This window comes from Blastopirellula marina, assembly GCF_002967765.1.
GTDB classification, from domain to species: Bacteria; Planctomycetota; Planctomycetia; order Pirellulales; family Pirellulaceae; genus Bremerella; species Bremerella marina_A.
The window spans coordinates 1,209,950-1,267,620 of record NZ_PUHY01000012.1; the positions used below are offsets into that span (position 1 = coordinate 1,209,950).

Annotated in this window: 48 protein-coding genes and 1 tRNA gene (2 of these 49 running past the window's edge); 25 read left to right on the top strand and 24 right to left on the bottom strand. The window is 54.4% G+C overall.

Annotated features, from left to right (window positions below):
* From C5Y83_RS21475 to C5Y83_RS21490, 4 genes are all read right to left on the bottom strand, one after another.
* Nucleotides 1–1,727, bottom strand: partial view of a DEAD/DEAH box helicase gene (locus C5Y83_RS21475; RefSeq protein ID WP_105331776.1) — the beginning only. It extends 2,683 nt beyond the left edge of the window; only the first 1,727 of its 4,410 coding nucleotides appear in the window; it begins with the start codon at nt 1,725–1,727; the stop codon falls past the left edge of the window.
* A gap of 56 nt (nt 1,728–1,783) precedes the next feature.
* Complete coding sequence (locus C5Y83_RS21480; RefSeq protein WP_105331777.1) at nt 1,784–2,437, bottom strand: DUF1080 domain-containing protein; 654 nt, start codon at nt 2,435–2,437, stop codon at nt 1,784–1,786.
* A 73-nt stretch (nt 2,438–2,510) separates the two neighbouring features.
* Complete coding sequence (locus C5Y83_RS21485) at nt 2,511–4,484, bottom strand: hybrid sensor histidine kinase/response regulator (protein WP_158262444.1); 1,974 nt, start codon at nt 4,482–4,484, stop codon at nt 2,511–2,513.
* A gap of 236 nt (nt 4,485–4,720) precedes the next feature.
* Nucleotides 4,721–6,640 (bottom strand): chloride channel protein, encoded by a 1,920-nt coding sequence (locus C5Y83_RS21490; RefSeq protein WP_158262445.1) that lies wholly within the window; start codon nt 6,638–6,640, stop codon nt 4,721–4,723.
* 487 nt (nt 6,641–7,127) lie between these two features.
* Here C5Y83_RS21490 and C5Y83_RS21495 point away from each other — a divergent pair, with 487 nt between their 5' ends.
* Nucleotides 7,128–7,952: a c-type cytochrome gene (locus tag C5Y83_RS21495; protein ID WP_105331780.1), complete on the top strand. Its 825-nt coding sequence runs from the start codon at nt 7,128–7,130 to the stop codon at nt 7,950–7,952.
* Between the two features lie 6 nt (nt 7,953–7,958).
* Here C5Y83_RS21495 and ilvA read toward each other — a convergent pair whose 3' ends face one another.
* On the bottom strand, nt 7,959–9,551 hold the full coding sequence (gene ilvA / locus C5Y83_RS21500) for a threonine ammonia-lyase, biosynthetic (RefSeq protein WP_105331781.1): 1,593 nt from the start codon (nt 9,549–9,551) through the stop codon (nt 7,959–7,961).
* A gap of 485 nt (nt 9,552–10,036) precedes the next feature.
* Between ilvA and C5Y83_RS21505 the strand changes: the two genes are divergently transcribed.
* From C5Y83_RS21505 to C5Y83_RS21515, 3 genes are all read left to right on the top strand, one after another.
* Nucleotides 10,037–11,248 (top strand): sensor histidine kinase, encoded by a 1,212-nt coding sequence (locus tag C5Y83_RS21505; protein ID WP_158262446.1) that lies wholly within the window; start codon nt 10,037–10,039, stop codon nt 11,246–11,248.
* A 224-nt stretch (nt 11,249–11,472) separates the two neighbouring features.
* Nucleotides 11,473–12,609, top strand: coding sequence for a response regulator (locus C5Y83_RS21510; protein WP_158262447.1), 1,137 nt, complete (start codon nt 11,473–11,475; stop codon nt 12,607–12,609).
* A gap of 56 nt (nt 12,610–12,665) precedes the next feature.
* Nucleotides 12,666–13,829, top strand: a complete 1,164-nt coding sequence (locus tag C5Y83_RS21515; protein ID WP_105331784.1) for an HD domain-containing phosphohydrolase — start codon at nt 12,666–12,668, stop codon at nt 13,827–13,829.
* An 8-nt stretch (nt 13,830–13,837) separates the two neighbouring features.
* Here the strand turns inward: C5Y83_RS21515 and C5Y83_RS21520 are convergent, their stop codons facing one another.
* Together C5Y83_RS21520 and C5Y83_RS21525 are read right to left on the bottom strand one after the other, a co-directional pair.
* Nucleotides 13,838–14,920 (bottom strand): bifunctional transcriptional activator/DNA repair enzyme AdaA, encoded by a 1,083-nt coding sequence (locus tag C5Y83_RS21520; RefSeq protein ID WP_158262448.1) that lies wholly within the window; start codon nt 14,918–14,920, stop codon nt 13,838–13,840.
* Between the two features lie 82 nt (nt 14,921–15,002).
* Complete coding sequence (locus C5Y83_RS21525; RefSeq protein ID WP_105331786.1) at nt 15,003–15,611, bottom strand: hypothetical protein; 609 nt, start codon at nt 15,609–15,611, stop codon at nt 15,003–15,005.
* A 294-nt stretch (nt 15,612–15,905) separates the two neighbouring features.
* Here C5Y83_RS21525 and C5Y83_RS21530 point away from each other — a divergent pair, with 294 nt between their 5' ends.
* Nucleotides 15,906–16,301: a GlsB/YeaQ/YmgE family stress response membrane protein gene (locus tag C5Y83_RS21530; protein ID WP_105331787.1), complete on the top strand. Its 396-nt coding sequence runs from the start codon at nt 15,906–15,908 to the stop codon at nt 16,299–16,301.
* A gap of 178 nt (nt 16,302–16,479) precedes the next feature.
* Here C5Y83_RS21530 and C5Y83_RS21535 read toward each other — a convergent pair whose 3' ends face one another.
* Nucleotides 16,480–16,818 (bottom strand): P-II family nitrogen regulator, encoded by a 339-nt coding sequence (locus C5Y83_RS21535; RefSeq protein ID WP_105331788.1) that lies wholly within the window; start codon nt 16,816–16,818, stop codon nt 16,480–16,482.
* Between the two features lie 756 nt (nt 16,819–17,574).
* On the bottom strand, nt 17,575–17,742 hold the full coding sequence (locus C5Y83_RS29475) for a hypothetical protein (RefSeq protein ID WP_158262449.1): 168 nt from the start codon (nt 17,740–17,742) through the stop codon (nt 17,575–17,577).
* A 14-nt stretch (nt 17,743–17,756) separates the two neighbouring features.
* Between C5Y83_RS29475 and C5Y83_RS21540 the strand changes: the two genes are divergently transcribed.
* Together C5Y83_RS21540 and C5Y83_RS21545 are read left to right on the top strand one after the other, a co-directional pair.
* A complete protein-coding gene (locus C5Y83_RS21540; protein WP_105331789.1) occupies nt 17,757–18,338 on the top strand; it encodes a thioredoxin family protein in 582 nt (193 codons plus the stop codon).
* Between the two features lie 53 nt (nt 18,339–18,391).
* On the top strand, nt 18,392–18,823 hold the full coding sequence (locus C5Y83_RS21545; RefSeq protein WP_199195090.1) for a SufE family protein: 432 nt from the start codon (nt 18,392–18,394) through the stop codon (nt 18,821–18,823).
* Between the two features lie 2 nt (nt 18,824–18,825).
* Here the strand turns inward: C5Y83_RS21545 and C5Y83_RS21550 are convergent, their stop codons facing one another.
* The gene (locus C5Y83_RS21550; RefSeq protein WP_105331790.1) at nt 18,826–21,279 is read right to left on the bottom strand and encodes a protein kinase domain-containing protein; all 2,454 of its coding nucleotides are present in this window, start codon (nt 21,277–21,279) and stop codon (nt 18,826–18,828) included.
* Between the two features lie 181 nt (nt 21,280–21,460).
* Complete coding sequence (locus C5Y83_RS21555) at nt 21,461–22,504, bottom strand: aldose epimerase family protein (protein ID WP_233207305.1); 1,044 nt, start codon at nt 22,502–22,504, stop codon at nt 21,461–21,463.
* A 408-nt stretch (nt 22,505–22,912) separates the two neighbouring features.
* On the opposite strand from C5Y83_RS21555, the gene C5Y83_RS21560 reads away from it, so the two are divergent.
* From C5Y83_RS21560 to C5Y83_RS21580, 5 genes are all read left to right on the top strand, one after another.
* Nucleotides 22,913–23,437: an RNA polymerase sigma factor gene (locus tag C5Y83_RS21560; protein ID WP_105331791.1), complete on the top strand. Its 525-nt coding sequence runs from the start codon at nt 22,913–22,915 to the stop codon at nt 23,435–23,437.
* 19 nt (nt 23,438–23,456) lie between these two features.
* On the top strand, nt 23,457–24,167 hold the full coding sequence (locus C5Y83_RS21565) for a hypothetical protein (protein ID WP_105331792.1): 711 nt from the start codon (nt 23,457–23,459) through the stop codon (nt 24,165–24,167).
* Between the two features lie 61 nt (nt 24,168–24,228).
* Nucleotides 24,229–25,248 (top strand): PDZ domain-containing protein, encoded by a 1,020-nt coding sequence (locus C5Y83_RS21570; RefSeq protein WP_105331793.1) that lies wholly within the window; start codon nt 24,229–24,231, stop codon nt 25,246–25,248.
* Nucleotides 25,249–25,396: 148 nt separating this feature from the next.
* A complete protein-coding gene (locus C5Y83_RS21575) occupies nt 25,397–27,325 on the top strand; it encodes a sigma-54-dependent Fis family transcriptional regulator (protein ID WP_105331794.1) in 1,929 nt (642 codons plus the stop codon).
* Between the two features lie 202 nt (nt 27,326–27,527).
* Nucleotides 27,528–27,600, top strand: a tRNA-Lys gene (locus tag C5Y83_RS21580).
* Between the two features lie 94 nt (nt 27,601–27,694).
* On the opposite strand, the gene C5Y83_RS21585 is transcribed toward C5Y83_RS21580, so the two are convergent.
* The 6 genes from C5Y83_RS21585 to C5Y83_RS21610 all read right to left on the bottom strand — a co-directional run bounded on the left by C5Y83_RS21585 (nt 27,695) and on the right by C5Y83_RS21610 (nt 36,795).
* Nucleotides 27,695–28,249 (bottom strand): hypothetical protein, encoded by a 555-nt coding sequence (locus tag C5Y83_RS21585; protein WP_146117865.1) that lies wholly within the window; start codon nt 28,247–28,249, stop codon nt 27,695–27,697.
* A gap of 517 nt (nt 28,250–28,766) precedes the next feature.
* Nucleotides 28,767–29,444, bottom strand: coding sequence for a TPM domain-containing protein (locus C5Y83_RS21590; RefSeq protein ID WP_105331796.1), 678 nt, complete (start codon nt 29,442–29,444; stop codon nt 28,767–28,769).
* A 12-nt stretch (nt 29,445–29,456) separates the two neighbouring features.
* Nucleotides 29,457–30,263 carry a TPM domain-containing protein gene (locus C5Y83_RS21595; RefSeq protein ID WP_158262450.1) on the bottom strand — a complete coding sequence of 269 codons (807 nt, stop codon included), beginning with the start codon at nt 30,261–30,263 and terminating at the stop codon, nt 29,457–29,459.
* A 161-nt stretch (nt 30,264–30,424) separates the two neighbouring features.
* A complete protein-coding gene (locus C5Y83_RS21600; protein WP_105331798.1) occupies nt 30,425–33,832 on the bottom strand; it encodes an efflux RND transporter permease subunit in 3,408 nt (1,135 codons plus the stop codon).
* 62 nt (nt 33,833–33,894) lie between these two features.
* Nucleotides 33,895–35,151 (bottom strand): efflux RND transporter periplasmic adaptor subunit, encoded by a 1,257-nt coding sequence (locus C5Y83_RS21605; RefSeq protein ID WP_105331799.1) that lies wholly within the window; start codon nt 35,149–35,151, stop codon nt 33,895–33,897.
* 369 nt (nt 35,152–35,520) lie between these two features.
* A complete protein-coding gene (locus C5Y83_RS21610) occupies nt 35,521–36,795 on the bottom strand; it encodes an SUMF1/EgtB/PvdO family nonheme iron enzyme (RefSeq protein ID WP_105331800.1) in 1,275 nt (424 codons plus the stop codon).
* A 318-nt stretch (nt 36,796–37,113) separates the two neighbouring features.
* Between C5Y83_RS21610 and C5Y83_RS21615 the strand changes: the two genes are divergently transcribed.
* The 7 genes from C5Y83_RS21615 (at nt 37,114) to C5Y83_RS21645 (ending at nt 44,352) form a co-directional block, all read left to right on the top strand.
* The gene (locus tag C5Y83_RS21615) at nt 37,114–38,559 is read left to right on the top strand and encodes a sulfatase (RefSeq protein WP_105331801.1); all 1,446 of its coding nucleotides are present in this window, start codon (nt 37,114–37,116) and stop codon (nt 38,557–38,559) included.
* 66 nt (nt 38,560–38,625) lie between these two features.
* Nucleotides 38,626–39,045, top strand: a complete 420-nt coding sequence (locus C5Y83_RS21620; protein WP_146117866.1) for a hypothetical protein — start codon at nt 38,626–38,628, stop codon at nt 39,043–39,045.
* 128 nt (nt 39,046–39,173) lie between these two features.
* Nucleotides 39,174–40,343, top strand: a complete 1,170-nt coding sequence (locus C5Y83_RS21625; RefSeq protein ID WP_105331803.1) for an ABC transporter permease — start codon at nt 39,174–39,176, stop codon at nt 40,341–40,343.
* A 41-nt stretch (nt 40,344–40,384) separates the two neighbouring features.
* A complete protein-coding gene (locus tag C5Y83_RS21630; protein ID WP_233207306.1) occupies nt 40,385–40,906 on the top strand; it encodes a hypothetical protein in 522 nt (173 codons plus the stop codon).
* Between the two features lie 2 nt (nt 40,907–40,908).
* Nucleotides 40,909–42,489: an HlyD family efflux transporter periplasmic adaptor subunit gene (locus C5Y83_RS21635; protein WP_105331804.1), complete on the top strand. Its 1,581-nt coding sequence runs from the start codon at nt 40,909–40,911 to the stop codon at nt 42,487–42,489.
* Nucleotides 42,489–43,217 carry an ABC transporter ATP-binding protein gene (locus tag C5Y83_RS21640; protein WP_105331805.1) on the top strand — a complete coding sequence of 243 codons (729 nt, stop codon included), beginning with the start codon at nt 42,489–42,491 and terminating at the stop codon, nt 43,215–43,217. Before C5Y83_RS21635 ends, C5Y83_RS21640 begins: the two co-directional genes overlap by 1 nt.
* Complete coding sequence (locus tag C5Y83_RS21645) at nt 43,210–44,352, top strand: ABC transporter permease (protein ID WP_105331806.1); 1,143 nt, start codon at nt 43,210–43,212, stop codon at nt 44,350–44,352. Before C5Y83_RS21640 ends, C5Y83_RS21645 begins: the two co-directional genes overlap by 8 nt.
* 7 nt (nt 44,353–44,359) lie before the next feature.
* Here C5Y83_RS21645 and C5Y83_RS21650 read toward each other — a convergent pair whose 3' ends face one another.
* Nucleotides 44,360–45,202: a sugar phosphate isomerase/epimerase family protein gene (locus C5Y83_RS21650; protein ID WP_105331807.1), complete on the bottom strand. Its 843-nt coding sequence runs from the start codon at nt 45,200–45,202 to the stop codon at nt 44,360–44,362.
* A 722-nt stretch (nt 45,203–45,924) separates the two neighbouring features.
* Nucleotides 45,925–47,217, bottom strand: coding sequence for a hypothetical protein (locus C5Y83_RS21655; protein ID WP_105331808.1), 1,293 nt, complete (start codon nt 47,215–47,217; stop codon nt 45,925–45,927).
* A gap of 176 nt (nt 47,218–47,393) precedes the next feature.
* Between C5Y83_RS21655 and C5Y83_RS21660 the strand changes: the two genes are divergently transcribed.
* From C5Y83_RS21660 to C5Y83_RS21680, 5 genes are all read left to right on the top strand, one after another.
* Nucleotides 47,394–48,029 carry a DUF2500 domain-containing protein gene (locus C5Y83_RS21660; protein WP_105331809.1) on the top strand — a complete coding sequence of 212 codons (636 nt, stop codon included), beginning with the start codon at nt 47,394–47,396 and terminating at the stop codon, nt 48,027–48,029.
* A 145-nt stretch (nt 48,030–48,174) separates the two neighbouring features.
* Nucleotides 48,175–48,819 (top strand): DUF2500 family protein, encoded by a 645-nt coding sequence (locus tag C5Y83_RS29645; RefSeq protein WP_199195091.1) that lies wholly within the window; start codon nt 48,175–48,177, stop codon nt 48,817–48,819.
* A gap of 204 nt (nt 48,820–49,023) precedes the next feature.
* Entirely contained in the window at nt 49,024–49,854 is an 831-nt protein-coding gene (locus C5Y83_RS21670; protein WP_105331810.1) for a purine-nucleoside phosphorylase, read from the top strand.
* Nucleotides 49,855–49,975: 121 nt separating this feature from the next.
* A complete protein-coding gene (locus tag C5Y83_RS21675) occupies nt 49,976–50,821 on the top strand; it encodes a purine-nucleoside phosphorylase (protein WP_105331811.1) in 846 nt (281 codons plus the stop codon).
* 43 nt (nt 50,822–50,864) lie between these two features.
* Entirely contained in the window at nt 50,865–52,412 is a 1,548-nt protein-coding gene (locus C5Y83_RS21680) for a hypothetical protein (RefSeq protein WP_105331812.1), read from the top strand.
* 10 nt (nt 52,413–52,422) lie between these two features.
* On the opposite strand, the gene C5Y83_RS21685 is transcribed toward C5Y83_RS21680, so the two are convergent.
* The 3 genes from C5Y83_RS21685 to C5Y83_RS21695 are packed head-to-tail and all read right to left on the bottom strand — an operon-like array spanning nt 52,423 to nt 54,856.
* Nucleotides 52,423–53,916 carry a hypothetical protein gene (locus C5Y83_RS21685; protein ID WP_105331813.1) on the bottom strand — a complete coding sequence of 498 codons (1,494 nt, stop codon included), beginning with the start codon at nt 53,914–53,916 and terminating at the stop codon, nt 52,423–52,425.
* A 14-nt stretch (nt 53,917–53,930) separates the two neighbouring features.
* Nucleotides 53,931–54,317: a VOC family protein gene (locus tag C5Y83_RS21690; protein WP_105331814.1), complete on the bottom strand. Its 387-nt coding sequence runs from the start codon at nt 54,315–54,317 to the stop codon at nt 53,931–53,933.
* The gene (locus C5Y83_RS21695; RefSeq protein ID WP_105331815.1) at nt 54,314–54,856 is read right to left on the bottom strand and encodes a type 1 glutamine amidotransferase domain-containing protein; all 543 of its coding nucleotides are present in this window, start codon (nt 54,854–54,856) and stop codon (nt 54,314–54,316) included. The genes C5Y83_RS21690 and C5Y83_RS21695 overlap by 4 nt, the downstream gene beginning before the upstream one ends.
* A gap of 235 nt (nt 54,857–55,091) precedes the next feature.
* Between C5Y83_RS21695 and C5Y83_RS21700 the strand changes: the two genes are divergently transcribed.
* A complete protein-coding gene (locus tag C5Y83_RS21700) occupies nt 55,092–56,744 on the top strand; it encodes a vWA domain-containing protein (protein WP_105331816.1) in 1,653 nt (550 codons plus the stop codon).
* Between the two features lie 78 nt (nt 56,745–56,822).
* Here C5Y83_RS21700 and C5Y83_RS21705 read toward each other — a convergent pair whose 3' ends face one another.
* Nucleotides 56,823–57,179 carry a hypothetical protein gene (locus C5Y83_RS21705; RefSeq protein ID WP_105331817.1) on the bottom strand — a complete coding sequence of 119 codons (357 nt, stop codon included), beginning with the start codon at nt 57,177–57,179 and terminating at the stop codon, nt 56,823–56,825.
* Nucleotides 57,180–57,586: 407 nt separating this feature from the next.
* On the bottom strand, nt 57,587–57,671 hold the end of the coding sequence (locus tag C5Y83_RS21710; RefSeq protein WP_105331818.1) for a DUF480 domain-containing protein. Its footprint extends 710 nt past the window's final position; the window shows 85 of its 795 coding nt (coding positions 711–795); its start codon lies off the right edge, out of view; it ends in the stop codon at nt 57,587–57,589.

A 57,671-nucleotide genomic window follows, 5' to 3' on the forward strand; every position in this document is an offset into this window, starting at 1 on the left:
GAAAGTTCAATCGTGCGCCCCGGGGATTCGCCAAACCAGAACGGGACACTGGGTGGTTGCCCTTGGGCATCCTGGACGACGACGTCGCTTCCTCGAATGCCCGCGACACGCCACGAGGTATTACCAAGCAGGAAGACATCGCCTGCTTTGCTATCGACGGCGAAGTGTTCGTCGACCGAGCCGACAACTTGCTTTTCAGGGTCGGTGATTACCCGATAAATGGGCATGTCGGGGATGGCCCCGCCAGAGGTCGTCGCGCTAATGCGAGCCCCTCGACGTGGACGTAACTTACCGTTGATTCGGTCGCGATGAATATGGGCACCCGTTTTGATGGAACGGGTCACTCCTTCGTTGACCATCTCCAGGACATCTTGGTATTTCTGGTAGGAAAGATCGCGGTAGGGCCAGGCTTTCCGAATGCGTTCGAACAGCACTGCTTCGTCTTGTTCCTCAGCGGAGACCTCGGCCACGATTTGCTGTGCCAGGATGTCGAGCGGAGCGACTGGGATTTCAATGCGATCGAGAATGCCTTTCTCAACGCTACGCATCAGCGCCAAGCATTCGATTAGTTCATCCCGAGTGAGTGGGAACAGTCGACCCTTCGGTGTGCCGGTGAGTGAGTGCCCTGATCGGCCAACTCGCTGTAGGAAGTTTGCAATGCTGCGTGCCGAACCGATCTGAACAACCAAATCGATATAGCCAATATCGATCCCCATCTCTAAGGAAGCGGTCGCGACGATGGCCTTCAGCTTACCTTCTTTGAGACGCTGTTCGGCCGAGTGGCGAATTTCTTTCGAGAGGCTACCATGATGGCTGGTGATTACATCTTCACCTAGAACTTCCGTTAAGCGATGGGCAACCCGTTCAGCCATGCGACGGGTGTTCACGAACACGAGCGTGCTGTGATGTGACTGGATCATTTCGACCAGCTGATCGTAGACTTCGCCCCACTGCTCATTAGAGCAAACGGCTTCGAGCGCGGACGGGGGAACAACGACTTCCAGGTCTAACTGGCGGCGGTGACCCCCGTCAACGATCGCACAGTCAGGCACGTTGTTCTCGTCGACTCGCTCGGCGCCAACCAGGAAGCAAGCGATTTCTTCAATCGGCTTCTGTGTGGCCGACAAACCGATCCGCGTTGGAGGTTCGGCGGTGACCGATTCCAAGCGTTCGAGTGTCAGTGTCAGGTGCGAACCTCGTTTATCGCGAGCCAACGCGTGAATTTCGTCGATGATCACCGTGTCGACATTCGTGAGCGTTTTCCGGCTCCGCTCGGCCGTCAGCATCAAATAAAGCGATTCCGGCGTCGTCACCAAGATATGGGGAGGACGGCGCGTCATCGCTTGCCGCTGCGACGAAGGTGTATCTCCAGTCCGGACGGCGGTGCGAATCTGAGGGGGCAGCATTCCCATCGACTCGGCCATCTCGCAGATCTCCATCAGCGGAACATCAAGGTTGCGATGGATATCATTGCTGAGGGCTTTCAGCGGCGAGACGTAAACCACGTACGTCGTGTCATGCAGCTTGCCGGCCAGCCAGCGACGGAAGAGGCGGTCGATACAAACCATGAATGCCGCGAGCGTCTTACCCGATCCGGTCGGGGCGGCAATCAATGTGCATCGCCCCTGGGCAATAGAGGGCCAGCCGGCGTTTTGGGCGTCGGTCGGCTTACCAAACCGCTTTTCAAACCAGGCTTGGACTACGGGATGAAAGAGTTTTAGCGACATCCCGAGAATTATACCGCACTGTACGGATGTGCATAGGGAAAAGCGGTCGCGAGAAGTTACGGAAGCTTCTCAATCTCGATATTTCGCAGGGCGGCCCCCGTATACCAGGTACCAATGCCTAGGGGCTTCGAGGTGTCTTGTTCGATCCAGATATCGAGCCGGCGACCTTCCGGGTTCAAGTGAATGATCTTCTCGTCATCAACCCAGACACGAATCGCCTTCGGTTCGACACGCACGCGGATCTTGTACCACTTGTTATTCTCGAATTCTGTATAGCCCGTGGTATCGTTTTCGACCGCAGCCATGCCGTCGACATTCGACAAACCGGTTACGCCGCCTCCCCAGCCACCGACGATCAAGGTCTGATGCGTGTCCCCCACGGGAAAGGTGAGGCCACAGAAGAAGTCCGAGCCTTCAACTCGTTTCGCTTCGACGCGGACTTCGTAATTCATTTTGGGAGGCTGGCTGGCCAGGACGATCCCTGTGGCGGGGTCTCCTTTGGCTAGGAGAATTTCGCCTTCCTTAACGGACACTTCGCCGTGGTCCTCGTAGTAACCCTTTTCATTGATCTTCCAGCCTTTAAGCGTCTTGCCATCGAACAGCTTGGTAATCTTCCCTTCCGCCTTGGTGGCTTCCGGTTTTTCCTCAGCATGAAGCAGGGAGACTGGAAGTAAGAACAGGCAAGTCAGGAAGAGGGCGGGACGAAGCATGGGAAGACCTCGGGAGTAAAAGGTTAGATACCCTCCGATTCTCGCATGCGAGGCAAGCAATGGCAACGGTTGTCTAAGCCTGGGCTGCGGTTAGCTGAGGCGCTTCTTCGGTGTATTTGTGTACCATTTCGAGCAGTGTCTGTCGCGAGATCGGTTTGGTGTAATAGTCATCGCAACCCACATCCAAACAGCGTTGGCGATCACCGGTCAGTGCGTGCGCGGTTACCGCGATAATCGGCTTGTGAAAACGCCGGGCACGCAGCGTACTTGTCGCTTCGTAACCGTCCATGACCGGCATATGCATGTCCATGAGAATGACATCGACGTTTGGGTCGCGATCCTCTTGTGACTCGTGATCTTCTGGGCGGTTGGCGTCGATCCAGTCGACCGCGATCTTACCGTTTTCTGCCACAACCACTGTGGCGCCTGCTTTCTGCAAAAATGCTTTCATCAACCGCTGATTATCGACACCATCTTCCACGAGTAGAACACGTCGCCCGTCCAAGCAGGGAAACTCCGATTTCTTATCGATCTTGCACGAGTTGGGCTCGCTAACCGGCGGAGATGTTGGGATTTGAACCGGGACACGCAGTGTGAAACGCGAGCCGATCTCAACTTCACTTTCGACGGAGAGGCTGCCACCTAGAATCTCGGCGTTTCGCTTGCAAATGGACAATCCTAGTCCACTTCCCGCATGGCTACGTGAGGTCGAGTTGTCTCCCTGCGAGAACGGCGCGAAGATCAATTCGTGTCGATCAGCCGGGATCCCAATGCCGGTGTCGACCACGAGAAACTCAAGCGTTGGCGTAGGCTGAGCATCGTAGTGGACTCCAATACTGACCTCGCCTTGGTGGGTGAACTTGATTGCATTCTCGATCAGTCGAGACAAGATCTGCCGAATTCGCGTTGCGTCGGCCAAGAGCACCGGCGGGATCTCCGGTTCGACTTCAATGCCGAATTCCAGTCCCTCAGTCATGGCCTTGATGTGATAGACTTCGACGGCACTGCGCAGCAACTCGTCGATGGATGTCCTGGTGAGATTCGGTTCAGGCGTTGTCGATTCAATACACGAAAGCTCAAGAATGTCTTCCAGCAATCGCATCAATTGCGAGCTGTTTTCCTGAATCGATTGAATTGCATCGCAGGCGGCTTGATTGGGCGTGAAATCATTGAGCATCTCGGCGAACCCCATCACGGCCGTCAGGGGAGTTCGCAGGTTGTGGCTCATGTTGGTTAGGAATTCGTTCTTGGCTCGGTTGGCCGCTTGAGCCCGCTGATTGGCTTGGGCGAGTTGCAGTTCTGCTTCTTTCTTTTCCGTAATGTCAACGGCCGCGCCCAAGATTCGCGGACGGTTGAGTTCTTCACGACCGAGCTGTCCACTCAGCGCGTACCATCGATATTGGTCTCCCTGATGGCGAATACGGCATTCGTATCGGAAGTGTCCGGTGCTGTTCTCGAACTGATTCTGTACTGCTGCGATCAAGCCTGGACGATCGCTGGGATGGATCATCTCCAGCCACTGCTCGGCATTGGCTGGAAGTTCCGCCAACGTGAGCTTGAGCATCTGTTGGAAGTGGCGCGACAGATAAACGAAGTTAAGGACCTTGTCCCACCACCAAAGGCCAACGTTCCCCTCGACGACCGCCATGCGATACCAATGCTCGCGAACGCGATAGTTACGGCAGGTATGTGCCTGTTCGATTAGCGTACGGAGTTTTTCTTCAATTTCGGGCGTATCAAACTCTTTCCACTCTAAGACGTAACGCGAATGCTCGCCTTCCGATTGACTTCCCACATGAATATTGAGGCAGTCTTCAAACACCGCTGGCACGATTTCATTTTGAGCGGCGATGCGATCTGCCATCTCGCGTTCTTCTAGTCCCCAAATGCAGAGGGCAGGGCGTACTTTCGCTGCCTCGGCGCATTCATCAGGTCCGACGACCAGGATATTCTCACGATCTATGCCACAAGCGATAAGCCGAGATACGATACGCTGCGACGCTGCGATACTGGTAATGATCGCAACGCTGAAGTTCTCAAGTTCCATTATCGATTTGCCCCCGCGGCCAACGAAAGGTCGCGAATCAATATGCTTGTTTTTAGATGGCATATAGAGGGGTTAACGATCCCCCTCTTAGCGATCTTGCCGAATCCTAGTTCAGGATCGGCGCGCGAGCGTTAGTTCCATACCTGCGAGGGGATTCTCTGAGGTTATCCGCAGGGAAAAGCTAGGTGGGAAATCGCGATATTGCCGGTTCTTCGGGCGAATCGGTCACACCAGCGTTATGCGCGAAGCAGTTCTTCGCGGTACCGCGCCATAACGTCAGCCCGCACCAGCAGGCCGATCAGCACACGCTTGCCACCTGTGGCGATCTCGACGGGAAGGGTGTCGACGTCGCGAGAACCAAAGTCGCGCAGCGCTTCCAAGAGGTTTTCGTCTGGCGAGACCGCGATGGGGGACACCATAGCGATATCGTGGGCGTTCACCAGATAGGGCGAGATATCCGTGTCGAGAACGCGGTGTAAGTCTTCCGGGCGAATGATCCCGTGTAGACTGCCATCTTCGTTCATGACTGGCAGGCTTTCGATGTGCGGATTCTCGCGCGCGATCTTGATGATCTGCATCAAGTTGTCGGTGTACTTCACCGTGGGGAACTTGCGAATCATCACCTCACGAACGGCTACGTTCTCGATGTGATGCAGATCGTGGCTTCGCGCGATCGATTCGCCTCGGCGGGAAAGCTTCTTCTCATAGATGCTTTCGGGATCGACCCAACGGGCGACCAGTCCAGCGATACCGGCGGCGGCCATGATGGGCAGAATAATGCGGTAATCATCGGTCAGTTCGTATACCACTACGATGGCACTGAGCGTCCCGTGCGTGGTTCCGGCGACCACGGCGCCCATACCAACAAGCGCGTACGCGCCAGGGTGATCGCACCACTCTGGAACGATCAAGTTCAGCACGAGCCCAATGACTGCGCCGGTGGTTGCTCCGATAAATAAGCTAGGCGCAAAGATACCACCCGAGCCGCCACCAGCCAGACAGGCACTCGTCAGAAATGGCTTCACGATTACCAGGGGCAACAACCAGATCAGGTGCTTCCACATGCCATCGCGAGTCAGGCGAATGTTCTCGTCACGCGTGTCTTGCTCCCCTTCGGCTGTGTCGGTCAGCTTCTGGGCGTTCTCTAGATGCAGGGTATGGCTGATTGCGGCGTAACCCGTTCCATACAACACCGGAATTGGATGGCTACGTTCGACATCTTGTTGGGCCGCCGCTGATTGCTCGGGGGCCTGGGGATACATGACGTAATAGCCGGTGCCGATTAACCCAAGTAGCAAGCCGCACGCGATCGAACGAACCCAATGCTTGGGGATGTAGTATTCCGATTGATCTTCAAACCAATACAGCAGCTTGGTAAAGCCAACCGCCATCAAGCCGCAGATAAGCCCCAGGACGATGTACGAGGGAAGCTCGTGGTAAGCACCGTCGAAGTTGTGTTCGATATGCGGAAATTCTGGAGCGAAACCATGGTCGCCCTGGTTCTGCTGAACGACGTTAGCCAGCACGGCGGCGATCACGATCGCCGAAAGGCTTTCCACTGCGAAATTACCGAGAATAATTTCGCTCGCGAAAATCACCCCGGCGATGGGGGCATGGAAAGTGGCCGAGATCCCCGCCGCGGCACCGGCGGCTGCCAGCACTTTCATGTTTCGGGCCGAGAGCTGGAAGATCTGTCCCGCTGAGCTACCGAACGCTGCTCCGATTTGAACAACGGGTCCTTCGCGACCGATTGAACTACCCGTTCCGATACAAAGACCGCTGGCGAGTAGCTTTACGATTGCCACCGGCGGACGGATCACGCCGTCTTTACGAGCAATCGCTTTCACCACTTCCGGCACACCGTGTCCTACCGCTTCTGGGTAGTAGGTGCGGGTATACCACGAGACGATCATCAGTCCCACAACCGGAACGACAATTAAGCCAACAAGCCCCAGAATGCCCCAAGAGTTGTGACGGGCAAATTCCATGCAGGGCCGCAGCGTCCAATTCTCGATCGTATGAATCATGATCGAGAGAAATATCGAGCTGTAGCCAGCCAGTACTCCGACCAGTCCGGCAAGAAAGATGGTTAGTGGCTGCGCAGGGATGGTCCCCCGCTTTAAATTCAGGGCCAGCCAGTCTTGAACTGGCGACATCCACCCACGAACCCGTGACCAACCCATAACACCCGGTCGGGAAAAGCTCCGGTCTGGTGCCCGGAGAACAATCTAATTGGCAATGAAAGCGATTTAGAGTATCAGGGATTCGGACTGGGTTAAAGGGTGGACAGTTCGTTGAGGGTCGTTTGACAAGTGTCGTTGTGCGATTTTGAGGCAGTCAGCGTAGATGTTAGCCGAAATCGTAAACCGTTTTAGAATTTCGATTTGCCATAAATATTGACTTAAGCAGAGGTTCAGTCTCTTCCCGCGTTCCGTTAATCAATCTGCAGTCGACGCGAGGCGAACGTACCGTGGCTAGGTGCTCCGAAGCGACTGCGGCTTGCCATTTCGATTTTGCTCATTGTTAGTCATCGGGCTATGCAAGATTTCTATGTCCGTATGTAAACCATTTCACCGAATCAGATGGCAAAACTCGGAATGATTCACCGCACCACGTGTGAACTTTTTGATCTAGAGAAACGGAATGATTGGCAAAGTGACGACGACCATCCATCTGGCAGCGGTTTTGAGTTTGGGAATTATCGGGATGGCCAGCCAAGTATCGGCACAAGAAACACCCGGTGCTCCCGATGGTTACCCGCCAGGTCCGCTGGGTGAAGTGGTCCGTTTAGGAGAAGCGATCGTTTACGACACCAGCGAGCACCCTCTCTCGAAAGCGTATGTCGGAAATAAGCTGAACTGTACTTCGTGTCACTTAGAGGGAGGGACTGATCCTCAGGCAGGTTCCTTCCTGGGAACTGCTTCTGCCTATCCCGCCTGGTCGCCACGCGAGAAGCGGGCGATCACGCTAGAGGATCGTGTCTTGAATTGTTTCATGCGCAGCCAGAACGGAACACGTCCGCCCGTTGGAAGTGAAGTATCGGTCGCCATCACCACTTATATCACTTGGCTGTCCTCCGGTAGCAAGATCCAAATGAATCATGAGAAGTCACTCGGTCCCCGTCACATTCGCGAGTTGAAAGTCGATTGGAAACAGGCGAGTGCAGAACGAGGCAAGTTGCTCTATAAAACGCATTGCCTGGACTGCCATGGTCAGGATGGCGAAGGTACCGCTGATGGTCCACCCGTGTGGGGCAATGATTCTTATAACGACGGAGCAGGCCTGAGCCGCGTCGATAAGTTAGGTTCCTGGCTGAAGGTGGCCATGCCGCTTGGCGATCCGATTTTGACCGATCAAGAGTCGGCCGATATCGCCGCCTATGTGAACAGCCACGAGCGCCCCCATTTCAAGCTGGAAGAGCACTTACCCAAGCCGGAACGCTTGGGCGAATACAATGGCCAGCGTTAGACCCGTTTAGCTGAGAAACAATTTGTAAACCGGATTGTCGGTTTCTTCGACAAATGGATAGTCAATGCTCTCGCTGAAATCTTGCAAAGCAGTCGTGGCATCGCTGGGGATCTGCAGGCCTATCAAAATCCGTCCGTAGTCCGATCCTTGGCTTCGATAATGGAACAGACTGATATTCCAATCCGTTGGCATCGCGGAAAGGAAACGCATCAATGCGCCGGGGCGTTCAGGGAATACGAATCGGTAGAGACGCTCGCCGGCAGCCAGCTTGCTATGTCCTCCCACCAAGTGCCTCACATGCAACTTGGAGAGCTCGTCATCGGTTAAGTTGATCGTGTCGAATCCTTGCAAGCGAAGTTCGTCTGCGATTTTGTTCGCTTCTTCCCGATTGCTGACTGCCAAGCCAACGAAGACGTGGGCCTTCGCGGAATCGGAGATACGATAGTTGAATTCTGTAACCGCTCGCGCTCCGATAAGCTCGCACAAGCGTTTAAAGCTGCCTCGCTGCTCAGGAATAGTCACGGCGAAGAGCGCTTCCCGATCTTCACCTACCTCGGCCCGCTCGGCCACGAAACGCAAGCGATCGAAATTCATGTTCGCTCCGCAGGTAATTGCGACGAGCGTTTCCTCTTCCAGCTTATGCTTGGCGGCATATTGTTTGAGGCCTGCCACGCTGAGGGCACCGGCCGGTTCCAGGATGCTACGCGTGTCTTCAAACACGTCTTTGATTGCCGCACAAACAGCATCGGTATCGACGACGACAAAGTCATCGACCAAAGCTTTCGTGATGCGGAACGTCTCTTCGCCTACTTGTTTCACCGCGGTACCATCGGAGAATAGTCCCACGTCTCGCAGTTGGACACGCTCCCCTTGCTTAACACTTTGGACCATCGCGTCCGAGTCGGTGGTTTGTACACCGATTACTTTGATCTTCGGACGTACCGCTTTGATATAAGCAGCAACTCCGGAGATCATGCCCCCCCCGCCGATCGCCACGAAGATCGCATGAATTGGCTTTTGATGTTGCCGTAAAATCTCCATGGCAATCGTCCCTTGCCCCGCGATCACGTCGGGATCATCAAAGGGGTGGACGAAGGTCAGCTCGTTCGCGGTGCTCAGCTGAACCGCATGCTGGTAGGCATCGGTGTAGCTTTCGCCATGCAGGACGACCGTACCACCGAACGATCTTACTGCGTCGATTTTCAGCTTTGGTGTCGTCTTCGGCATGACGATCGTGGCCTGACAACCGAGGTAGCTGGCCGCCAGTGCGACGCCTTGGGCGTGGTTGCCGGCTGAGGCACAAATGACACCCCGCTCAAGCTGCTCTGGCATGAGCTGGGCCATCTTGTTGTAGGCACCACGTAGCTTGAAGCTGAAGACCTTCTGGCTATCCTCGCGTTTCAGCCAGACGTCATTCTTCAAGCGAGCCGAAAGCTTCTCGGCTCGTTCTAGTGCCGATTCGTGAGCGACTTCGTAGACCTGGGCATTGAGGATCTTTTGCAGATAGTCGAACAGGCCCAAGTGAGTGCCATCGCCGACAAGGCCTCGGATCGAAGGGGAGTTAAGACGCGGGTTGGGTTTGGGTGCTTCGTTCATCATTCCATTGGAAGCGAAGAGGGCCCGATGGTCCAGTCGTCACAATCGTTACTTTGCTTGCAGCGAGATCGTAATCGATGTGGTTTCCTGCAAGCGATATCGTTTTAGCCCTCGTCACAAGACCTGTTATTTGATTGTGTCACAGAATTGCTCTTAGAGATGGGGCTAGTGGAGCCTTTTCGGCTAATGGCGGACGCAAGTCATTACAACAATGCTTAACAAGATTTTTCATACACCTGAACTGCGAAAGCAAGTCGCGAACTTGACGACCTGTTGGTGCATGGGCGTGATGAAAAGTCCTTTGGCATGCTCTCTCAATCCAACTCGTGCTCTGGGCGAGTTTGCTCGCGGACCAAAGGTAGTAGGGTACGTACGAAACGTACTTAGCTGATTCGGTCGCTCGTCGTTTGGCGACGCCGTTATGGTTTGATTCTTTCGCGTGCTCAAACTCCGAAGCCCCCATTCGTGTTGGATAGATGACGGCTCCTATGCAAATCCTGATTGCCGATGATAGCGCCTTGGTGCGCGCAATGCTGAAGGACACGCTTGAAGAAGCGGGGTACGACGTGATTGCCTGCGAAGATGGCATCCAGGCTTGGGAAGCGATCACACGCGGTGAGTCACGCCTGGCGGTGCTGGATTGGATGATGCCTGGCTTAAGTGGCATCGATATCTGTCGTCGGATGCGAGAGGAACGCGTGGCAAACTGGGTGTACGCGATCTTGCTGACCTCAAAGGATAAGCCCGACGACATTCTGCATGCGTTTCAGGCAGGAGCAAGCGATCATGTTTGCAAACCGTTTCGCGAAGCCGAATTACTCGCCCGAATCAAAGTTGGCGAGAAGATGATCAACCTGCAAATGGAGCTCACTCAATCGCAGAAACTTGAATCGGTCGGACAACTCGCAGCCGGAATTGCGCACGAAATCAATACACCAACGCAGTATGTCAGCGACAACACTCGCTTCCTGAAGGATGCCTTTCAAGACATCAAATGCGTCCTGCAAAAGTTCAACACATTGTTGGATGCCGCGCGGAAAGGACCGGTCGACGAGAAGATCATCGCAGGCCTGGAAGAGGCGATTCAGCAAGCGGATATTGATTACCTGTGCGAAGAGATTCCACTTGCGATCGATCAGTCGTTGAGCGGGGTGGAGCAAGTTGCCAAGATCGTCCGCGCGATGAAAGAGTTCTCGCATCCTGGGGTTTCGACCAAGTCGCGGATCAATCTCAAGGATGCGGTGGAAACGACGATATCTGTGGCCCGCAACGAGTGGAAATACGTCGCCCATATGGTGACCGAATTTGATGAAACACTGGAAGAAGTCTCCTGCTTGCCAGGCGAGTTGAACCAAGTCCTGTTGAACTTGATCGTGAACGCCTCGCACGCGATAGAAGACACGCTCGACAAAGAATCGGGCGAACGTGGAACGATTACGATCGGAACAAGACGAAACGGACGCCATGCTGAGATCTTTGTGAAGGATACTGGAACGGGTATTCCCGAATCGGCACGTCGACGGATTTTCGACCCCTTCTTCACGACCAAATCAGTCGGGAGAGGAACCGGCCAAGGGCTGGCGATCTCTTACGCAGTTGTCGTGGAGAAGCATGGAGGCGAGATCGACTTCGTCACGGAGGAAGGAAAGGGGACTACCTTTTTTATTCGCCTACCTCTAGCGTGCGAGGTGGCCGCGTGATGTCCGCTATGAAAATCAAGCCACGGTTCGGCTATCGCACTGCCTCCATACCGGTAGTAAGTTTCGTAGATGCCGCTTAGTCGGTAGTTGCGATCGGTATGTTTTCGCGCTTTGCCTTAGCGCGACTCGTTCATGTCTTCTTTCGGTTTTCAAGATTCATTCTTTTCAATACTTATCGTCGTCGTTCGTGCTCTTCTACACGGGCGGCGGAGGTTGAGGATCACATGACCAAGATATTATTTGTTGATGATCAGGATAATGTGTTATCAGCGCTGCGTAGAATGCTGCATGGACGGCGCGACCGATGGGATATGGATTTTGCCAGCGGTGGAGAGGAAGCAATTCAGAAGCTTGAGCAAAAGCCATTTGATGTGGTTGTGACCGACATGCGAATGCCAGGGATCGATGGCGCGGAGCTTCTCAGTCGCGCTCGCGACCGGTGGCCTTCGATCGTGCGCATTGTTCTCTCGGGGCAGTCCGAACCAGATCGTATTTTGCGTTCGATGGCGACCACACACATTTACCTTACCAAGCCATGTGATGCGTTGCGTCTGACAACGGTTGTCTCGCAATCAAGCGTGTTGAGGAATCGGCTGCCCGATGCAGGCATCAAACGGATTGTCTCGCAGATGGGAGCCGCTCCCTGCCAGGCTCCGGTCTACGAACAACTGTTGCATGAACTTTCGGATCCTTATCCTAGCATTGAACGTTTAGGCAGTCTGATCGCCAGCGATATTGGAATGACTGCGAAGATACTCCAGTTGGTGAGCTCATCATTCTTCGGTCAGCCTCAGCGTGTGAGTACGCCAGAACAGGCAGCTTCTTTATTAGGCGTGAACCTGTTGCGTGAGCTTGTCTTATCCGCAGGTATTTTTCAGCCAGTTGATTTTGCCGATATCGAGGGATTCTCCCTGGAGGAACTCAATCGTCATAGTCGCGAAGTTGCCGAGTGCGCGCGAATGATCGCCGAACTCGAAACCTCCGATCAACGAACAATCGATGATGCTTGGCTGGCCGGAATGCTGCACGATATCGGCAAGATCGTGCTCGCGAGTTCCATGCCCGGTTCCTACCAGGAAGCAGTCCGGCTTGCGCAGTTGGAAGGCAAAAGCTTGTGGGCAGCCGAGCGAGAAGTGTTTGGGACCAGTCACGCGGAGGTTGGCAGTTATCTCTTGAGTTTGTGGGGATTGCCTTCTCCGATTTGTGAGGCAGTCGGTTCTTTCCGATCACATCGGACTTACGAATCGGATGGGAACTTCATGCCGGTGACTGCCGTGCATGTTGCTAACGTGCTGCGCCGTAAAAATGTGCTCCCGAAGTGCATCACCAATCCGATCTCGCCTCCTCATTTTGATGGTTAGAGTGGGCAGCGTTCGTTCGTATATGTCTTTCTCGAACAGCCTCGAAGGACCCAACGATGATTAAACGTGTTCTCCTCGTCGATGACGAACCTAACATCTTGAACGGTTACAAGCGGCACCTGCGAAAACAGTTTGATGTGGAAGTTGCCGACGGAGGAGCACAGGCGATCAAACGTCTGGAAAATGACGAAGCTTACGCTGTGGTGGTTTCCGATATGCAGATGCCGGATGTGAGCGGAGTTCAAGTGTTGGCGCACGCCGCGAAAGTCCATCCTGATACGGTTCGTGTGATGCTGACTGGCAATGCCGATCAAAACACGGCAATTGTCGCGGTGAATGAGGGGCGAATCTTTCACTTTCTCAATAAGCCTTGCCAGCCAGAGCAGCTTGCTAAGACACTCGATGCTGGCTTACGACAATATCAACTGCTTCGGGCTGAACACAATCTACTTTCCAAAACCTTGGGCGGCAGCGTGAGCTTGATGACAGAAGTCTTGTCGTTGGTTAATCCAACGGCATTCGGCAGCTCGTCTCGTATTCGTCATTTGACACGCCAGATATGCTCGCGACTCTCGATCGCCAACGCTTGGGAAGTGGAAGTCGCCGCAATGCTATCGAAGATTGGCTGCGTTTCGGTTCCTCAAGAGACACTCGAGAAATGGTACGGTGCGAAGCCGCTAACGGCAGAAGAGCAGAAAATGGTCGATACGCACCCGCTTGTTGGGGCGAACTTGGTTCGAAAGATTCCACGTCTCAAGGGAGTGGCTCGAATCATTGAACTGCAGAATTGTCGTATGGATAAACCCGTTCCAAAAGGGGACGGCCCTGCCGAGGAGATCCCACTCGGTGCGCGAGTCCTGAAAGTGCTGGTCGACTACGATGCGTTGATTTCGAGCAGTTCGGCCACTCAGACGATGGACGTGATCGCCAATCAACGTAAAACGTGGTACGACCCGAAAGTGATCGATGCTTTGCGGGTGGTCTTGCAAGAAAGCGAGGTCATCAAGTCGCTGACAATTGCCGAGCTGAAACTCGGGATGATCTTTGATCAGGATGTGAAGACAAATGATGGTGGCATTCTGGTTACCAAAGGTCAAGAAGTGAACCAGTCGATCATTGAACGCCTGCAGAACTTTCAACGAACTCAGGGTGTTCAGCAACCGATTTCTGTGCGAGAGCTTATCTGCGAACCGGCGAAGGACCCGGTTGCAACTGCGTAGCGTCTCCCTCAGGGCGGCCCTAGTGGCAAGGGAATTTGGCCCGTGGAGTTCGTATGTTGGCGTTCCCAATTCAGCAGCCACTTCTTCCGCCACAAGCCGCCAGCGTAACCACATAAGTGGCCATCGCTACGTACGACGCGATGGCACGGAACAACAATGGCGAAACGGTTATCGCCGTTCGCGCGACCGACGGCTCGCGCAGCGGTCGGGTTTTTCAGTCGTTCGGCAAGTTGCCGATAGGAAGCCGTTTGACCATAGGGAATAGCCAGAAGGTGTTGCCAAACCGCGGTTTGAAAGCTTGTGCCGTCCATTCGCAAAGTAAGAGTGAAACTAGTTCGCTCGCCCTGAAAGTACTGCTGAATTTGTCGAGCAGTTTGGTTCAATATTTCGTGCGATCCGACGAGGATCGGCTGCTGGAACAGTCTGCTTATTCGTTGAAACTGTTTGGCCAGCATCTTCCGATCGGCGAATTCAAGCAAGCAAAGCCCCGAGTCGCCTCCCGCAGCCAGCATCGGTCCCAAGGGCGTCAAGATACGGGTGGTGAATATTGGTTCGGTTTGCTTCGCACTTGTCGGAGTTTCCCCGACCCATTTTCGCAAGCTATCTCGAAATCCACTTAGCGATTCGAAGCCACTTCCAAACGCCGTAGATGTCACGTCTTCCCCGGAACGGAGACGATCAACTGCCAGCCCGATCCGTTGAGTGCGGAGATAGGCATGGAATGTCATCTGATACTGCTCTTGAAACCAGCGCCGAACACGCGTCGGTGAGAGTCCGAGCAATTCAAGATCGCCGTTCGTCCAGCGGCGATTGGGATCATCCTTGATCCTTTGGAACAAATCGTTCAACCACACAGGCGTTGCTCCTGAGAGTTCAAGCGGATGGCAGCGACGACATGCCCGATAACCCGCCGCTTGTGCTTCGGCGGAAGTGGCAAAGAATTCGACGTTCTCACGTTTGGGCGTTTTTGCTTTGCAGCCAGGGCGGCAGAAGATGCCGGTCGTCTTTACCGCCACAAAGAAGACGCCCTCCATACGGGCATCGCGCTGGACGATTGCCTTGTACATTTGGGCCTCGGTCGGGAGAGTCATTATCGCGTTCATGCCATCAATTTACGAACGCGATAACTTCTTGACGACCGGAAACGAAACAAGTAATTCGGAATCAAGTTCGTCAGTTTAGAATCGTATTGGTTTGAGCGACCAACTGCGAGATCTCTTCCGGAGAAAGGTCACCACGAATTGGCTCGTTGACCTTGATCCCTTCCTTGTTCCACATCATGACTTGAATCTTCGCATCGGGCGACAGGCTGTAACCAGCCGGTCCTTCTGGGTCATGGTAGACGGTCAGCGGCGTGTTACGGATTTCCTGAGAAGCTTGAATGCGTTTCAGTTCAGGTTCGACCTTAGCCGTATCTTTCTCAAGAACCACCATGAAAGCCGAGAGTTTTTTGTCGATATTCTTTTCAACCTGGTGATCAATTTGCTGAACCAAGCTGGAGACTGAGTCATTGACTTCCCGCGTGAAGATCACCACGGTGGGGCGGCCGCTGTATCGGCAGCGATAGCATAGTGATTCCCCAGCTGCTGGTCCGGTCACGTCTTCCACCTCAAACGCACCTGGTTGCTCTCCCAAATGTCTAGTTACGACATGGGATAACGTGGGATTCGGCAGATCAGAGTTGTTGTCCGCTTTGCCGAGGTCGGGAGTGGATGCGTTCGTGCACCCCAGAGAAATTGCCGCACACAACGAAAACAAGAATGGGAGTTGCTGAGGTCGCATGGGATACCTCCAAATCAGATACCGAACTGGCTACAGGATTAGGCCCTGTTCATCATGAACGAGGCTGAAGTGCCAGGCGGGTGGTTGGTCGGCAACACTCCTTCGTGCCGCACACTTCAGCCTGCATTATAACCTCGTCTGCGGTATTGCTAGTTCTTGCCAGCACGGTCTGCGGGCGATTTCTTGCGGGACTGACATAATCGGCAAATTTTTGGTCATCTCCTGACGACACCTATTTCTAGGCGGATCTTATCGAGAGCTATGTGAATCATTGCTAGCAGTGTACAGGTGACCATGGGCGACGAAACAATCCAACTGTCTTCACAATTTGAGGCTTGGGCGAACCTCGTGCTGGCTTGGGTCGGCTTTGGAACACTTACCGGTTTACTGGCTAAGGCCATCATGCCAGGTAAAGACCCAGGCGGTCCAATTGCAACCATGGCCATGGGAATCGGCGGTTCGGTTATTGGATGTGGAACTCTCTCGTTATGCTTTGAAGGGTATCACGTCTCGCCACTGAGTCCGATGGGATTTGCCGTGGCAACTGGCGGTGCGTTTTTGATCCTGTTCTTCTATCGACTTCTCTCGGGCCAAGTGGTCGATGAAAGTCAGCCGCCGGCACCGCGCCGCATGCGTCTCTATTCGTCGCGTCGACGTAGCTCGCATCGTGAGCATGCTGATCACTACTAACTTTCAGCTGACGAACGCTTTGAGTTAAGCTTCCGACCGCGCGTAAAAAAAGCCGACTCAAATTTTGAGTCGGCTTCCAAGAGAGAGAGTGACTTGGTTGTGCGCTGGGTCACGTCGGCTATCTCAAGGGGCAACGTTACGTCGTAACGCTGTGATTGGGTTAACGCGCGAACTCGCGTTAGATGGCGGACGAACCGGTTTCGGCGGTGCGAATACGGATGACGTCGGTCAGCTCGGAAATGAAAATCTTTCCGTCACCGATCTGCCCCGACTGGGCTTTCTGGATGATCGTGTCGACGATTTCTTGGCACTGTTCGTCGGTGCAAACGATTTCGACTTTGATTTTGGGAACAAAATCGATCGAGTATTCAGCACCGCGATAGGTTTCCGTCTGTCCCTTTTGTCGTCCAAATCCCTGGACTTCGGTTGCGGTCATGCCACCAAACCCTTTGGTCACGAGGGCTTCCTTGATTTCGTCCAACTTGTGGTGGCGGACGACGGCTTCGATCTTCTTCATTAATGCATACTCCAACAAACTGACGTGACGTATTTGGACAGGTTCGTAACTGGTGCTCTACTGCAGCGGAGTCATGCACCAAACAAGCGGAGAGCGAGTGCATGATGCGTCAACGACCTTTCATGTCCGTTGTCCCGCATCGTTTGCAACCGTTATGCCAATCGGAGGATTGAAGGACTGCTGCTATTTGTAACTGTCTATTATTTAGTCGGTTACGTCAAACGAACTTTTCCGGGAAGTTCTCTTGCAGAGGATCTCGTGCGTGACAAATCAGCAGAAATTGCGGCAAGTGCTTAAGATGCTGACAGGAAAAACTTTTGGTTTCTCGAGATCAGCGCAAAAAAATAGCCGAGGTTAAGGAGGCAAAACCTCCTCAACCTCGACTACCGTTCGTGGCAGCCCCACTGCACACGAACAACACCCCATCATGCTTCCACACTGTACGGAGAAATGGTTGCCCATTTGAATGTTCGATTGGGAAAGCGAGGACTCTCATCTGGTGGCGTCCGGGAGTCGCTGAAACTTGTTGGTCGCTAAGAGCGGTGCCTTGTTTCGCGTCTCCTTCGCTTTCGCCCTACATTAGATGCATTCGGTGTGCCAATTGCGCTGTGGGTTGATAAATCGCGACAAAAAGGGTTGATTTCCCGGTTTTTGGGCACTTTCTTGCCTGTAGATTTTTAATAGGCCCCTGATCGACATGCCGCGAACTGCCTAAAATAATCGCAGGTGCTGCCTCCTAAGGCAGGGGCTCCCATCCTAGTGAGTGGATGGCAGCGGCAAGGTGAGCGGAACGATCTGATCGACGAAGAAGACGCTCGTCAAAACGTTTGTTTCCAGCAGCTTGATTGCGGCATCCAAGACCGTAGAAACCGCATTATTCGGGTTAGAACGTTTATCACTCCCGATGACCGACAACTTTCGCAACGATCGAGAACTTCATGACACTTGATTGGTCAGAGATTTACGCTTCCGGACTCAGCTACAATGACTATCTCGCCAGATATGGCAACGAAAATCAGCAGCAACGTTGGGCAGTCAAACGGAATACCCTTTCGCTAAGCGATGCCCAGAAAGAGCTGCTGAGTCGTTTTACTCGCAAAATGCACGTTCTCTGCATGGCTGGGGCTTGGTGCGGTGACTGCGTGGACCAGTGCCCGATGTTTGCGCTATTGGAAGAAGAGTCGCCGAACATCGAAGTTCGCTTCGTGGATCGAGACGATTGTGACGAGGCTTTCAAAGAACTGGTCAAAGTTTGCGGTGGTAACCGAGTTCCGGTTACGGTGTTCCTGACCGAGGACTTTCAACAGACCGGTTTCTACGGCGATCGTACCCTGGCCAAGTACCGTCAGCTTATCGAAAATGTGACCGGCGCCGCCTGCAGCACGGGCATCTCGCTGGGAACGGAAGGCCAAATGGACCCATTGACCACAAGTGTCCTCGCTGAATGGATCGATCAATTTGAAAGAAATCAATGGATCCTGAGGACGTCGGCCCGTCTCCGTGAGAAGCACGGAGACTAAAATAGTCTGATCCTCGCCGCTTGAATTATGTTGAGTTGCCCAAGAGAAGAACGTTGAACAAACCGCCTACCCTGACCCCAGAAGAGCTGATCGACGACTTCGAGTTCATGGAAACCAAGGAAGAGCGTCTGAAGCTAATTGTCGAGCTTGGACGCGAACTTCCCGAGTTTCCGGAAGAACTGCGCCGTGATGAGTTCAAAGTGCAAGGCTGTCAAAGCCAAGTTTGGCTCGTACCGCAAATCGTCGAAGAAGATGGATCGAAACGAATCATCTTCCAGGCCGACAGCGATGCCCACATTGTGAAAGGGTTAGTCGGGATTTTGGTGATGCTTCTCTCTGGCAAAACACCTCAAGAGATACTTGATTTCGATCTGCGGGGCTTGTTTGATCGGCTCAAGTTGGAGAAGCACTTGGTGCCGGCACGCTCGAATGGACTGCATTCGATGGTCCGCCGCATTGGCGAAATCGCATCGCTCTCGAAGTAGCGTTACGTCTGATCGGCTGTCTCGGCCCAGACGCCCAAACTGTCGGGGGGAACATGCGATTCCCACCAAGCTTTGGCTTCCGCGGTAGTCCAAGGAAAATCGACAAGCATGGCCTCGACTTCCAGCAGGATCTCTTCCGCGGATTGGGGACGCTGGGCAGGGTCTTTGGAAAGACATCGCGTGAGCAGATCTTGAAGTTGGTCGGGAATCACTCGATCCGCTGCCTCATGGACCGAAGGTACTGGCTGGGTCACGATTTGCACCAGCACGTCCACGGCACTATTAGCCAAATGAATCGTGCGACCAGTAAGCATGAAAAAGACGGTCGCACCTAACGCATAAATATCGACGCACGGATCGGCTTGCGTCGGGTTCTTAACCCGTTCTGGCGGAATGTACATCGGGGTCCCGCTGATCTCCGTCGTTCCGGTCACGACGGTGGCGGCAGCGTCAGCCGATAAGTTTTTCACGAGTCCGAAGTCAAGCACCTTGGCTACATCGTACTCGCCCCCAACGCGACACAGCATGATGTTGAGCGGTTTGATGTCGCGGTGGATCAGGCCCATCGCATGGGCCTCGCGGAGGGATGCCGCTACTTGTCGCATGACGTACAAGACGCGCGGAACCGATTGCCAACCGTTCTGGCGAACTAATTCCTCTATCGTGACACCGTCCAAGTACTCCATTGCGTAATAAAAGACATCCTCAGGCGTCTTACCGTAGTCGTAGATCTCGACGGTATTGGGATGCTTCAGGCGACTGGACAGCTGCACTTCGCGTTCAAATCGTTTTGTGATTCCGGGGTCGGTTTTGTCAGGGCGGACCAGTTTTACGGCTGTCGGGCGTTTTAGCATTTGATGTCGAGCCAAGTAGACCTGTCCCATTCCGCCTTCCCCGATCTTCCGCAGAAGAACATACGATCCGACGACCATGTGCTCGCCGATTGTTCGACGCATGTAGACCATCGAGTTGGCTGCGTAGTACGTAATGCCGGCAAATGCCGCGATCAGGCCGAGCAATACATATTGCCCGATCGAGATATACGTGAACGGGCTAAACGCTTCATAGGCAGCCGTTTCGTAGGCCACACCAAAGCCGTAATCATCTAGCCACTGCCAGGCACCGACGACTTCGTGTCCGGTATATCCTTTGTACGGCTCTAGGATTACTCCGAAATCTAGATCTTCCGTTCGTCCGTCGCGTGCCATGTTGACCAGGCGCGTGACGTGTTCGTGCCCCCTTCGAGGTCCGCCCGGGTGAGTCGGCGTTTGGGATGGAGCAAGAGTGAGATTGGCCCGCGAAGGAGTGCCTTCTGGTAATACGTTGCGATGCCATAGATCTTCGGTGAATCGGCTCTCGGTCAGCATCGTTCCATTTTCATCGAAGGCATATGCCTCACCAGTAGCCCCGGTACGAATGTTCGTGAGAGCTCGCGTGAAGTTGCCAACCGAAAAATATCCCAGCCCTAGCATCGCGCGAGGGGATTCGCCTGGCTCTTGAATCGCCGTGTACGCCCATACATAGGTGGCGTTTTCACCAGAGGTCGATTCGTTCGGGCGAGACTTAGTACGCAACGGTGGTAGGAATCCAGTCTCACCGCGCATGATTTTTAGTGCGACTTTTCCATCTAACTCAGTCTCAATCGGCTTTCCAATTCTTTCTTCCTGATTACTGGCCAGGATAAAGCCAAACGTATCGGCGATGACGTACGCCCCTTCGTCATCTTCAGTAATTGATTGCGCGCGGAAACTTCCTTCAACTTCGCCAGGCTTATTCGGATCGTAGACATAGGTGGTGATTGGATCATTTGCCTGGATGAACCGTTTCGATTCGTCTTCCGTCTTGCTGAATTCCGGCAAGTGTTCTCTTAGGATTGCCAATTCTGGTTGAATATCGGCGACCGAATATTCTTCGTGGAGTTCCTTATGCTTCTTTAGCAAACTGTCGATCGCATCCACGATCTCGGGATCTCGCGCGACCAACTCGGCCTCGCTTTCACAAGAGTCAATCCACAGCGTTAGCGCTTGGACCTCGGCGGTTAACAACGCCTCGAATTCTTGTTGACGTAGCTTGTGCAACTCGTTCCACACCAAGTACCGCGAGCCTAAGCCAAGCAAGATAATTAGCAGCACGAAGACCGTGATCGCGATACTGCGATAAACTCGGGATGCCCAGATGTGAACGATGAAATTGGTGGCCGGTAGTAACCGATTGCGATAGCTGCGTGGGTGAAGCGAATGCTTGGAGGGAACGTCGGACGGAGCGTGGGTCAGCGTTGCTTCGGTTCCAGGAACCAGTGTCCCGCGCGGAATGGGGGCTAGTAGACGCTCAACACGTTCACGCAGAGCGACATCGGTTCCACAGGTATCTTCAAGAAACGCGTCTCGTTGCGCACCGGAACGGCGTCGAGCCTCGGCGGCAATTCGTTCAACGACTTTCGTATTCGGCTGCGTCATAGGGTCCAGAGACTTCGCGATGTCGGTTGCTTTTGGACTTATGGTAATGACATCGGCCTGTATGGGGGTAGGTTTCGCACCAAATTTTATCGGAACCAAGAACAATAAACGAAACAAAAAAGGCGGCTCCCATCGGGGAGCCGCCTTTCCGTATTCAGATTTCACGTTTTAAGCAGATCGCTTACTTGGCCACAGAAAACTTGTGAACCGTGGTTTCGTGGAATGTTTCGCCAGGTTCCAGAGTTGCCGATGGGAATCCCTCTTGATTCGGTGTGTCTGGGTAATGTTGGGTTTCCAGGCAGAACGCTTCGTGTTGGTTCAAGCCACCGTTGGCTTCGCTGCCGTCCAGAAAGTTACCACTGTAGAACTGAATTCCAGGCTGCGTGGTCCAGACCTCCATCACGCGACCCGAAGTCGGATCTTTGACGGTCGCGGCCAGGGCCAGATCGCCCGACTGGCTGGTAAGCACGTAGCAGTGATCGTATCCAACCGGATCGCCACCCGTTTCTTGAATGTCTTTGCCGATCGCCTTGAACGAAGTGAAATCCATCGGCGTTCCCTTAACTGTGGCAAGTTCACCAGTCGGGATCAATGTTTCATCAACCGGCAAATACTTGTCCGATTCAAGCTTCAGTTGATGATCGTAATTCTTACCACTCTTGGCACCGGCCAAGTTCCAGTAGTTGTGGTTGGTTAGGTTCAACACCGTCTTCGCGTCGGTCGTTGCGGTGTAATCCATCACCAACTCATTCTTCGGAGTCAGCGTATATTTGACGGTAACCTTCAAGTTACCTGGATAGCCTTCTTCGCCATCTTTGGCGGTATAATCGAACTGAACACCAACCGCTTCCGGGGTTTCAATCTTCTTCGAGGCCCAGACAACCTTATCAAAACCCTTGATCCCGCCGTGGAGGCTGTTGGGGCCGTTGTTGGTCGCCAGGGTGTACTGCTTCCCGTCGAGGGTGAACTTACCCTTAGCGATGCGATTCGCGTAACGACCCACTGTGGCGCCAAAATAAGGAGGCCCGGCCAGGTAGCCGTCCAGGTTGTCGAAACCAACGTTGATGTTTTCCGACTTGCCGTCTTTGTCTGGGGCCGACAGGCTCGTCATGATGGCGCCGTAGTTAATCAGCTCCATCTTGAGTCCGTTTCCGTTGTCAACGGTGTATTTGACAATCGTGGTTCCATCCGGCAGATCGCCGAACTCACTCGCTGTGACGCTCATGGGGGACTTTTTTCCTTTGGCTGCAGGCTCTTCGGCGGAAAGGCCGGAGGCACTAAAAACAATCGCCGCAAGGCACAGTGCGGCGGGGGTGAAGCAGCGTTTCATCATCGGAACTCCAAGCATTTGGGGCTAGTAGACTGACAACTTGTTCGGTCATCAAGGGATAAGCAAGAGTGACGTGCTTTGAGGTCTATTATCAAATCCCGTTTGACGGAAGTCTAGAGAATCATAGGTTTTAGCGAGCAAACCGTATCGGAATTCCGTACGTAGTACAGTTGTTTGAGATTGATTGCACAGCGACCTGAGAAATTTTGCCAAAAAAAATCGATAAGGCCTGCAAGATTTCCAGCGTGCCGGTAACTACCCCTTCAGATCAGGACGAAAGCCATCGAGCGTTCAGGAGAAAACGTGACACTTCAGCCCGCAGAACTGCTAAAGCAGCACGAGCGCTGGCTGAGGACTGCGCTGTACGCTCGGCTGCATAGTCCTGTGGAAGTGGATGATGTGATGCAGGAAACGGTCACCGCAGCGCTGGAAAACTGGCAGCAGATTAGGGACCCCAGCGCTGTGGGGCCGTGGCTATACAAGATCGCCATCCGTCAGGCCTTGTTGTATCGCCGTAAGCAGGGACGAATTCGGAAGTTACACGAAAACGTCCAGCGAAACGCACCACCCCCGAGCGAAAGTGGAACCAATCCACTGGACTGGCTTCTCGCCGAAGAACGTAACGAGATGGTTCGTCGAGCGATGAGCGAACTTCCCCGCCGGGATGCTGAGATTCTGCTGCTCAAATACACCGAGCAGTGGAGTTACCGGGACATCAGCAAGCGGCTGGGTGTCAGCGAGAGCGCTGTCGAGGCTCGGCTCCATCGAGCACGGGCTCGATTGCGAGAAAAACTGTTGGCCCGCGAAGTGATCTCGACGGGAACGTAAACGAAAACGATTTCGAGCCATGAACGAACAATCCTCCCCAATCGATCATCAAACGCTCGACCGCCTCGTCGATGGCGAGCTTTCCACGGAAGAGTACCGTCAGGTGCTCAGCGAGTTGGAGGGCAGCCAAGATGGTTGGCGACGTTGTGCCCACGCGTTTCTCGAAGCGCAGGCACTCGGCAACACCCTGCCGTTGTTGACAGAGCCGGCCCGGTTCCCCCCCAAGGCCGAGCCGGCTCCGGCGGCTTCCTTGAAAGAACGAGAATCGAATTCTTTCCGCGGTGTCGAGCGACTTTCGGCGATGGCAGCGAGCATTGCGATTGCCTTTGGTCTGGGTTGGTATATCTCCACCCTCGACGACGATGTCGGTACGGGCGGGAGTAACCCTTCCGTTCAGATCACAGATAACAATCCTGTGAATACGTCACCTGTTCCCGGGGTACAGCATGAAGTTCAGAAGCCGAAGTTTGTGTATGTGAATCAGTGGGATGGTCAAAATACGACAGGGATTCCGATTCCAGTCGATCCTGACCGCCCTTACGATCCCCAACAGCCGTGGGACGAATCGGTCGGCATCTCGGCTCAGGAATTACAAAAACTGAAAGACGAAGGGCGTCCAGTCGAGACCTACAATCGACTGATTCCCGTGACGTTAGATAACGGCAATAAGGTTGTCGTGCCAATGCAGGAAGTGATTGTGCACGACAAGCCGGAGCTTCCCTTTCACTAAGTTACCGATTCATTCTCGAAAACGTACGCGTAGAGAACACCTTGCAAAAAGGAGTGAGTTGATGAAGGTCCGATATTTGTTCGCAACAGGTCTTTTGGCAGCCGGCGTTGTTGCGGCTCCCCTGTGGAACAATGCCACGGCAGACGAAAAGCCTCAGCAAGATCGTGCGGCAGAAGTCCAGCCGGACGCCGAAAAGGCCAAACAAGAAGTCAAACACTATTGGCTCGGGATTCAATTGGCACCCACGCCAGCAATCCTGAAGCAACACGTCGAACGCCTGAAAGATGGCGGCGCCATGGTCGCCGGTGTTGCCAATGCCAGCCCAGCATCCAAAGCTGGACTCCAAGCAGGCGACCATATCCTGAAAGTGAACGACCAAGCCGTAACCTCGCCTGAGCAAATCGTCGACATCGTTCGTCAAGGTGAAGGAGAGGCGATCGTCTTACGAGTCTTACGCGGCTTCGAGATCGAGTCGTTCACAGTGAAGCCAGAGATCGCGCCGGAAAACCCTGTCGTTCCCCAAGCCAACATCGGAATGGAAGGGATGATGCCTCCCTCGTTGAACGGCGGCGGTCCTGGGGCCCGGCTGCACATTTTCGGTCCCGGACAGATGGTGCCACCCGATGTTCGTCTGCGGTTGTTGGAAGATAATCTGCCGCAAAACTTGATGATTCGTGTCGAGAAGAAGGGGGATGCCCCGGCGAAGCTTCATATTGAACGCGAAGGCGAGTCTTGGGATGTGACGGCTGACGACATTGACCAGCTTCCTGAAGATCTGCGTCCGATTGCCAAGCGTTTTCTGGCAAAGAATACCAATGGACCAATCATCTTCGGCGGCAAGGACGTTCCCTTCAGCGAACTCAGAGACATGATGATCCAGCGACAGCCAGGGCAGTTCGTTCCAGGCAAAGTCGTTATGCCTCCCAATGTCGAGGCGATGCAACAGCAAATGCAGCAAGAGATGAAACAGCAGATGCGTGAGATGCAAGAGATGATGAAACGAATGCATCAACAAATGGAACGCATCCAATTGGAACAAGGTCAGCCGCAGAAAGACCTCGGACAATCTGACGAAGTCTAAGCGGTAGCCTACCAAACCTGCCTGGTTGGTTCTTCCTCTGGGGCCAACCGACGTAACGCCGCCAGTTCACGATCGTGGACTGGCGGCTTTTTTTGTATAACGTAACCAGCCCAACCAAGTTTCCTAAGCCGTTGTTCGATCCTCAAGTATGAATCATTCCCACCATGATCTCCTGGCCTCTCTCCGTGAGAAGCTTCCCTCTCATCCCGCGTTGGGAACCTTGATTGTTGGGATCTGGTCGGTTGTGGAATCGGCCCAAGATCTGACCGAGTTCTGTCAAGGCATCGGCCAAGTCTTGCAAGCAACCACGGTCTGTAGTGCGGTGCAATTTCAGCAGCAAGGGCCAAGTGGCGATTGGAAACGACTCGTCGCGATTGGTTCGGCACAAAAAGTCACGACTTCCCAGTTGGGAGACTGGTTGCAGGCCGACGTTACACCGGGGACAACGGCTGCAATCCCAATCATCCTGCTTGGCGAGCCTAATCGAATCGTCATTCTCGAAGGAGCGGCTGCGCTAACATCCGAGCAGTTGCAAGCGACCAGCCAGGTTCTCCATTTTGCTCTGCAGCGTTTTCTCGAAAACTTGACGCAAACGCAACGGGCAACACATCTCAAAGCGATGCTCTCGATGGTGCAGCGTTGGCATCAAACGGACGATTTGCCTTCCCTTTTGAACGAAATGGCGGAATGCTCAACGCAATTTTTCGCTGCCGAACGTGCCAGCATCTTTCTGTGGGATAAGCCCAAGCACATCCTGGTGGGACGGCCAGCCCTGGGGGTCGAAGACGGCAAGCTGGTTGTGCCAGACGACAAGGGGGTGGTCGGTGCGGTTGTGCAAACCGGCCAACCGCGGCGCGTGGACGACATGCTTGGTCATGAAGTCAATCGCGATATCGACAAACAACTTGAATTCCACACGCGCAGTTTACTGTGTGTGCCGCTGTTAGATCGCAAGGGCAGGGTGTTTGGCGCGTTCGAGCTGATCAACAAACGCAGCGGTAACTTCACGACCCAGGACGAGCAAGGGCTGGTAGAGATCGCCGTGCACGCGGCTGCGGTACTGGAAAGTTCGCAGCAGATAGCCGAACTCTTGGAAAGTCGTGATCGAATTGCCGCCGCTCAGGCCGCGGAGATCCAGCTTATCGGCGAATCGCCTCCCATGCTCGAACTGCGTAAGAACATCGATCGTATTTCGGCCACGAAGCTGCCGGTTTTAGTACTGGGTGAGAACGGCACTGGCAAGGAAGTTGTCAGCCGTATGATTCACTACCACGGCAATCGACGTGGACAGCCGTTGGTATCGGTGAACTGCGCGGCGTTGCCCGACACGCTGCTGGAAAGTGAACTATTTGGCCACGAGAAAGGGGCATTCACCGGAGCTCACGAATCGAGACCAGGCAAGTTCGAGCTGGCTTCCGGTGGCACACTCTTTCTAGACGAGATCGGCGACATGAGTCTGCCGGGGCAAGCGAAGCTGTTGCGCGTGTTGGAAAACCAAGTCTTGACGCGACTCGGGGGTCAAGTTGATATCGAAGTCGATGTTCGTGTGATCGCCGCAACTAACCAGGACTTGCCCAAGCTGGTTAAGGAGAATCTCTTCCGCCAAGACTTGTTTTATCGGCTGGACGTCGTCTCGCTGCATCTGCCTCCGCTACGGGATCGGGGCAACGACATTCTGATCCTAGCCGAACGCTTTCTGGCAGAGTTTGCCCGTAAGGCTCGCCGTGATCCGCCGATGCTATCAAGCGATGCGAAGAACCGCTTGTTGTCACACATGTGGCCCGGCAACATCCGCGAGCTCCGCAACACGATGGAGCGGACCGCCTTTCTCTGCGATCGCGAGATCGTTACCGCCGAGATGCTTCCGCTGGATACCAATAACGGCCCCCAGGTGCAACAGGTTCCGGCCCAGCTTGATTTGTCCGAGGCAACCGACCGCTTTCAGGCCGATTTCATCAGCTATCACCTGGAGCGAAGTGGCGGCAACATGAGCCAGGCTGCCAAAAACATGGGCCTCCACCGCTCGAATCTGCACCGCAAGATGAAACAGCTGGGCCTGCTGGATGAACGCGATTAGCCCCAAATCCCACTGATTACGGCAGTTGCGGCGACTCGCTGGCAAAACTCCCCCTGAAAATCTTCAAGTGGGCACTTCACCGACGCCGACAAAAGCGGTACATTGTGCGTTTCCCTGAGGGCCAAGAGTGCCCACAAGGCGAAAACCACTTAGAAGAAGCGAACCTAATTCGGTCCTCACTTCTCCTAAGATCAACTAGACAGCTCCCTTAGCTCAATTGGCAGAGCAACTGACTCTTAATCAGTAGGTTGTTGGTTCGATTCCAACAGGGAGCACTTTTAAGCCCTTCGCGTGAAACCCTTGGGGCTTTTCTTATGCGCTGCTCGGTGCTTCAGAAGAATAGAATAGCTTCTTATCTCATTTTGCGGCTTAAGGCACATCCCAGACGTCGATTTGGATCAAGTTCTTTTCTACCCGAACGCAGCGGACGCACTGGACATCATCGGGCGGTCCGCAATCCCATCGAGATAATTGCGGATTGGGGATGTCAATCGGTTCCAGGGTATCAAGCCGAATCATCTGTGGGTTGTTGTATTGAAGTTTGAGATTGCCAGGGGAGATCGTAGCGAGAACTAACTGAGGCATCTTGGTTAGATCCTTTACGCAAGCCTCTGTGATTTGCGTTCCAGTTATTTCAAGTGTCCGAAGGTTGGGAAGTGCTATGAGGTCGTGGAAGCCTGCGTTTGTGACCGATGGCATCGCATGAATCTCTAAAAAGTAGATAGAGTCGACTTGTTTGAGTGCTTGTAGGCCTCGATCGGTGGTGGCGCCGCCAAGAATGGCGACATTGGGAAGATGCCTGAAGTGATGAAGTTGCTCAAGGACCTCATCGGCAGCGGCCTCGCCACCGAGACGAAGGGCACCAATTGACTTGGATTTGGCCAATCGCCGCATCTGGGCAGGTGTGATTGAAGATCCATTCAATGAAAGCTCCCACAGGTCTGGCAGACTTGCGACGCTTTCAACTAGCTCATCACTCAACGGCCCCGATGGCAAAGTCAACGTTTGGAGCTTTGACATTTGGCCAAGGCTGGTCTCGAAGACATTTGGATTCTTTACTTTGCTTAGGTCTGCTGAGCATACGTATGAGAAGAGATTCTGGCCGAATGCCTGGCGCAGCAGCCAAGAGCCTTTCGGTTCGTCTGCCGGGAAGCCTGGAACGGCTGCGTTGTAGTCGAATCGAGCATCCCCGCCAGCTTTCGACACTCTTGCTACAAAAGCGGTCTCTCGTCGCGACCGAATGATTTGTCGCCCAAGCCAACCTAGTGGCAAAGAAAGTACGAGTATGAATAGCAGTAACACTCGCAGACTAAATCGAAAGCGGAGTAGGCGTGGTCGCGTAATCTTTGAAGACTCGTTCATGGCGTTGAAACGAGAGTAAAGTGGTTTGCACTATTAACCGTCTGTTGAAATCGTACCGCAAACGACGGAGAGTTGCCAATCAATCCAACAATACCAAAGTATCTGCCAACTCATTCACGTCGTCTGCTGCTTGGGGCAGGGGGCCAGCCAGGTGGTTACCGGCTTCGGTGATGACCGTTGCCAGGGCTTCCGTTGGGTTGCCTTGTTTCAGGGCCGTTGTTAGTTGTTCGCAAAGCTGGTCGAGAATCGGTTGGCCGACTTTGTCGAGGATCTCTTGGTCGCCGAGGACGACGGCCATGTGTTCGTAGAGGGAAACGTAGATCAACAGGCCGGTTGCGCCGCTGGTGTGATGGATTCGTTGGTCGAAGAAGATCATGCGAGCTCGTGCGCCGACTTCTTCCTGCAATTGCTGTTGCGGGGTGAACAAACGACGCAACCAACCGATTTGGCTGCCGGCGAGCGCCCCGAAGAGGAATGCGACGACGATACTGACCACCAGGGCGATCAGGCCTAGATCGATTGTCAGGCCAGACCAATCGCCAGGTTCGTTGACTGAGCGGGGGAAGACGAGCCAAACGGTGATCGCCGCGATGGCGGCCAGCCATAAGCCGACGACATCCTCGGCTCGATCGTAGCGGCCAGATTGGGTCGCGACGACCGGAACGATCTCGCAGGACGTTTGCGATTCCGCTGCCGTGACTGCGGCTTCGATTCGCTGGCGTTGTTCTTGGCTGAAGAGGCTGGTTGCGCGTTGCATGATCGACTTTCCTTACCAAGAACCTGTGGCACCACCGCCACCTGACGAGCCACCACCGAACGATCCGCCACTGAAGCCGCCGCCTCCTCCGCTGCCGCGACTGGTCGCCATCTGGTAAAGAATCGCACCGATGACCGTGAAAACGACGCCCCAAAACAGCCAGGCCCATCCGCTTGAACCCCGTCGGTAAAGCGATACGGCGGTGAAGATGGCCAGCCCGAAGAAGCCGATCCAGATCGCATACTGCCACCAAGGAACTGGAGCGGCTGGCAGTTCTAACTTCCGCGCCATTTTGTCGAGTGACTCGACGCCAGCTAAGATTCCGGTCGAGAACTCACCTTGCTTGAAACGGGGAATGATCTGCTCGTCCATGATCTGCCGACAAAGGGCATCCTCGCGTCGTCCCCAGCCACCGCCAAGTTCAATGCGGGCCTTGTGGTCGTCGCGCGAGACGAGCAGCAAAATACCGGTGTTCCATTCTTGATTATTGAGAGTGGCTTGCCCAATGCCCCATTGATCGAATAGTAGCGTCGCGAAGGTTTCGATTCGCATCCCTTCGCCCCCATACTTCGACATCGACTCGATCGTAATGACGATAATCGGGGTTGCCGTATCGGTCAGTAGCTTGTCGCAGATCTCGCGGATCTTCTCTTTGTCTTCGGGTGAGATCAGATTGGCCTGATCGCGAATGAATTCTCGCGGTCCGGGCGGCTCTAAGTCGATATGTACAGCCGAGGCTTGCGAGACGAATGTCCCAAATAGCAAGCCGATCGTGCAGAGGGTGAACGCGATCGACCTAAGGTGACGTCTGATTTCCATCGGGATGGGGGTACTCCATTCGCGCGCAAGTGGATTGATCCGCGGCGTATCAACAGGCATCAGGGAAGCAAAGCAGATAGACTGCTCCCAGATTGTAGCCCCCGGGTTGGGGGCTACTCAAGGACTAGCATGTCGAGCAAAGTTTGGCGTAGCTGATTGTGTTACGCTTCTTTCGGCGTTTCTGGTGGTGGCTCGTGCCCTTCATGATGGATCGGATCCAAGCCTTCCTTCTGTAGGATCTTCATCACCACGTAGTAGAACACTGGCGTGAAGATCAAGCCGAAGCCGGTCACGCCCAACATACCGCTGAACACGGCCACGCCTAACGCATACCGCATTTCCGCACCGGCTCCATGACCCCACAACAGTGGAGCAACACCGAGCACAAACGCGAAGCTGGTCATCACGATCGGTCGAAGTCGTGTCACGCATGCTTGAACCGTTGCTTCGAGAAGGGGTTTGTTCTCTTTTTCCATCAAGTCTTTCGCGAACTCGACCACGAGAATGGCGTTTTTACACGCCAACCCCACCAGCACCACAAACCCAATCTGCACGAAGATGTTCATGGCCATCTGAGCGATGAACACGCCCGTCAAAGCGGCGAGAACACACATCGGCACCACCAGGATAATGGTCACCGGCAATTCCCAGCTTTCGTACTGCGCGGCCAAAATCAAGTAAACCAAGATCACCGCACCAATCAACGCAGAAATTGGGTTCTGGAGCACATCTTTGAACGACGTGAACTGGCTCGCTTGTTGTTGCAAGAACGAGATTTCTGTCCATTCGGCTTCCATCGATTCTGGCAACTCGGCTTCCGCCAATTGGTCCATCAGTTCCAAGACTTCGCCTGTGCTGAGGAATGGCACGTTGACACCGTTGATCGCTGCCGCAGGGAAGTTGTTGTAGCGATTGATGAACATTGGCCCGGTGCTGTCTTCGATGGTGCACAGCGTGCCAAGAGGTACCATCTCGCCCGTTCGGCTTTTCACTTTGAACTGACGAACCGAGTCGGCGTTCACGCGGAACTTCGATTCAGCCTGAGCATTCACTTGCCAAGTTCGGCCGAAGCGATTGAAGTCGTTCACATAGAAGCCGCCGGAATAGACCTGAAGTGCCTGGAAGACGGCATCGAGATCGACCCCCATCGACTTACACTTCTCGCGGTCGATATCGATATAAAGCTGTGGGGTGTTCGCTCGGAAACTGCTAAACGCAACCACGATACCAGGCTGTTCGAGCGCAACGTTGGCCAGGTTGTCGGCCTGAGCTTGCAGCGCCGAGTAGCCGTTATCCTCCAGGTCCTTGACCATCAGCTTGAAACCGCCAGCGTTCCCTAAACCGCTAATCGGCGGAGCCTCGAAGACGGAGATGCGAGCCTCTTGAATCTCGGAGAACTTCTTGCGCAGGTCGCTGGCAATTGCCTCGGATGAGAGCGTGTGATCGCGTCGTTCCGAGAACGGCTTGAGCACCATGAAGCCACCGCCGAGGTTCGAGGTGACCGCGTTTTGCACGAACGACTGACCAGAGACATCCACGATATGCAGAACGCCCGGCGTACCCATGGCGATCTTTTCGATTTTGCTCATCACGGCATCGGTTCGTTCTCGCGAAGCCGAGTCTGGCAACTGGACATCCAAGATCAAATAGCCCTGGTCCTGCGTCGGGATGAAGCCTGTCGGGACGACGGTAAAGCCGTAGCCGGTCAAGCCAATCAGGCCGACATAGACCACCAGGGCGACGCCGCTGATTCGTAAGAGTGAGGCAATCCCGCGACCGTAATGATCGGTCGCCCAATCGAAGGCACGATTAAACACACTGAAGATCGAACCCAGCACGCGGTTAACGGTATGCGATAGAAGATAGCCAAGGAACGCACCAGGGACGAAGACAGCCGCCTTGATCCACAGGTCGAGTCCAGCACCCTCTGATTCGCCGGAACCTCCCATCAGTTTGCCAGCCAGCCAGACAAACAGGAGGCCGAACAAGATAGCGATACCCCACCAAGGAAGCGCTTCGCGATCTTTTGTATGGTCTTCGCCCGGCACCGGATCTTTAAAGATCGACGCTGCCCGTGCGGGCGTCATCGTCATAGCGTTCATCGCTGAGATCAGCATTGCCGCCGCAATGGTCAATGCAAACTGGCGGAAAAACTGCCCCGTGATCCCACCCAGAAACGCACTCGGGAAGAACACGCTGCTAAGCACCAACGTGATCGCAATAATCGGGCCGGTGATTTCCTGCATGGCGTTGATCGTCGCATCGCGGACTTTATAGCCCATCGCGATCCAACGCTCGATGTTTTCGAGCACCACAATGGCATCGTCGACCACAATACCAATCGCCAGCACTAAACCGAACAGCGTTAGGTTATTGAGTGTGAAGCCCATCATGGCCATCACGGCAAACGTACCAATCAACGAAACTCCGACATCGATCAGCGGTAGCATCACCGCTTTCCAGTCTTGCAAGAAGAAAAGCACCACGATCGCCACCAGGATGATCGCGTCGCGCAGCGTCTTGAAGACTTCTTCGACCGATTGTTCGATGAACGGAGTCGTGTCGTAACCGATTTCATACTGCAGGCCTTGCGGGAATTTCGCTTTCAATTCCTCCATCTTGCGTTTAACGCTTTCACCCACGTCGAGCGCGTTTGAGCCCGGCAATTGAAAGACACCCAAGCCGACCGACGGTTTTTCGTCGTAACGGCAGAGAGTATTGAGGTTCTTGGCACCGAGTTCGACTCGGCCCACATCACGAACTCGCGTAATCTGACCATCGTCGCCTGTTTTAATAATGATGTCGGCGAACTGTTCCGTCGTTTCCAAGCGGCCCAGCGTTGTCATGGTAAGCTGCATTTCCTGGCCGGCTGGAACCGGTGGCTGCCCGATCTGACCGGCGGCGACTTGCACGTTTTGTTCGCGCAGGGCATCGATAACTTCTCCGGCTGCAATCGACCGCGACGCGAGGGCATCAGGATTCAACCAGATGCGCATACTGTAGTCTTGTTGTCCCAGAATCTGCACGTCACCCACGCCGTCGAGTTTGGCAATTCGGTCATGCAGCTGAATCGTGGCGTAGTTGCTGAGATAAAGGTCATCTAGCATCGGCTCGCCCGTATCGGGATCGATGTCGGAAAAAAGATTGACCGCCAGCAAGATATTGGGGGACTTCTTTTTCGTCGTCACGCCCGTTTGTTGAACCACATCAGGAAGCAGCGGAATGGCTTGTGAAACGCGGTTCTGAACGAGAACCTGGGCCATGTCCAAGTCGGTTCCCAGAGCAAACGTAACGGTTAGCGTATACGAACCGTCACTGGCCGACTGTGAAGACATATAGAGAGAGTCTTCTACACCCACGACTTGTTGTTCGATGGGGGCAGCGACCGTTTTAGCAACCACATCGGCACTAGCCCCAGGATACTGGCAGGTAACCGATACCGTCGGCGGAGCAATTTCGGGGTATTGGGCGATTGGCAAAATCCATAAACAAATGGTGCCAATCAGCACGATGATGATCGAAATAACCCAGGCAAAAATGGGTCGATCGATAAAGAAGCGAGCGAGCACGGTGCTTTCCTTCCGCGAGGTTGTTCGGCTAATTCAGTGGCGAAACCGTTTTCGATTCGAGACTAAGATTCCTTAGGCTTGTCCTCGGTTTCCGCTTTGGTTTCGTCAGCAGAAGGCTTTTCCTGGTCTTCGCTGCGTAGTAAGTCTTTCTCAACCGGTGGTGGTTCCGGCATGGTCGAGTGATCCGCTTTCACAGGCTTGCCAGGTCGCACCAACAAGGTGCCGTTGATGATGACTTGCTCTCCTTCTTTCAAGCCGGTCTTAACCACTTGAAGAGGTCCTTGCTTCGTGCCCAGCGTGACAGGCTTTTGGACAGCGTTTCCCGATTCGTCCAACACATAAACAAATCGGTTGCTTTGATTGGCACCGATCGCACGTTGCGGAACGAGGACGGCGTCGTAAGGCGCGCCCGAGGCGACCTTGATACGCGTGAACAGTCCTGGTCGCAGTACGCCATCTGGATTGGGGATAATGGCTCGCACGGTTAACGTACCAGTCGCGGCATCCAACTGATTGGAACCGAAGTCGATCATGCCTCGATGGGGATAAACGGTCCCATCGGCCAAGCTGACTTCGACTGGGATCTTACGTTCTTTCAAGGAACCATCAGGGCGACCATCGGTTTGAGCAACATGTTGTTCGATATAACCCAACAGTGCCAATTCATCGACATCGAAATAAACATAAACCGGATCGACCGAAACAATGGTCGTCAGTAACGTTGGATTGCCCACGCCACTTTGGATCAGGTTTCCCTTGGTGACATACGTACGATCGATTCGGCCGGCAATTGGGGAGCTGATCGTGCAGTAATCGAGATTCACCTTCTTAGCAGCGATGTCTGATTCGGCGGCTTGCACCTGAGCAGTTGCTTCATCCGCTTGGGCGACCGATTCGTCGTACGCTTCCTGGCTAACGGCACCTTTACCGACCAGTTTCTCGTTTCGAGCTAAGGTCGTCTTGGTTAGCTTTTCGCGTGCTTGATATAGATTCCGCTGGGAGACAGCTTGATCGTACTCAGCTTGATAGGTGCGTTTATCGATCAAGAACAGAAGATCTCCCTCTTTGACCATCGCCCCATCTTGGAAAGCGACCTCTTCGAGGTAGCCAGATACCTTGGCGTAAACATCGACCGAAGAGATGGCTTCGACGTGGCCCGTGTATTCGTCAAAATCAACCACTTGGCGTTTGATCGCAGGGGCGACCGTTACCGGTGGTGGTCCCGTTTTGGGCAATTCGCGATGGCGGCCGCAACCTACCAGCAAGAGGGCCAGGATGGCGAATACGGGACATGCGACAAGCATTCGTGATTGGATCATTGGTCTCTCTTGTTCGTCGGTGGAAGTCACGGCATCCCATCGTTAACTCAAATCGCATTGGCGGCGTGTGCCTGGCGACTCGTTAGGCTTCGCATTTTGACAGATGTAGCGGTAATTCGTTCTCGGGAGTTGTACCACCATCACAGAATCGTGGGTACTACTTGCCGAAATCACCGATCGTAATAGGTTAGCATCCGAATTGTCGCCATAGGGTGGCCTGAGCAAGTTCTTTACGAATGACGCTTGACTGGGGGCCATGCGTTATCGGTTTTGATCGACAATTTTTAGATACGGCTCGAATGAAATCGAGGCAGCCGATGCAATGCTCCCCAAATCAGGTTACGCGAGACTGGTTCGTTGGATGTTGCGCTAAAGAGGTTTCGTAAGATTTCCCACACAGCGAAATCCCAAGCAACGTCCCCGGGCCTGTGGTTCTCGCCCTCGGCGATAAGACGGACGACAAAGTTCAGCCGGGCCGACCCAACTGCCGCCTCGCTCGCTGCGGACGCCACTTGGAGTGCGATTAACAGGATTCAAATCTCTTGAGGATGCCCTTCGATAGAAATCGTCGGCGTACCAATCTCGGCACCACTGCCAGACATTTCCAGCCATGTGATGTAGACCAAAATCTGACATCCCTAGCGGAGCGTGAACTGGGGCCATGGGCATCGATCGGGCGTTGTAGAGCCGGCCGGGTTGATGCTGGCCAGCGACGAACGATGCGTTGGCCGTCTCGTCCGGGGGGAGAGCGACGTAAGCTCCTTGGGCCGCGTATTCCCACTGGGCTTCCGTGGGAAGGAAACCCTCGTGGGTTTCGTATGACCTCCAATCCCAGCCATTGACCCACAAGGAATAGGCGTTGGCTCCATACCACGATACCAGCACCATAGGCATCGTCTCCGTACCGATCACTGGACGCCAGACATTTTCGACCAATTCAAGCTGCAGTTGTGCAACACGGTCATCTTGGTTGTCGAGCAGAAACCAGTCTCGCCAATGCTTCGTAATGGACTGCGTCGAGTTCAAGAATCGGCAAAATGCCGTGGTCGATACTGGCTCGGCATCGATCAAGAACGACTCAAGCTGAACCGAGTGAGCTGGGCTTTCGTCAACCTGGGCGAACGTTTCGTCAGATCCGATGGTAACTTCCGCCGCAGGTAGCAGCATGCATCGCATGCCATCGGACAGTCGACGATAAATCGGGATTGAGGCTGCGCACTCAAGTGGTTCAAAAAGGTTTTCGTCGGCAACGGGAAAAGTTGTCTGGTAGCGACCGCTTAGTTGCGAGAAGGGGATTTCGGGATCGGTGATCTTTGCGCGGACATCCCCTTGCCAGTTACTGCGGTCCGGGCGATGCGATTGCTGCTGCAGGTAAACAACCTCGGCCAGGTCTCGAAGGCGGAAGGGATTCCGAGTGAAGAGCCTCTTAGCGACAGGATCGGAAGGTTTGTCTGGAATCTCAATATCGAATTCCTCTTCCAAGGCCATGATCACCTCGACCATGTCCAAGCTGTCCAAATGCAAGTCTTCGATCATCCGACTCTCAGGTCGGGCTTCGCTGCGGTCAATGCCAAGGCAGTGTGCAACCAACTGGCAGACGCGCCGTTCCAATTCACTTAGATCGTGACATGACGGGCTGAGCATTTCTGTGCCTTTGATAACAACGGGTTGAATTCGATTATACAAATAAGGCCGTCAAAGCTCACGGTCTCTTCGTGAGCCATCGATCCATTAGCGAATCGATTGCCAATGCTTCACGATAGGTGGAGCCGTACTTTTGGCGTGTTCAATCGCCGATTTTTCCGTTGCGATTTACTCGGATGTGGCGCTAATGTGGCTCGTTCCAGATCGGTATTTTGAGTCCACTTTGACGCAATTGGCAGGTCGAAAAGTTGGAGAATCGAATTCTGACTCGCTATAATCAAGCCCCAGCCCCCGTCTCGTTTTCCTCCAGGAGATGTCATGTTGCCCCGCATTGCTGCGAGCCTGCTGCTTGTTCTCTTCGCTGTTGTTAGTAACGTCAACGCGGAAGATGATTCAAAACTAAACGTGCTGTTTATCATCTCCGACGATTTAGGGAGCCAATCGCTGGGCTGTTTTGGCAATCAGCAGTGCCAGTCACCCAACATCGATAAACTAGCGGCCAGCGGTGCGAAGTTCTCGCGAACCTACACCCAGTACCCGGTCTGCGGTCCCTCGCGAGCCGCACTCATGTCTGGTCTCTACTGCCAGGCGATTGGCGTGACCGGCAACGGTTCGTCGGGGAAATTTACGCAGAACCTCGGTGACCGACCTTCGATGACACAGTGGTTCAAGCAGCAAGGGTATTACACCGCACGTGTGAGCAAGATCTATCACATGCGTGTCCCAGGCGACATCACAGCAGGCGTTGATGGCCCTGATCATGCTGCCTCTTGGACCGAACGCTTCAATTGCCAAGCGCCGGAGCAATGGAGCGAAGGAGAACATGCTCATCTTTCGCGTGAGCGTTTGAAGCCAGACCCTCAACGCAACATTCATTACAACCTTGGTTACGGTGGCGCTTTTTACGTGGTTCGCACCCCGGGCGAAAGTGCCGAACAAGCGGACATGAAAGCGTCGGCCAAGGCGATTGAGATCTTGGAGCAGCGAGCCGAAGACAAGCAGCCGTTCTTCCTGGCAGTTGGTATGGTCCGACCGCACGTTCCGTTAGTGGCTCCCGAATCGTTCTTTGAAAAATACTCGGCTGCCAAGATCGATTTGCCGAAGCAAGTCGAAGACGATTGGAACGATATTCCCAAGGCAGGCATCTCCAAAAACAGTCAAGGGAGCGGACTTGGCACGAAGCTGAAGAAGCAGGAAGTTCTCGAGGCCTACTATGCCGCCGTATCGTTCATGGACGCCCAGGTCGGTAAGATCGTCGACTCGCTCGATCGATTAGGCCTCGCTGAGAACACGATTGTCGTATTCACCGCTGATCATGGCTATCACTTGGGTGAACATGAATTCTGGCAGAAGATGAGTTTGCACGAAGAGTCTACGCGAATTCCTCTCATCATTCGCATGCCGGGAAGATCTCCGCTTGAGATCAATGCACTTGCTCAGCAGATTGATATCTATCCTACGCTCGCCGAGTTATGCGGTTTAAAGGTTCCTCCGCACGTTCAAGGTAAGAGCCTCGTGCCGGCGATCTCGCACCCGAGTCAAGTGATTCATCAAGAAGTCTATACGCTTCGCGGTAACAATGATCACCTCTTGCGTACCGATCGTTTCGCGCTAATCCGGTATGGCAACGGAAGTGTCGAGCTTTACGACATGGAGTCCGACCCGCAGCAATTCACGAACTTGGCAGATGATTCCCAGCACGCCGATACCTTGCAGCAACTGCAAGCAGCGCTCGACAGAAAGTTGGCCTCAATCGAAAAGTAAGTAGTGATCGGGCTTGCCTTTCGCGGTGATCTAACGCACACTTGAACGTAGAAAGGCTTTCCACGAATGCGATTTATTTCCCTCTTAACCATCGCGGCGCTACTCGTCTGCCCCTTGTGGTGCGCAGTCGGGGCATGTCATGCGATACCGGGAGATCAACTCGTGGAAGTCACAGGTGCGGGTGGCTGTTGTTGTCATTGTCAGCCAACCGATGAATCTGATTCCTCGATGCCTGGCGAGCCATCTGATAAGACGCCTTCTGAGTCGGGGCATTGCCAAGGGATCTGCGGTGGTGCCGTGATGGACCGCGACGCCGATCTGCCGAGCACAATCGTCGTGTCCGACCTATTTTGGCTGGCACCGATGGTCGATTTCGGGGCCGAATTTCGGTCGCGATTCCCAGCGGCACGTACTCTTGCGCCTGCCACATTGGCGAAGAGATCGGGCAAGCTTCTGCGCACTTCTTTGCAATCGCTGACCTGCTAGGTTGGCGCCAAACCTCTGCTTTGTGAAGAGCACGCTTGGGTAAATGCCGTTTTGCGATCCTGACTGCGCAAATCCCTGTTTGGGCGTGCTTGCTGACCCTTGAAGTTTGTTCGTTTGGACATCGTGATATGCGTTTTCGGCTCCTTCCGTGGGAATACGCCATCCGCAATCTGTTCCGCCGGCCACTCCGCACCTTGTTAACGTTCACGGCGCTTTCAATTGTCGTGTTATTGGTATTCGTAGTGGTGGGGTTCATTCGCGGGCTCGAACAGAATTTACGCGTGAGCGGCGATCCCAATACGGCCATCTTGTTCTCGTTGGGAATGGGGGAGAACCTCGAATATTCATCGATCCCGATGCGTACGAGTGACTTGGTAGCGGCAACCATTCCCGGCATTCGCGAACGTCATGGCCAGAAATACGTTTCGCCCGAGTTGTACCTTGGAACTGAGATCAGCGTACCGACGCTCGACGAGCCTGCCATGGGGCTGGTGCGCGGTGTCACTCCACAAGTGCTTCTGGTGCGGCAAGGTGTGCAATTGGACGAAGGTGATTGGCCAGAGCCAGGCGAGGTGATCGTTGGACGGATGGCCGGTGTCAAGCTTGGCCTCAAGCGTGATGAACTGAAGCCGGGCGATACGCTGAAGTTAGAAGGACGTGAGTGGAACATCTCAGGCGTCTTCTCGGCCACCGGCGGTGCCTTCGAGTCTGAAGTGTGGTGCCGACTTGATGAACTACAGCAAGCGATGAAGCGACAAGACTTGAGCCTGGTCGCTATTCAACTGGGACCGCAGGGTGACTTCGCTGACGTCGATCTGTTCAGCATGGAACGTCGTAATGATCTGGAACTGCAGTCGATGCGCGAGACCGACTACTACGCTGGTCTGCAAAAGGACTATGGCAAGGTCCGAATGATGGCCTGGCTGGTGGTGTTCTTGGTATCCGGGGCCGGCGTTTTTGCTGGTCTGAACACGATGTATGGCGCCGTGGTCGGTCGAATCCCGGAACTCGCCATGTTGCAAACGCTCGGCTTCGTCCGTCGAGCAATCATTATCAGCTTGATTCAGGAAGGCGTCTTGTTAGCGACCGCTGCCAGTCTGTTCGCAACGGTCTTGGCGATTTGGTTGATCAACGGTGCCTCGGTTCGATTCACGATGGGGGCCTTCGCCCTCCGGATTGATAGTGTCTGTGTTTTGATTGGCTGTGGCGTAGGGATCTCACTCGGGATTCTGGGCGCCGTGCCACCGGCGATGCGGGCACTGCGAATGCCGATCGTCGACGGTTTGAAATCGATTTAATGAAGTTTCTTAAAGAGTTCGTTTTTCGAAAGGGATATGTGATGAAGAAGTGGTCATTGGTATCGCTAGGCCTGTTGGCCTTGGCAAGTTTCAGTTTGGGATGCTCGCAGGAAGCGGAAACGAAAACGCCCAGCGTCGCGGTTGATAGCAGCAAGTATCTGCTAACGAGCGAGCCGGAAGGGGCTCAAGATGTGATTGCCGTTCGCGAATCGGCGCAGGATCAAGATGAAGTTGTTGTTGTCGGCCGCATCGGTGGTTCCGAGAATCCTTGGATCGATGGACGAACGGCGTTCACGATCGTCGATCCTTCTTTGCAAGCCTGCAGCGATATTCCTGGCGATCAATGCGAAAAACCGTGGGATTACTGTTGTGCCACCGACAAACTCCCTGGGGCAACCGCTCTGATCAAAGTGGTGGACGAAAATGGTGACCTGATTAAGGCCGATGCTCGCGAAGCATTGAAGCTAACCGAACTTCAAACGGTGGTTGTTAAAGGGAAGGCAAGTCGCGACGAAAACGGCAATCTGACCGTTTTAGCGAACAGCTTATACGTGAGGAGCTAATCATGGCCGACGTCGATCTCCAACAACTTGCGATCGACCGGACTCCGACGACTGATCGGGTCGCGGCACCTCGGCGCAACCTGGGAACGCGCGTTGTCGTTCCCGGGCTGCTGGCCGCTGCTTTGGTCGCGGTCGTGGTGTGGGGAGCTTGGGACTGGGTGTTTCCTCCACGTCCAGTGAAGGTAATTCCGGTCTTTGCTTCTCGCTCAACGATGCGCACAGCAGGCACTCCTTTGTTTCAAGCGGCTGGTTGGGTCGAACCCAGGCCAACTCCGATTCGGATTGCGGCACTCGCCCCGGGTGTGATTGAAGAGCTGTTGGTCGTCGAAGATCAGCCGGTGAAGAAAGGGGACCCGGTAGCCAAGCTTGTGCGGGAAGACGCACAGCTTGTCTACGAGCGGGCCCTTGCCGACGAGAAGCTGCGCCAGGCGGAAGTCGAACAGGCTCAAGCCCGTCTTCAAGGTGCGAACGTTCGACTGAAGCAACCGGTGCACTTGGAAGCGGCCCTGGCCGAAGCCGAAGCACAGCTATCTCGTACGAACACACTCCTGCAAAACCTGCCCTTTGAAGTTCGGCGGGCGGAAGCAAAGCAGCAGTTCGCACAGCAGAACTACGATCGCCAACAGGCGGCCAAAGCAGCCGTTTCGGAGCTGACGATTGAGCAAGCTCTCTCCGATTTGGAAACCGCGAAGGCGACCGTCGAAGAATTAAAGCTCCGCCGTACGACCTTGGAAAGTGAGCAGGCTGCCTGGTCGTTGCGGCGAGATGCCTTGAAAACGCAGCTCAAGCTCTTGGTCGACGAGATTGAAAGTCAGCAATCCGCCGAGGCGATGCTACATTCCGCCGAGGCAAAGTTGAAGCAAGCCGAGGTCGTTGTTGCCGAGGCGAAGCTGCGACTCGATCGCATGGTGGTGCGAGCACCGGTTGATGGTCGAATCTATCAACTGCTCAGTCCGCCGGGGGCCCACCTCGGAATGATGCCGTCGTCTCGAAGTGAGGCCGATAGCAGCACGGTTGTCAGCATGTATCGACCGGAGAGTTTGCAGGTGCGTGTGGATGTCCGTTTCGAGGACATCCCTAAGGTGTCGCTAGATCAGGAAGTTCAGATCAATAATCCGGCTCTCCCGGAACCAATTGTCGGCAAGGTGTTATTTGTCAGTTCGGAAGCGGATATTCAAAAGAATACCCTGCAAGTGAAAGTTGCGATGCCAGATCCGCCGAGAACATTCAAGCCGGAGATGTTGGTCGACGTGACGTTTTTGTCACCGAAGCCGGCCAAAGGCGCAGAGACACCATCGAGCGAGATGCGCATTTACGTGCCGAGCGAACTGGTGCAGCATACCGAGGACAAAACGTTTGTTTGGATCGCCGACCGCTATGCGGGATCAGCACACCAGCGAACGGTTACGTTGGGCGCGGAATCGGATAGCGGCCTCGTGGAAGTGACGCAGGGATTGAATCTAGCCGATCGATTGATCGCGAGTTCCATCAATGAACTATCCGAAGCGACGCGCATTCAGGTTGTCGGCGAAGACGATCGATTTGCTCAGCAAATAGGGCAGACTGCCAGAGGAGAGAAGTGATGCCACTCGTGGAAGTACGCAATGTCACCAAGAAGTATCATAAGGGTGGCGAGACGATTACACCGCTCGATGACGTTTCGCTCGACATGCACGAAGGAGACTTCTTTTCGTTGATGGGAGCCAGCGGTACTGGGAAGTCGACTCTGTTGAACCTGATTGCGAGCATCGATCGGCCCAATACCGGCGAAATTTTGGTCGATGGAACCGATATCACCAAGCTTTCACGCACGAGACTTGCCCATTGGCGGGCAGCAAATCTTGGTTATGTGTTTCAAACGCACAATCTGGTGCCTGTTCTCACGGCGTACGAAAACATCGAGCTACCGTTGTTGCTTTTGCCGATGTCCCGTGCCGAACGACATCAGCGTGTCCAGATTGCTCTGCAAGCTGTCGACTTAACAGATCGAGCGGGGCACTATCCGCGGCAGCTCTCGGGTGGACAAGAGCAACGAATCGGGATCGCCCGGGCGATCGTTAACCATCCGAAGGTCGTGGTAGCGGATGAACCGACGGGGGACCTCGATCCCGAAACATCGGAGCAAATCCTGAAGCTGTTGCAGCGGCTCAACAAGGAACTGAATGTGACGTTGTTGATGGTGACACATGATTACGAAGCGTCGCTAGTGGCGGATCGACAGTTTCAATTGGTCCGCGGCAAGCTGGTGGATGTAACTGACACCTCAGGCGAATCTCCAGATCTCACGAGCCAGGAATCGACGCATGTTTAAGTTCGCTCCCTTAGTCGGAAAAACTCTGTGGCGACATCGATCGCGAACGATTCTTACCGCGATTGGGGCGGCGATCGCCCTGTTTGTGTTTTGTTTTATTGGGGCCGTGCGCGAAGGAATGGCCGACCTGGCACGGCGACAAGCGGCCAAGGGCTCGCTGATCGTATTTCAAGCCAATAAGTTCTGCCCTGCGACGAGTCATCTGCCGCAAGACTACGATGAGAAGATCGCGAAGATTAACGGCGTGAAGGAAGTGGTACCGATTCAGGTCTTCACTAATAATTGTCGTGCCAGTCTCGACGTGATTGTGTTCTACGGGGTTCCTCCACAAAAGCTCCGGGCCGCTCGCGATTTCACGATGCTATCGGGTAGCTGGGACGAATTCGAAACCCATCAAGACTCCGCCATTGTCGGACGTGGTGTCGCCGCCCGCCGTGGGATTGACGTTGGGGAGAAGTTTTCTATCGGTGATTTATCCGTGGTCGTCGCAGGGATTTATTCGGCCGAAGATCCCGCCGAGGAGAATTACATCTACTCCCACTTAGAGTTCCTCCAACGCGGAGAAGGGCTCGATCTTGTGGGGACCGTCACACAGCATGAAGTGTTGCTCCGCGAAGGAAGCAATCAACTAGCCATTAGCGACCAGATCGATGAGATGTTTCGTGGCGGATCGGTCGAAACGGATACGCGTCCCAAAGGAGTCTTTCAAGCGAAGGCCTTGGGAGATCTAACCCATCTGATCTCGATGGCGCAATACCTCGGCTATGCTTGCGTCGCGATCGTTTTGGCCCTGGTGGCGACCACAACCATTATGTCAGTGCAAGATCGCATCAAGGAACATGCAGTACTGCAAACGTTGGGCTTTACCGGGATGACCGTCTTCATGTTGGTGATGGCCGAGAGTATTGCGTTAAGCTTGATTGGCGGCGGCCTTGGAATCGCACTCGCGATGGTGACGTTAGAGATGACCAATCTGTCGGTTGCAGCCGAAGCGGTCACGGTGGCCTTCTTGCCCTCGTTCCGCTTAATGGGGATTGGTTTGGCGGTGGCAGGCGTAACCGGGTTTGTGGCAGGAATACTTCCCGCCTGGCAGGCCGCGAGCGTCAATATCCTCGCGGCCCTGCGTTCGTCGTAGAAAGGGACTAAGAAGCTGCCGTCTTGCAGGCGTCCGATGCGATTTCGAGACACTCGTGAATGTCCGCGACCGGATCTTGCGGGTTCTCTTCGTATTCCAGCGAGAGGCAACCGTCCGCCGGGAACTCGACCTGACGAAGTGCTCGGAAGACGCCGACGGTGTCGAGGTGTCCCTTGCCCAGGATAACGCCCTTGGTCCGTTCCTTTTGTTCGGCAAAGTCTTTCAAGTGAATTCCGAACAAACGACCCTTCAACAGGCGAATCACTTCGACGGGATCTTCACCACTGCGAATGAAGTGCCCCAGATCGGCACACGCACCAATCCGCGGATCGTGTGCTTTCACCGCGTTCAGCACGTCAAGCGCCGTGTTGTAACGGTGCGACGGGCCATGGTTGTGAATGGCAATGCGGATGTCGTACTTATCGACCAGCTTGTCCAAGCTGTCGAACGAATCAGGCGAAGGGTCAGCCGAGATGTTCTTGATGCCCGCAGCTTTGGCAAACTTGAAGACCTTCTCGTTGGCTTCGTGGTTCTTGCTGAAGCCGTTGACGCCATGGCCAAGGATGACCATCCCCTGATCAGACATCTTCTTCTTCATCGCAGCGATTTGTTCGTCGCTGGCATTCAGTGGAAAGTGCCCGCTGAAAAACTCGAGGTGAGCAGAACCCAGTTCGCCAGCAACTTTGATCGCTTTGTCGACATCAAACCCGCGGAGCGAGTAGCTTTGCAGGCCGACTTTGAAACCGGGGAAACGAGATTGGTCATACGTCGCCCACGCACGTCCAGGCAGGGCACATGCGGCTACGGCAGCTGAAGTCGTAGCGAGAAAGCGTCGACGGGAAAGCGTCATGATCGATCGTCCTTTGCGGGAGGAATGAGGAGGGTGTCGTAAGGGAGCATTATAACTGCCAGAGTCAGTCGATTCAGCCGCGGAAGAATGATTCAACGCGATTTACATCGGCCCGGCGCCACTTCGTACGGTTAGCTCCTCCAAGGATACGAACGCCAAAACTGTCCTGTTCACGGTCTAAGTTTCTTGATTGCCGTCGACGAGCGAATTGGTCTCGCGTCCACTTCGGAACAAGCGGCGCGGAATAGGACTTACGACGTAAAATAGTTCGCTAGCGTTGCAATTTCCGCAGTCAGACTCAGAATGGAAGCTAGGTGCCCCTTACGATCGGAATAGATAAGCGCCACGTGTTGTTTTTCGTAAACAGACCAGCCTGAATAGTTGCTGTAAAAGTGCGAAAACGACGGGGAATATGGAATTTCTCATTCCCCATGGCGAATGGGTCTTAACTTAAAGAGAGGGAATCCTATAGTGATGGTTACGGCCATCAGCCCAGCACAGCGATCTCGCAGGACGCGATTCGGTAGGTAGCACGAAGCAATCCAGTCATGTGCAATTCGTTGCAGCACGCCGCCAAGGAGAGCCTTTTGCGTCCTGAACAAGAGTTAACTCAGATTAACAATATCCGGCAGTACGCCATTTTTCTCGTCGTACACGCCCTGGTGTTCGGGCTCGGTTTTGCTATCGCGTTTCTGCCTTAGCGACCGAGAAATGTTCGCCTCTTAGTCTGCCAACATCTTCAGAAGCTTCTGAACAACTTCCCTCGCTGTCGGAACTTCAGTTTCGACTAAGCTTCTCACTGGCAACGGCGTATCATCCATTCGTGACATGGTTCCTATGTCACCCACGCCTGGCCTGGCAACCGGAATGAAGATGTTCTTCTCCTGAGACGCTATGTCCGCTCGATGCCCGAGTGTGATTGTGGGTATCGCGCTCAAAGAGGTCGCGGCCTCCTGTGGGAGTTGACTGCGCCAAGGGCCATCAAACATTAATGCCGAGTCGACTCTTCGCTCGGCGAGTAACTTCCACGCGGCACCATTGTCTGGATCGAATTGAGGAATGCCCTGCGTAAGTGCGGCACCGCCGGGATAGCCGGTCCTCGATGCGACGACGCCACCAGCACCGACCCAGTTAGGACCTGGCCGTAAGATCGAGATCGCTCCTCGTGTCAACTCGTGCAGGGGACGCACGTATTGAGCGAGCAGTTCCAACGGAATCCTCCCTGCTTCGCGGCGGAGGAAACCATCGCCAAGGACAATAACAAAGTACTTGGCTGCCTCGATCTGCTGATGCAACTTCGCCAGTGGTTCGGTTGCGTCCGCTAATTGAGTTTGGAGTACCGCCTGATCAATGGGCTTCTTTTGTGCCCACGAGACAAGGGCATGCAGCGCGGCGATCTGTTGCTCGGATGAAAGCGGAATAAAAGAATCGCATGCTTCGGTTGTCGCATTTGGTGAGCCGATGCCGATGATGTGGCGATCGACTCGCCCCCCAGGCACAAAGCGACCCGTTGGTTCGACACTATACCGCTCCCAGTGTCTGGGATGCGTCGTTTGGGGATCGCAGCCCCAGAAGATCACCAAGTCAGCGCGATGACGAATTTCGCCTAGCGAACAAGTGACCATTCCCGTGGTTTGAATAACGCGGCCCGTTGGATCGAAGACGGTTGGATGCGAGGCATCCACGATACCGCCCACACGGTCCGCCAAATCGACAACCTTACGGACCGTTTCGCTGGTTGTTTCCCCCAAGCCAAAGAAGAGGGGGGCCTGGGAAGTCTTCAGGCAAGCGGCCGCTTCTTTCAGCGCTTCTTCGATCGTCGCTGGTTGGCCATGGATGTGGCAGTCCGCGGCAGATGCCGTCGGTGCTTGCAGGTAAGCGGACGCCAAGCTGCAGGCTGGTTCGAAGCTTGCTACGCAACTATTTTCGATCGTTACCTGCAAGTCATCGCACAGGCAGCCGCATCCAGGGCAAGGGACATCGTGATGGATTTCAAGCGTCGTCGAAGAGGGCATGCCGATACGATCGAAAGCGAGGAGCGTCGTGTATTCGTTTGCCGCTAGTATAACGCCTAAGGGGGCGATTTTCGTTCCCAGATCGATTCGGGCGGCAAGATTGATTAACGTGATACGAATACCGTGCTGACGATGTATGATTTGATTGTCCTGAACGAACAGGATTTATTCTCGAGATGCAATGCTCCAACTGCGGTGCAAGTTTTCTAGAAAACGCAACTCTTTGCGAATACTGCGGAACGCTGCGTCCCGTTGATCGCACCGCTGATCCGAAGTCTCCTGACAATTCTGACATTTTTCGACGAATTCGGGAGTCGCCACAGTTTACTGAGCGGAAACGAACCTCGCGCCGTAACCGAGTTCCCCAGATCGATTCGATGCCAGCAGTGGTGGTTGGTGTTTACTTGGTGTTTGGTGGTGTCGCGGTGTTTTTGAGCACGAAGAACCTTTTTGAAGCGGGTGGAGTTTGGGGTTTTGTTCCCGTGATCACGGTAGTTTTCGGGGTTTTGCTTTTCCTGTTTTTCCCAGCAAAGTCGGAGCGAATTAGTGGCGGCAATCTAGATTGTCAGCCGGCGATTGTGCTCGGTAAGAGGACCGAGGTGAGAGGAGGCAGATACGCATCCACGAGTTACTACGTCACCTTCGAATTCGAGGACGGAAAGCGGCGCGAGCTTTCCGTTCACGACGGTAGGCTCTTCGGGCAAATCTCAGAAGGGGACGCGGGCGTACTTTATCTGCGAGGCCGCGACGATGTGGGTGCTGCGTTTATAACGGGGCGCTACGTTGCCGATTTTGAACGCGTTCGTTTCTGAAATCAATTATCTAAATGTGATGGCGTCCACTGGCATGACGCGTCGCGATCGAATTCTTGGGCAATATCCGTTAACTTGGTACGAATACCCATCTGCCTCTTCTCTATAGTAAGCCGCCTGACGAAAACCAGGAGACGATTGCCCCATGAAGTGCCCCAGTTGTGGAGCCAGCCTGCCGGAAGATTCTCTTAAGTGCGAATTCTGTGGATCCGTCACCTCGACCCCTAGCCAACTGCACGATCAGGACATATTCCGAAGGGTCAAGGAATCTTCACCGTATCGTCAACGGAACGATCCACAACGCATCGAGCGGCTGCCTAAGCCGGGCGTTGGTTCCAAAATCTTTCTGGGGGTCTTCTTCACCGTGTTTTGCGGCATCTGTTTGATGGGGGTCATCATGACGCTTGTCATGTCAGGCGTCATCGGATCGATGCGCGGTGTCAGTGGATTCGCCCTGATTCCTTTCTGCATGGGCGTTGTGCCGTTGGGGATGCTTGGCCTGGGAGTTTATCTCGCCATCACGCAGTTCAAGAAGATGCAAAGTCTGGAAACGGGCGAATTAACGACGCAGCCGGTGATTGTTGTCGGCAAACGCACGATGGTCTCAGGCGGCAGCGGTGATAGTTCTGCGACGACAAGCTACTTCGTGACGTTCGAAACGGAAGATGGCGCGCGGCGCGAACATCAGGTCTGGGATGGCAGCCTGTATGGTCGAATCTCAGAAGAAGACGCCGGTGTGCTCTTCCTCCGCGAGCAGTACGCACTCGACTTCGATCGTGTGCGGATTTAAATACGAAGGACTTCTTGCCCCGAGCAAATCGACGAAGCTTGCAACCATGAAATCGGTGGTTGAAAAAAAGCCTTCCCAGATGCGCTCTTCACTCTGCGTAGGGAATTGCCTCTCTTACCTCCCGGGACTTGTCGCTAACTGCGAACGTGGCATAATCGGGGGCTAATTGCCCGATCCGCTGAATTGAACCGGAAAGACGCCGAAATGCTCGATCTTTACGATAAAATCCAAGACGCCCTCCAAGTCATCCGCGCAAAGTGGGACAAAACCCCGAAGGCGGGGATCATCCTGGGAACGGGCTTGGGCGGACTTGCCGAGGAAATCGACGAGGAAGCATCCTTCGAGTACACCGAGATCCCCCATTTCGCCGCGTCGACGGCAACCAGCCATCGTGGGCGATTGGTGTGCGGCACTCTTTGTGGCGTCCCTGTCGTGGCGATGGAAGGCCGCTTCCACATGTACGAGGGGTACTCGCTCAAGCAGATTACGTTGCCTGTTCGCGTCATGAAGGCGCTCGGAGCGGAACTGCTGCTGTGCTCGAACGCGGCCGGTGGCATGAATCCGTTCCACAACTGCGGTGATATCGTTCTGATTGACGATCACATCAACTTGATGGGGGATAACCCCCTGATCGGCATTAATGACGATCGTCTTGGGCCGCGCTTCCCCGACATGTGTGCTCCGTACGATCAAGAATTGATCGACAAGGCATTAGAAATCGCACGCAAGGAAAACATCGTCGCGCATCGTGGCGTGTTTGTGGCCGTCGCGGGCCCGAATCTCGAAACGCGTGCGGAATACCGCTTCCTGCGAGCGATCGGCGCCGATCTGGTCGGGATGTCGACCGTGCCCGAAGTGATCGTGGCGGTTCACTGCGGATTGAAGACGGTCGGTATGTCGATCGTTACCGACATGTGCCTCCCCGATGCTTTGAAACCGGCAGACGTCTCCGAGATCATTGCGATTGCGAACAAGGCCGAACCAAAGCTGCGCACGCTGGTGAAGGGCGTGCTCACGGAATTCGCCGGGAAGTAACACGCGGCAAACTGCGTCTGTCTCGTTGTGTTCTTAAGAGGCTCAGCTCATGGGATGGAGCGAACCAGGTATTCGGTTTGCCCCTTGGCACTTCGGGGTAAGCTGACAAGAGGAAAGTTGGTTGTTCAAGCTCAATGCCCAGGTCGAAGAATTGGCAGCCGCCATTCGCCGGCGATGGAATCAACGCCCGCTGGCTGGCATCATTCTTGGCACTGGGCTAGGGACATTGACTGATGGTGTCGATGTCGAGGTCACAATCGACTACGAAGATCTTCCGCACATTCCCCTTTCAACCGCCCTAAGTCATAAAGGGCGACTCGTATGTGGACGGCTGGGCACAGTCCCAGTCTTGGTCATGGAGGGCCGTTTTCATGTTTACGAGGGGTACTCGCTCGAGACGATCACCTTGCCGGTACGCGTGATGAAAGCGCTCGGAGCGAGTATTCTGGTGGTCAGTAATGCCAGTGGTGGCATGAATCCGTTTTACAAAAGCGGTGATATTATGCTGATGGAAGACCACATCAACTTCATGTGGCGGAATCCGCTCACCGGGCACAACGATCCCAGTCTCGGGCAACGTTTCCCCGATATGTCTAGTCCCTACGATGAAGAGCTGCTCGAAGCTGCGGCACGCATTGCTCGCCGCGAAGGGATCGGCCACCATCGTGGCGTTTATGCCGCGATGACGGGACCCAATTACGAAACCCGTAGCGAGTACCGCTTCCTGCGTAAAATCGGGGCGGATGTGGTTGGGATGAGTACCGTCCCCGAGGCGATTGTTGCCGCTCAGGTGGGACTTCGCGTCCTGGCTCTCTCGACGGTCACCAATATTTGTCTGCCCGATAATCTTGGCTGCGTCGGCAAATACGATGTGATTCATGCCGCTCAGGCCGCCGAGCCTCGTTTGCGGTATATTGTGAAGGAAGTGCTTCGGGAACAACAAGAGTTGCTGGTGGCCGTCTCGTGAAGCACGCGGCGCCGGTTTGCATGTTTTGCAAAAAGAGCCAGGCGTGATTTCTCCTGCGGTCCGATCCAAATTGCTGCTCTCGCTACTGATTATCGTGGTGCTGCTTGGATTGTACTGGCCGGTGATGCAAGCCGTGTATGGTGCCGCGGACGACTTTCCGACGTTCTTTCCGGTCGACGATCATATCCCACGAATCTACCGGGCCGATGGTCGTCCGATTCTGGAACTGCTTCTGTATCTGGTCAGCGGCTTCATTCGGCAATTGGCCGACTTGCGACTTCTGCGGGGTATCTCCGTCCTAGGGATCGGCCTGTTATGTGTGGCCCTGTTTCAGGCGACACGAAGATTGTTTCCCCGTCCCGAATATCGATTGGCCGTCTGCATATCAATCGGGGCCCTGCCGACGCTTGTTGTCTTCGCCGCGTGGGCCACGGTATGGAGTTATTCGTGGGGCGCGATGCTCGCTGTCGTTGCCGGCATGATCTGCTGGCGTGGGTGTCGATTACGGGAGTCGAACGCTTTTAGCAAAGCGATTTTCTGTTGGCTGGCATCCACGATTTTTCTCGTACTGATCTTTTGGACTTATCAGCCCTTGGTGAGTTGGTTCTGGATTGTGGGTGTGATCGCCGTGCTCGACGATCGCTTTTTGCGTAATCGCTTCTATCGCCGTGAGTGTGCTTGGTTTGTGGCGGCGGGATTCGTCCAGATGGCAACGTGCTTCGTCGCCTTGAAAGCATTTATCTTTCTCAGTGGCGTGGAAGCAAAGTCGCGGGTGCAACTGCTGAGTGATCCTGTCGCAAAAGTGTTAGCGCTGGGGCGCACAACCGTCACCATGGTGCTTGATCAGTGGCAAGTCGTCGATGTCGATCGCAAGCCGTTCATGCTCTTGATCGCCGCGTTGGCGGGGTTGATTATCTTGGCGGGCTTCATTGTGGCGTTGGCAAGGCCATCGATTCGCAGCCGAGTGAGCGTCCGTATGCGTTTGCTTTGGTTGGGGGCGATTGCCTGCTGTTTCGCCTTGAGTCACGTCCACGGATTGGCTGCGGATGTGAATGTGAAGAATTATCGCACGATCGGTGCTTTGTGCGTCTGCACGACCATCTTACTCGCCTGGTCGCTCCGCCTGATAACCGAGTCTGTGTTTCGTGGCGAGCGAGGACGACTCGTTCTGCGGATTGTTGCGGGCTGGCTGCTGATCGTATCGCTGGGAATGGCCCAAGCCAACGTTGTGCACTACTGGACATCCCCTTTTCCACGCGGCTACGCATATCTTGTGGAGCAGCTCGAGGAGAAGCTTACGCCCAACACGCGACGCATTCATTTGATTCGGCAAACGGTCGATGACGGCATTGTTACCGAGCGAGCCATGCATGCGTTTGGGCGTCCTCTGACCGAGCCAGAGTGGGTAATGCCTGGCATTGTCATTGCGGCACTTCGGGACATCCGCCAAGAGCAGATCGATTTGAACTTACAATTGGAGTACTCCGACAGCCTCGGTCCTGGCGACGCTCCAGAGGGAGACGATGTCGTCGTGATCGATATGCGGGAACTGACGAAGTTCCGTAGTGGCTATGAAGCAAATTCGCCGTAGCAGTTGCCCGCTACGGCATGGGGTTCGGCTCAGCTGTTTTCGACGCCGGTTGCCATATCTGAAATGCTTGATTGCTCCAAACTTGGGTGAACCCTTCAGCGGCCAACATGGCAGGCAGTTCCGGTGGATCGTCGCTTTGAGTAACGGCGATCTTCACGTTGTGATCATCAATCGTCCGGTGCAGCGCCGCTTCGTTATCAAGCTCGATCGGATAGCCAATGGATTTGCGCTCGAGGTAGAACGTAAGGACGCGCGGCTTGAAGAAGAGGCAAACGTCATCGGGATCATCACCCATTCGCTGCTCGACTTGGACGAACATCTCTTGGGCTGCTTCATCTTCCGGTCCGGAGATGCGGCTGAAATCGGCAAAGTAATAGAAGCTCGCATAACAGCCGAAAGTGTAGAGTAATAGCAGCGATGTGATGATGGTTCGCTGCTTATTGGAACGCGGGAATTTCTCGCACGCATACAAAAACCATCCCAGGAAGCCGAAATACAACGGCCAAATCATGCGTGCCCAGGCAGCACCTGGCCAGATGACAATCAGGATGAAATAAAGAATGCTGGCAATGAACAAGAACTGAGGTTTCGGCCAATTCGCCCGCAAGCAGCCGACGATCGCCACTAGGCTAAGCAGGATGCCAGAGGCCTTCGAGAGTGCCTCTTTGTAGCCATTGTCCCAAACGTAGGTGAACGATCCGCCATCGGCATAAAGGTTGTACAAAATCGAGTGAACGCTGATCTGCGAAAGCTGATCGAGGTAGCCTGATCCGCCCGAAGGAACGAGCACCTTTTGAATTGCATAAAACGCAACGGCCGATGAGATGCTGACCATCATGTAGCGAGTCAAACGCCGGTAAAGGATCAACTCCGTCAGGATCAACGCCGGGGGCAGCACAATACCAACCGTGCGTGTGCCAATCGCCATGTAGATCACCAGGCCGAGCAAGACGGCTCGCGGAATGCTATGGGAGGGCTGCGCCGTATCTTCGCGATCTCGCTGGTAGAGCAGCATCGCCAGCATCCAGAGCACCACGAATAAGTGTTCTGAGATAATCCAGTGATTAAACTCCCAGAAAACCGGCATGAATCCAATCAACGCGATCAAGGCCAGCGTGTACCAGGCCGACAAATGCTTCGCGAAATAACCACTGCAGATCGTTAGCGTGACAATCAGCAGCGCCACCATCGCGATCTTGAGTACTTCGTAGTCGACACCAAAAACGGCGTAGATGGGGGCCAGGAAGACGGGAAATAGGGGCGGATAAGCTCGCGGCCCAATCACCGGGGCATCGGGATTATAGACGTAACCCGTGTCATTCATATCGTGAAACCGGGTTAGGTTTCTGGCCTGGTTTAAATACTGCGCGTAGTCACCTCCCCAGTCGGTGCTTTCCCGCATCATGATTAGGTGAAACAGAAAGATCGCGGCCAGTAGTGCGACCAAAGCAATCCGTTGCGTGGTGGACCAGACGGTCGCCTCTTGCGAATCGTTGACATCCATGGTGGTCGCTGGGGTTAGGTTTCCTGAACGAACTTATCTTGATCGATAATCTCGAACATGTAGCCGTTTGGATCTTGAAAGAAGAAACGTTCAAACGGCGTCGGGCGAATTGGTGGGATCACTTCAACGCTTTGTTCCGCCAAACATTTACGAATTTGTTTCAGCTTAGCGGCGGGGAACAGAAACGCAAAGTGACGGCCGAATTCTTTTTCGAAGGGCGAGACCTGAAAGCCATCGACCAACAAAACATGCACTTGTTGACCATGGCCAATGTCGAGCCAGTAAGTGGTTGGATCGACATTGGCTGGGCGATGGACTAGCGGCCAATCGAAAATCGATTGCAGGAATTCGGCCGTTCCCTGCGAGTCTTGTGTGGCGATGGTGAGGTGAGCCAAAGTCATGTTGCTTGCTTCTCCAGGACCTCGATGATGGCTCGGCAGAACGCTGGTAAGTCGCCTGGGTTGCGGCTGGTGACGATGTTATTATCGACCACCACTTCAGCATCTTCCCAGCTAACACCCGCGTGGACCAAGTCATCTTTGATGCCCGGTGATCCCGTTTGGCGTGTTCCGCGGCAGATGCCGGCTGACGCGAGCAGCCAGCCACCATGACAGATCGCGGCCACGAGTTGACCTTTCTCGTGGAAGTGACGAATTAACTGTTTCACCTTGTCTTCACGGCGCAGCTTGTCGGGCATGAAGCCGCCGGGGCAGATCACCCCGTCGAAGGTGTTCGGGTCGACATCGTCGATGGCGACATCGGATTTGGCGGGATAGGTATGCTTACCGTCATACGTGACGCCCGCTTCAAGTCCGGCAAGTACTGACTCAGCACCAGCCTCTTGTAAGCGCAGATGGGGATACCACAGCTCAAGATCTTCGTAGATATCGCCGACGAAGGTCAGGATTCGTTTTCCCTTAAGGGTCATTTCCGATGGCATGAGGGGACCTCGTAATGTTTGGGTAAGGAACTATTGTTTCGGATAATCCAGGGCAATACCACCCACCAGGCGGTACTGCCGTACGAAGAAAACGTGCGATAACCATGCCAACCGCGATATTCCTATGGCAGAACAGGGAGGAGTTGCGTCATTGACTCGACCGGACCGAATTGAGAGTTAGAATACAAATTGGACTGACTCGCCTATCTTCTTGTCTTATGGAGCCTTCCACGTCATGCCTTGCCGCTTGGAATCTTGGGCAAAAGCCCCTTTCGGATGGATCTGCACCGCACTGCTTTGCTTGACGCTGATCGCTGGCTGCGGTGACAACGTCGAGTTCAATAATCCGTTCGCCAAAGAGAAGAAGCAGACTACCGCGGAGAACACCAAGCCGGCTGCTCCTGCCAAGAAAGAAGACCAGAAGCCGAAGGTCGACAAGGAGGAACTGGCGCGGCAGCAGATGATTAAAACGACATCGCTGCGTGGCAATGGAACGAGCCGCTTCGGTGGCGGTGGCAAGAGCGTGGGCGCCAACGCGACGGTAGGGGACAATGTGTTCCGCATGCAGAAGGAGATCGCCAGCAGCGTTGATTTCGCTCCTACGATGTTGATCTGGGTGATCGATTCGACGGTCAGTGCCACGGAGCTTCGAGACGACTGGGCGAAGGCAACCAAGCAGCTTTACACCGAGTTCGCGAAAGATGGACTTCCTGGTGGCAAATCTCCCGAAAGTCTGTCGACCGCGATTGTCAGCTTCGGGGAGAAAACGAACTTCGTGCTTGAACAGCCGACCTCCGATCTTCAAGAAGTGATTGCCAGCATCGATAAGGTGCCGGGCGATAGTTCGGGCAAAGAAGCGACGTTTGCCACGATTAGCGAAGTGTTCGACAAATACGGCGATCTGAAGTCGAAGCAACAGCGTGAACTGATGGTAGTCGTGGTGACGGATGAAGCCGGTGACGACTGGAACATGGTTGATTCGGTGGTCGAGAAAGCCAATTCGACGGGCGTCCGTTTGTATGCGATCGGTGTGCCTGCTCCGATGGGACGCATGACCGCGGAAGTTCCCATGGCCGAGAACCGTAGCGATGGCCTGCCGGCGATGCTTCAAGGACCAGAAACGCGATACTCGCAGCGAATCAACATGAAGTTCAGTTCTGGCGGTTTCGGTGGCGAGGACGTCGACAGTGGTTATGGACCGTTCGGTTTGAGCTACCTGGCCTATCAGACGCGTGGCGAATTCCTGGTCTCCCGATTGCGATCGGCGCCTTGGCCAGGCAATGCGATGCGATTCGATGACAGCGTCATGCGAAAGTATCCGCCGCAATACCTGACGGAACAAAAGTATCAGGCCATGCTCGCAGAGAACAAAGCCCTGTACGGATTGGATCGCGCTGCACGATTGGCCCAAGTCGAGGCGATGGCTTATCCCTCTTCGCAGTTCGTGGTGGAAGATGAAGCCCGTCTGAAAAACGCTCTCGATGGTGCTCAGCGAATTGCCGCTCGTTTGGAACCGCTGGTGAACGGCATCTACGATCCGCTGGCCGCCGGTGAGAAAGACCGTGACAACATTGAGGATAAGCGTTGGCAGGCCAGCTACGATTTGGCCTTGGGGCGTGCGGCCGCGAACAAGGCACGCGTCGATGGTTACAACCAAATGTTGGCGATCTTGAAGGGGGGACGAAAATTCGAAGATCCTGCTCACAACACGTGGAAACTGGAGCCAGCCGACTCGCTGGAGGAAGCTGGTAGCCGTTTGGAAAAGATGCGTCTGCAAGCGACCGAGTACCTCGAACGAGTCATTAAAGAGCATCCGGATACGCCGTGGGCGTACTTTGCGGAGCGTGAATTGGAAATGCCGATTGGTTGGAAGTGGGCCGAGTATTAACGGCGTTAAGTCCGATAACGCTTCCCGAGGCCGACATCGCGAGTCTCCGATGTCGGCCAGGTTTATTTCTTGAAGCCACTACCAATCTCGTGCGACCTGGCGGCGATCGATCTCTTGAATCTCGGACGTTTTCACCTGCCCGCTCTGCATCATGCTATTGACGCGACACGGCATACAGGGCATGTGGACTTTGCGACCGCAACGCGGGCAGCGCTCGACGGGGCCATCGAAGTAGTTGATCGCGTCGTCTTTCGGAGGCTCCTCTGGTAAACTCTCAGCGGCTTGTTGGCTGAGGATACGGTGAATCGTGGTACGCGAGATGCCGGTGATCCGCTGGATTTCTAGCTGGGTACGACCAGCAGATCGGAGGCGATGGATCTCCGCCAGCTGATACGACTCGATTCGATTGCGGCGTGGTGTTGAACGTCGTGGCATGATTTCCCTGGCTCCACAAGATGGACTCGTTCGGATCGACGCAGCGCCATGCCACACAACTTCCCGTTGGGCATAGCGCGCAGATTAACCAATAAAACGTGAAGGAGATTCCCTAGATAGCTTCCCAATTTGTGCGCACTTTTAGCGCGAAAATAGAAGCGATAGGAAGGGCAAAGATGCGATCGGGCGGCGATCGCTGCCGGCAGCACCCGGGCTGACGAGGTTCTCGATTTCAGATAAGAATACTGTACAAAAGTATAGTTCTAGGTGCAAGCATTTCCTGCCCCTAAATCTTGGGGCAATCGTTATTCTGAGACACAACGATCACCAATGAAATCGCCCGGGTTCCAAAAGCAAAGGGGCCAACGTGGCCCCTCAGTTTGTTCATGTGAATGGGTGATTTGTATTTACGTTACGCTTGACCACAGATCTTCTACATCTTTCTTGACTCGCTCCAGTTCAGCCTTCAAGGCGGCGACTTCGGCGCGGAGT

Coding starts and splice junctions, on each gene's coding strand:
- C5Y83_RS21540 (WP_105331789.1), top strand. CDS start 17,757: ATGACACTTGATTGGTCAGAGATTTACGCTTCCGGACTCAGCTACAAT.
- C5Y83_RS29645 (WP_199195091.1), top strand. CDS start 48,175: ATGAAGTGCCCCAGTTGTGGAGCCAGCCTGCCGGAAGATTCTCTTAAG.
- C5Y83_RS21555 (WP_233207305.1), bottom strand. CDS start 22,504: ATGAGCGTCACAGCGAGTGAGTTCGGCGATCTGCCGGATGGAACCACG.
- C5Y83_RS21510 (WP_158262447.1), top strand. CDS start 11,473: ATGACCAAGATATTATTTGTTGATGATCAGGATAATGTGTTATCAGCG.
- C5Y83_RS21670 (WP_105331810.1), top strand. CDS start 49,024: ATGCTCGATCTTTACGATAAAATCCAAGACGCCCTCCAAGTCATCCGC.
- C5Y83_RS21650 (WP_105331807.1), bottom strand. CDS start 45,202: ATGACGCTTTCCCGTCGACGCTTTCTCGCTACGACTTCAGCTGCCGTA.
- C5Y83_RS21505 (WP_158262446.1), top strand. CDS start 10,037: ATGCAAATCCTGATTGCCGATGATAGCGCCTTGGTGCGCGCAATGCTG.
- ilvA (WP_105331781.1), bottom strand. CDS start 9,551: ATGATGAACGAAGCACCCAAACCCAACCCGCGTCTTAACTCCCCTTCG.
- C5Y83_RS21595 (WP_158262450.1), bottom strand. CDS start 30,263: ATGGAAATCAGACGTCACCTTAGGTCGATCGCGTTCACCCTCTGCACG.
- C5Y83_RS21615 (WP_105331801.1), top strand. CDS start 37,114: ATGTTGCCCCGCATTGCTGCGAGCCTGCTGCTTGTTCTCTTCGCTGTT.
- C5Y83_RS21550 (WP_105331790.1), bottom strand. CDS start 21,279: ATGACGCAGCCGAATACGAAAGTCGTTGAACGAATTGCCGCCGAGGCT.
- C5Y83_RS21575 (WP_105331794.1), top strand. CDS start 25,397: ATGAATCATTCCCACCATGATCTCCTGGCCTCTCTCCGTGAGAAGCTT.
- C5Y83_RS21490 (WP_158262445.1), bottom strand. CDS start 6,640: ATGTCGCCAGTTCAAGACTGGCTGGCCCTGAATTTAAAGCGGGGGACC.
- C5Y83_RS21690 (WP_105331814.1), bottom strand. CDS start 54,317: ATGACTTTGGCTCACCTCACCATCGCCACACAAGACTCGCAGGGAACG.
- C5Y83_RS21485 (WP_158262444.1), bottom strand. CDS start 4,484: ATGGAACTTGAGAACTTCAGCGTTGCGATCATTACCAGTATCGCAGCG.
- C5Y83_RS21530 (WP_105331787.1), top strand. CDS start 15,906: ATGGGCGACGAAACAATCCAACTGTCTTCACAATTTGAGGCTTGGGCG.
- C5Y83_RS21625 (WP_105331803.1), top strand. CDS start 39,174: ATGCGTTTTCGGCTCCTTCCGTGGGAATACGCCATCCGCAATCTGTTC.
- C5Y83_RS21515 (WP_105331784.1), top strand. CDS start 12,666: ATGATTAAACGTGTTCTCCTCGTCGATGACGAACCTAACATCTTGAAC.
- C5Y83_RS21630 (WP_233207306.1), top strand. CDS start 40,385: ATGAAGAAGTGGTCATTGGTATCGCTAGGCCTGTTGGCCTTGGCAAGT.
- C5Y83_RS21570 (WP_105331793.1), top strand. CDS start 24,229: ATGAAGGTCCGATATTTGTTCGCAACAGGTCTTTTGGCAGCCGGCGTT.
- C5Y83_RS21695 (WP_105331815.1), bottom strand. CDS start 54,856: ATGCCATCGGAAATGACCCTTAAGGGAAAACGAATCCTGACCTTCGTC.
- C5Y83_RS21590 (WP_105331796.1), bottom strand. CDS start 29,444: ATGCAACGCGCAACCAGCCTCTTCAGCCAAGAACAACGCCAGCGAATC.
- C5Y83_RS21705 (WP_105331817.1), bottom strand. CDS start 57,179: ATGCCACGACGTTCAACACCACGCCGCAATCGAATCGAGTCGTATCAG.
- C5Y83_RS21685 (WP_105331813.1), bottom strand. CDS start 53,916: ATGGATGTCAACGATTCGCAAGAGGCGACCGTCTGGTCCACCACGCAA.
- C5Y83_RS21610 (WP_105331800.1), bottom strand. CDS start 36,795: ATGCTCAGCCCGTCATGTCACGATCTAAGTGAATTGGAACGGCGCGTC.
- C5Y83_RS21525 (WP_105331786.1), bottom strand. CDS start 15,611: ATGCGACCTCAGCAACTCCCATTCTTGTTTTCGTTGTGTGCGGCAATT.
- C5Y83_RS21520 (WP_158262448.1), bottom strand. CDS start 14,920: ATGACTCTCCCGACCGAGGCCCAAATGTACAAGGCAATCGTCCAGCGC.
- C5Y83_RS21700 (WP_105331816.1), top strand. CDS start 55,092: ATGCCTTGCCGCTTGGAATCTTGGGCAAAAGCCCCTTTCGGATGGATC.
- C5Y83_RS21565 (WP_105331792.1), top strand. CDS start 23,457: ATGAACGAACAATCCTCCCCAATCGATCATCAAACGCTCGACCGCCTC.
- C5Y83_RS21620 (WP_146117866.1), top strand. CDS start 38,626: ATGCGATTTATTTCCCTCTTAACCATCGCGGCGCTACTCGTCTGCCCC.
- C5Y83_RS21605 (WP_105331799.1), bottom strand. CDS start 35,151: ATGATCCAATCACGAATGCTTGTCGCATGTCCCGTATTCGCCATCCTG.
- C5Y83_RS21495 (WP_105331780.1), top strand. CDS start 7,128: ATGATTGGCAAAGTGACGACGACCATCCATCTGGCAGCGGTTTTGAGT.
- C5Y83_RS21480 (WP_105331777.1), bottom strand. CDS start 2,437: ATGCTTCGTCCCGCCCTCTTCCTGACTTGCCTGTTCTTACTTCCAGTC.
- C5Y83_RS21640 (WP_105331805.1), top strand. CDS start 42,489: ATGCCACTCGTGGAAGTACGCAATGTCACCAAGAAGTATCATAAGGGT.
- C5Y83_RS21535 (WP_105331788.1), bottom strand. CDS start 16,818: ATGAAGAAGATCGAAGCCGTCGTCCGCCACCACAAGTTGGACGAAATC.
- C5Y83_RS21660 (WP_105331809.1), top strand. CDS start 47,394: ATGCAATGCTCCAACTGCGGTGCAAGTTTTCTAGAAAACGCAACTCTT.
- C5Y83_RS21645 (WP_105331806.1), top strand. CDS start 43,210: ATGTTTAAGTTCGCTCCCTTAGTCGGAAAAACTCTGTGGCGACATCGA.
- C5Y83_RS21655 (WP_105331808.1), bottom strand. CDS start 47,217: ATGCCCTCTTCGACGACGCTTGAAATCCATCACGATGTCCCTTGCCCT.
- C5Y83_RS21635 (WP_105331804.1), top strand. CDS start 40,909: ATGGCCGACGTCGATCTCCAACAACTTGCGATCGACCGGACTCCGACG.